Annotated in this window: 53 protein-coding genes (2 of these 53 cut by a window edge); 31 read left to right on the forward strand and 22 right to left on the reverse strand. The window is 69.5% G+C overall.

The window, feature by feature from the left end:
• The 3 genes from PVT71_RS11515 to PVT71_RS11525 form a co-directional block, all read left to right on the forward strand.
• A protein-coding gene (locus PVT71_RS11515) for a hypothetical protein (protein ID WP_353471925.1) crosses the window boundary here: on the forward strand, positions 1–277 show its final stretch. 758 nt of this gene lie to the left of the window's left edge; only the last 277 of its 1035 coding nucleotides appear in the window; its start codon lies beyond the left edge, outside the window; its stop codon occupies positions 275–277.
• Positions 278–1570: 1293 nt separating this feature from the next.
• Positions 1571–3199 carry a Na/Pi cotransporter family protein gene (locus tag PVT71_RS11520; RefSeq protein WP_353471926.1) on the forward strand — a complete coding sequence of 543 codons (1629 nt, stop codon included), beginning with the start codon at positions 1571–1573 and terminating at the stop codon, positions 3197–3199.
• A 1045-nt stretch (positions 3200–4244) separates the two neighbouring features.
• Complete coding sequence (locus PVT71_RS11525) at positions 4245–4565, forward strand: antibiotic biosynthesis monooxygenase (protein ID WP_353471927.1); 321 nt, start codon at positions 4245–4247, stop codon at positions 4563–4565.
• An 820-nt stretch (positions 4566–5385) separates the two neighbouring features.
• Here PVT71_RS11525 and PVT71_RS11530 read toward each other — a convergent pair.
• Positions 5386–6222, reverse strand: coding sequence for a serine hydrolase domain-containing protein (locus PVT71_RS11530; protein ID WP_353471929.1), 837 nt, complete (start codon positions 6220–6222; stop codon positions 5386–5388).
• A 206-nt stretch (positions 6223–6428) separates the two neighbouring features.
• Here PVT71_RS11530 and fabG point away from each other — a divergent pair, with 206 nt between their 5' ends.
• The 3 genes from fabG to PVT71_RS11545 all read left to right on the forward strand — a co-directional run bounded on the left by fabG (position 6429) and on the right by PVT71_RS11545 (position 10556).
• Positions 6429–7166 carry a 3-oxoacyl-[acyl-carrier-protein] reductase gene (fabG, locus tag PVT71_RS11535; RefSeq protein ID WP_353471930.1) on the forward strand — a complete coding sequence of 246 codons (738 nt, stop codon included), beginning with the start codon at positions 6429–6431 and terminating at the stop codon, positions 7164–7166.
• Between the two features lie 220 nt (positions 7167–7386).
• A complete protein-coding gene (locus tag PVT71_RS11540) occupies positions 7387–7620 on the forward strand; it encodes an acyl carrier protein (protein ID WP_007800270.1) in 234 nt (77 codons plus the stop codon).
• A gap of 359 nt (positions 7621–7979) precedes the next feature.
• Positions 7980–10556 (forward strand): hypothetical protein, encoded by a 2577-nt coding sequence (locus PVT71_RS11545; RefSeq protein WP_353471931.1) that lies wholly within the window; start codon positions 7980–7982, stop codon positions 10554–10556.
• A gap of 138 nt (positions 10557–10694) precedes the next feature.
• Here PVT71_RS11545 and PVT71_RS11550 read toward each other — a convergent pair whose 3' ends face one another.
• The 10 genes from PVT71_RS11550 to PVT71_RS11595 all read right to left on the reverse strand — a co-directional run bounded on the left by PVT71_RS11550 (position 10695) and on the right by PVT71_RS11595 (position 21376).
• Complete coding sequence (locus PVT71_RS11550; protein WP_353471932.1) at positions 10695–12398, reverse strand: thiamine pyrophosphate-requiring protein; 1704 nt, start codon at positions 12396–12398, stop codon at positions 10695–10697.
• A gap of 3 nt (positions 12399–12401) precedes the next feature.
• A complete protein-coding gene (locus PVT71_RS11555; protein ID WP_353471933.1) occupies positions 12402–13760 on the reverse strand; it encodes a TRAP transporter large permease in 1359 nt (452 codons plus the stop codon).
• On the reverse strand, positions 13757–14263 hold the full coding sequence (locus PVT71_RS11560; RefSeq protein WP_353471934.1) for a TRAP transporter small permease: 507 nt from the start codon (positions 14261–14263) through the stop codon (positions 13757–13759). Before PVT71_RS11560 ends, PVT71_RS11555 begins: the two co-directional genes overlap by 4 nt.
• Positions 14263–15312 (reverse strand): TRAP transporter substrate-binding protein, encoded by a 1050-nt coding sequence (locus tag PVT71_RS11565; RefSeq protein WP_353471935.1) that lies wholly within the window; start codon positions 15310–15312, stop codon positions 14263–14265. The genes PVT71_RS11560 and PVT71_RS11565 overlap by 1 nt, the downstream gene beginning before the upstream one ends.
• Before the next feature lie 39 nt (positions 15313–15351).
• Complete coding sequence (locus tag PVT71_RS11570) at positions 15352–16800, reverse strand: aldehyde dehydrogenase (protein ID WP_353471936.1); 1449 nt, start codon at positions 16798–16800, stop codon at positions 15352–15354.
• A 14-nt stretch (positions 16801–16814) separates the two neighbouring features.
• The gene (locus tag PVT71_RS11575; protein ID WP_353471937.1) at positions 16815–17549 is read right to left on the reverse strand and encodes an ABC transporter ATP-binding protein; all 735 of its coding nucleotides are present in this window, start codon (positions 17547–17549) and stop codon (positions 16815–16817) included.
• Positions 17542–18270, reverse strand: coding sequence for an ABC transporter ATP-binding protein (locus tag PVT71_RS11580; protein ID WP_353471938.1), 729 nt, complete (start codon positions 18268–18270; stop codon positions 17542–17544). The genes PVT71_RS11575 and PVT71_RS11580 overlap by 8 nt, the downstream gene beginning before the upstream one ends.
• Positions 18267–19205 carry a branched-chain amino acid ABC transporter permease gene (locus PVT71_RS11585; RefSeq protein ID WP_353471939.1) on the reverse strand — a complete coding sequence of 313 codons (939 nt, stop codon included), beginning with the start codon at positions 19203–19205 and terminating at the stop codon, positions 18267–18269. Before PVT71_RS11585 ends, PVT71_RS11580 begins: the two co-directional genes overlap by 4 nt.
• Positions 19206–19209: 4 nt before the next feature.
• Positions 19210–20082, reverse strand: a complete 873-nt coding sequence (locus tag PVT71_RS11590) for a branched-chain amino acid ABC transporter permease (RefSeq protein WP_353471940.1) — start codon at positions 20080–20082, stop codon at positions 19210–19212.
• Positions 20083–20149: 67 nt separating this feature from the next.
• The gene (locus PVT71_RS11595) at positions 20150–21376 is read right to left on the reverse strand and encodes an amino acid ABC transporter substrate-binding protein (RefSeq protein WP_353471941.1); all 1227 of its coding nucleotides are present in this window, start codon (positions 21374–21376) and stop codon (positions 20150–20152) included.
• 167 nt (positions 21377–21543) lie between these two features.
• On the opposite strand from PVT71_RS11595, the gene PVT71_RS11600 reads away from it, so the two are divergent.
• On the forward strand, positions 21544–22419 hold the full coding sequence (locus PVT71_RS11600) for a helix-turn-helix domain-containing protein (protein ID WP_353471942.1): 876 nt from the start codon (positions 21544–21546) through the stop codon (positions 22417–22419).
• Positions 22420–22428: 9 nt separating this feature from the next.
• On the opposite strand, the gene PVT71_RS11605 is transcribed toward PVT71_RS11600, so the two are convergent.
• From PVT71_RS11605 to PVT71_RS11620, 4 genes are read right to left on the reverse strand one after another with little or no spacing between them, the layout of a single operon-like run.
• Entirely contained in the window at positions 22429–23490 is a 1062-nt protein-coding gene (locus PVT71_RS11605; RefSeq protein ID WP_353471943.1) for a dihydropteroate synthase, read from the reverse strand.
• 24 nt (positions 23491–23514) lie between these two features.
• Positions 23515–24165, reverse strand: coding sequence for an HAD-IA family hydrolase (locus tag PVT71_RS11610; protein ID WP_353471944.1), 651 nt, complete (start codon positions 24163–24165; stop codon positions 23515–23517).
• 37 nt (positions 24166–24202) lie between these two features.
• Complete coding sequence (locus PVT71_RS11615; protein WP_353473873.1) at positions 24203–25123, reverse strand: methylenetetrahydrofolate reductase; 921 nt, start codon at positions 25121–25123, stop codon at positions 24203–24205.
• On the reverse strand, positions 25123–25446 hold the full coding sequence (locus PVT71_RS11620; RefSeq protein WP_353471945.1) for a virulence factor: 324 nt from the start codon (positions 25444–25446) through the stop codon (positions 25123–25125). Before PVT71_RS11620 ends, PVT71_RS11615 begins: the two co-directional genes overlap by 1 nt.
• A 162-nt stretch (positions 25447–25608) precedes the next feature.
• Here PVT71_RS11620 and PVT71_RS11625 point away from each other — a divergent pair, with 162 nt between their 5' ends.
• The 7 genes from PVT71_RS11625 (at position 25609) to PVT71_RS11655 (ending at position 33423) form a co-directional block, all read left to right on the forward strand.
• Positions 25609–26292 (forward strand): sulfotransferase family 2 domain-containing protein, encoded by a 684-nt coding sequence (locus PVT71_RS11625; RefSeq protein ID WP_353471946.1) that lies wholly within the window; start codon positions 25609–25611, stop codon positions 26290–26292.
• 31 nt (positions 26293–26323) lie between these two features.
• On the forward strand, positions 26324–27436 hold the full coding sequence (locus tag PVT71_RS11630; RefSeq protein ID WP_353471947.1) for a Ppx/GppA phosphatase family protein: 1113 nt from the start codon (positions 26324–26326) through the stop codon (positions 27434–27436).
• Between the two features lie 131 nt (positions 27437–27567).
• The gene (locus PVT71_RS11635; protein ID WP_353471948.1) at positions 27568–28284 is read left to right on the forward strand and encodes an RlmE family RNA methyltransferase; all 717 of its coding nucleotides are present in this window, start codon (positions 27568–27570) and stop codon (positions 28282–28284) included.
• An 83-nt stretch (positions 28285–28367) separates the two neighbouring features.
• Positions 28368–28850: a lipocalin gene (locus PVT71_RS11640; protein WP_353471949.1), complete on the forward strand. Its 483-nt coding sequence runs from the start codon at positions 28368–28370 to the stop codon at positions 28848–28850.
• Between the two features lie 174 nt (positions 28851–29024).
• Positions 29025–30731 (forward strand): hypothetical protein, encoded by a 1707-nt coding sequence (locus PVT71_RS11645; protein WP_353471950.1) that lies wholly within the window; start codon positions 29025–29027, stop codon positions 30729–30731.
• Positions 30728–31996, forward strand: a complete 1269-nt coding sequence (locus PVT71_RS11650; RefSeq protein ID WP_353471951.1) for a glycerate kinase — start codon at positions 30728–30730, stop codon at positions 31994–31996. The genes PVT71_RS11645 and PVT71_RS11650 overlap by 4 nt, the downstream gene beginning before the upstream one ends.
• A 470-nt stretch (positions 31997–32466) precedes the next feature.
• Positions 32467–33423, forward strand: a complete 957-nt coding sequence (locus PVT71_RS11655; protein WP_353471952.1) for a 2-oxoglutarate and iron-dependent oxygenase domain-containing protein — start codon at positions 32467–32469, stop codon at positions 33421–33423.
• Between the two features lie 22 nt (positions 33424–33445).
• Here the strand turns inward: PVT71_RS11655 and PVT71_RS11660 are convergent, their stop codons facing one another.
• Positions 33446–34969, reverse strand: a complete 1524-nt coding sequence (locus PVT71_RS11660; protein WP_353471953.1) for an MDR family MFS transporter — start codon at positions 34967–34969, stop codon at positions 33446–33448.
• 165 nt (positions 34970–35134) lie between these two features.
• Between PVT71_RS11660 and PVT71_RS11665 the strand changes: the two genes are divergently transcribed.
• Together PVT71_RS11665 and PVT71_RS11670 are read left to right on the forward strand one after the other, a co-directional pair.
• Positions 35135–35755, forward strand: a complete 621-nt coding sequence (locus tag PVT71_RS11665; RefSeq protein WP_353471954.1) for a MarR family winged helix-turn-helix transcriptional regulator — start codon at positions 35135–35137, stop codon at positions 35753–35755.
• Between the two features lie 257 nt (positions 35756–36012).
• Positions 36013–36624: a 2-hydroxychromene-2-carboxylate isomerase gene (locus PVT71_RS11670; RefSeq protein WP_353471955.1), complete on the forward strand. Its 612-nt coding sequence runs from the start codon at positions 36013–36015 to the stop codon at positions 36622–36624.
• 7 nt (positions 36625–36631) lie between these two features.
• On the opposite strand, the gene PVT71_RS11675 is transcribed toward PVT71_RS11670, so the two are convergent.
• Entirely contained in the window at positions 36632–39244 is a 2613-nt protein-coding gene (locus tag PVT71_RS11675; RefSeq protein ID WP_353471956.1) for a chromosome segregation protein SMC, read from the reverse strand.
• Complete coding sequence (locus PVT71_RS11680; protein WP_353471957.1) at positions 39241–40377, reverse strand: metallophosphoesterase; 1137 nt, start codon at positions 40375–40377, stop codon at positions 39241–39243. Before PVT71_RS11680 ends, PVT71_RS11675 begins: the two co-directional genes overlap by 4 nt.
• A gap of 215 nt (positions 40378–40592) precedes the next feature.
• On the opposite strand from PVT71_RS11680, the gene PVT71_RS11685 reads away from it, so the two are divergent.
• Genes PVT71_RS11685 through PVT71_RS11720 form a run of 8 tightly spaced genes read left to right on the forward strand, consistent with a single transcriptional unit; the run spans position 40593 to position 46599 of the window.
• A complete protein-coding gene (locus tag PVT71_RS11685) occupies positions 40593–40769 on the forward strand; it encodes a hypothetical protein (protein WP_353471958.1) in 177 nt (58 codons plus the stop codon).
• Entirely contained in the window at positions 40769–40930 is a 162-nt protein-coding gene (locus PVT71_RS11690) for a hemin uptake protein HemP (protein ID WP_095883912.1), read from the forward strand. Before PVT71_RS11685 ends, PVT71_RS11690 begins: the two co-directional genes overlap by 1 nt.
• Positions 40931–40984: 54 nt before the next feature.
• The gene (locus PVT71_RS11695; RefSeq protein ID WP_353471960.1) at positions 40985–42244 is read left to right on the forward strand and encodes an imelysin family protein; all 1260 of its coding nucleotides are present in this window, start codon (positions 40985–40987) and stop codon (positions 42242–42244) included.
• A gap of 14 nt (positions 42245–42258) precedes the next feature.
• A complete protein-coding gene (locus tag PVT71_RS11700) occupies positions 42259–42555 on the forward strand; it encodes a (2Fe-2S)-binding protein (RefSeq protein ID WP_353471962.1) in 297 nt (98 codons plus the stop codon).
• Positions 42503–42988, forward strand: a complete 486-nt coding sequence (gene bfr, locus PVT71_RS11705) for a bacterioferritin (RefSeq protein ID WP_353471963.1) — start codon at positions 42503–42505, stop codon at positions 42986–42988. The genes PVT71_RS11700 and bfr overlap by 53 nt, the downstream gene beginning before the upstream one ends.
• The gene (locus PVT71_RS11710; protein ID WP_353471964.1) at positions 42960–44522 is read left to right on the forward strand and encodes a di-heme oxidoredictase family protein; all 1563 of its coding nucleotides are present in this window, start codon (positions 42960–42962) and stop codon (positions 44520–44522) included. Before bfr ends, PVT71_RS11710 begins: the two co-directional genes overlap by 29 nt.
• Positions 44523–45518 carry an imelysin family protein gene (locus PVT71_RS11715; RefSeq protein ID WP_353471965.1) on the forward strand — a complete coding sequence of 332 codons (996 nt, stop codon included), beginning with the start codon at positions 44523–44525 and terminating at the stop codon, positions 45516–45518.
• A gap of 4 nt (positions 45519–45522) precedes the next feature.
• The gene (locus tag PVT71_RS11720; protein WP_353471966.1) at positions 45523–46599 is read left to right on the forward strand and encodes a DUF1513 domain-containing protein; all 1077 of its coding nucleotides are present in this window, start codon (positions 45523–45525) and stop codon (positions 46597–46599) included.
• 144 nt (positions 46600–46743) lie between these two features.
• On the opposite strand, the gene PVT71_RS11725 is transcribed toward PVT71_RS11720, so the two are convergent.
• Together PVT71_RS11725 and PVT71_RS11730 are read right to left on the reverse strand one after the other, a co-directional pair.
• On the reverse strand, positions 46744–47055 hold the full coding sequence (locus PVT71_RS11725) for a hypothetical protein (RefSeq protein ID WP_353471967.1): 312 nt from the start codon (positions 47053–47055) through the stop codon (positions 46744–46746).
• A 276-nt stretch (positions 47056–47331) separates the two neighbouring features.
• Positions 47332–47880, reverse strand: coding sequence for a peroxiredoxin (locus tag PVT71_RS11730; protein ID WP_353471968.1), 549 nt, complete (start codon positions 47878–47880; stop codon positions 47332–47334).
• A gap of 277 nt (positions 47881–48157) precedes the next feature.
• On the opposite strand from PVT71_RS11730, the gene lipA reads away from it, so the two are divergent.
• Together lipA and PVT71_RS11740 are read left to right on the forward strand one after the other, a co-directional pair.
• Positions 48158–49108, forward strand: coding sequence for a lipoyl synthase (gene lipA / locus PVT71_RS11735; protein ID WP_353471969.1), 951 nt, complete (start codon positions 48158–48160; stop codon positions 49106–49108).
• 166 nt (positions 49109–49274) lie between these two features.
• Complete coding sequence (locus PVT71_RS11740; protein ID WP_353471970.1) at positions 49275–49967, forward strand: YoaK family protein; 693 nt, start codon at positions 49275–49277, stop codon at positions 49965–49967.
• Here PVT71_RS11740 and PVT71_RS11745 read toward each other — a convergent pair.
• Both PVT71_RS11745 and PVT71_RS11750 read right to left on the reverse strand, forming a co-directional pair.
• Positions 49964–50299: a hypothetical protein gene (locus tag PVT71_RS11745; RefSeq protein WP_353471971.1), complete on the reverse strand. Its 336-nt coding sequence runs from the start codon at positions 50297–50299 to the stop codon at positions 49964–49966. The two genes, PVT71_RS11740 and PVT71_RS11745, sit on opposite strands and share 4 nt — an antisense overlap.
• A gap of 78 nt (positions 50300–50377) precedes the next feature.
• Positions 50378–50839 carry a cupin domain-containing protein gene (locus tag PVT71_RS11750; RefSeq protein WP_353471972.1) on the reverse strand — a complete coding sequence of 154 codons (462 nt, stop codon included), beginning with the start codon at positions 50837–50839 and terminating at the stop codon, positions 50378–50380.
• Positions 50840–50947: 108 nt separating this feature from the next.
• Here PVT71_RS11750 and PVT71_RS11755 point away from each other — a divergent pair, with 108 nt between their 5' ends.
• The 5 genes from PVT71_RS11755 to mltG form a co-directional block, all read left to right on the forward strand.
• On the forward strand, positions 50948–51892 hold the full coding sequence (locus tag PVT71_RS11755) for a LysR family transcriptional regulator (RefSeq protein WP_353471973.1): 945 nt from the start codon (positions 50948–50950) through the stop codon (positions 51890–51892).
• Between the two features lie 140 nt (positions 51893–52032).
• Positions 52033–53316 carry a DUF3422 domain-containing protein gene (locus PVT71_RS11760; protein ID WP_353471974.1) on the forward strand — a complete coding sequence of 428 codons (1284 nt, stop codon included), beginning with the start codon at positions 52033–52035 and terminating at the stop codon, positions 53314–53316.
• An 85-nt stretch (positions 53317–53401) separates the two neighbouring features.
• A complete protein-coding gene (locus PVT71_RS11765; RefSeq protein WP_353471975.1) occupies positions 53402–54196 on the forward strand; it encodes a glycosyl transferase in 795 nt (264 codons plus the stop codon).
• Between the two features lie 93 nt (positions 54197–54289).
• Complete coding sequence (gene fabF, locus PVT71_RS11770; protein WP_353471976.1) at positions 54290–55549, forward strand: beta-ketoacyl-ACP synthase II; 1260 nt, start codon at positions 54290–54292, stop codon at positions 55547–55549.
• Between the two features lies 1 nt (position 55550).
• Positions 55551–55631, forward strand: partial view of an endolytic transglycosylase MltG gene (mltG, locus tag PVT71_RS11775; RefSeq protein WP_353471977.1) — the 5' portion only. It continues 1080 nt past the right edge of the window; 81 of the gene's 1161 nt are visible here — the first part of the coding sequence; the start codon lies at positions 55551–55553; its stop codon lies beyond the right edge, outside the window.

The following is a 55631-nucleotide window of genomic DNA, read 5'->3' on the forward strand; positions in this document are numbered from 1 at the left end:
GTATGGGTTGATCGATGGCATGCCGGTGCTGCTCGACCAGGACGATTACAGGTCGCTCCTCTTGGTGAACGAGCTGGCACAGGTCGGAGACCTGACCGACGGTGTGCGGATCGCGCCCACGGCAGCGCTCACGCAGGATGAAATGATCAATCTCTACCGTTTGCCGCAGCTCGGTGCCGGTGACAATTACGCCGTGCTGAACGGCCAGCTGGTGCAGCTGAAGGACTCGGAATACGAGCTCCTCCAGATGCTCCGCATTGCCAGGGCGGTTCTGTAACCGCTGGGGTGGCGATCAGAGGATTGCTGTTCCCTCTGACTTTTTCTTCAAGATGCAGCCGCCCCAGTGATGGGCGGCTGCTAATCTTGCGCCGAGCCACATGCCGCGCCAGGCACGCCAGCTTGTTCAGGGGCGCCCGCAAGAGGTCGGTCGAGCCTAGCGCAGCGAAGCGCGAGGGTCAGCGCCTGTTTGCCGGACAGAGCGAAAACGCAGCGTAGTGGGCTACAGCCCTGAAAGGAACGCGACCCAAACTTTACGCCTCGACGATCCGATCCCGCAGCAGCGGTGCCAATCCCGAGTCATCAGCTTAACAAGCGGGCGTTGTGACCGCTTGGGTTTCTGTCACGATAATCCTTGCGCCGCTCTACAAATACGATGTCCCCTTCAGCACGGACGTTGATCAGCGCAGATCGTACCCAAATTCGGCGCCCATCAGACAAAACACGCTCATGGGCGGCTCCGAAAGCTGATGCTGCAGCCGCGTGTATTTAGGATCGCGATGGCCAATGGATATACCGATCTCGCAAAGCATTCTTCAGCGTCACTTTTCGTCCGGGCGCCAATGACATGACCAGTCGCGCCGGCTTCGGTGTGGCAGAAAGAAATCCTGTTTATCAGTCGCGGCGCTTTGGGCCCTGCGAGGAACTCCCAAACGAGTATCGATTGGTCTGCCCGGGGCTGGACGACAGCCAAGAAACTTAGAGGGCGTTTCACTCCGTCTTGCTTCTCTGTCGACAGGTCGTAGGTGAATGCCCACGCATGAGTATCAAATGGCTGGCCTACTTGATGCTTTAGTCCTTGGAGAACGTCCTTAACACGGCCGTGCAAGCTGTCTTCGTTCTCGAAGGTGCCAAAGGAAAAAATTCTGCCTTCGTCGACAATACCCTGGGGAATACTCCCTGAAAGCGCCAGACCGGACAAGTTCTCAAGCGCACGTTGAGTTTCATATCAAGCCTTCGTCCTTTCCAACTGTCTGTCAGGGATCACATATTCGCGTCGCGCGTAAACTCCAAAGTGGTAGGGCGCGGGGTGACAGGCAGCTGTCGGTGCATGGCTGCAGCTTTGGTCAGCTATTCTGCCGTCCGCTTCCTGCGCTGCGCCGACCCTCCGAGCGTGCGCTCCCTCCGCAGACCCGTCACACCTCCCGCGGATGTCCTTGATCACTTCGTAGGCTTCCGCGGCCCTTGGCATCGCCTGTCGACTTTGGGTGATGCGACCCCGGTAGCATTCGAGGCCCGACCCATGCGATGCTGGCCTGGCATCCTCGAAACCGGCATCAGGCAGGAGGTGACGATGAATTCGGTCTTGATCGCGGCCCAGATCGGCGGGGCGGTTGCGCTCTTGCTCTACGGGCTCGGCCTCATTCGGGAGGGCGTCACCCAGGCGCTCGGGCTGAGGCTTCAGGTGGTGCTCGGCCTCGGCACCAGGACCGGGCTGCGCGCCTTTCTTGCCGGGTTGCTGACGACGCTCGGGCTTCAATCCTCCACCGCGACCGCGCTGATGGCGGCGGGCTTTGTCGAGCGGGGGATGATCCGGACCCGCATGGCGCAGATCGCGCTGCTTGGTGCCAACATCGGCACCGCGCTGACCGCCTGGTTCGTGACCACGGGGATCGAGGCGGCGGCGCCTGCGCTGCTTCTTGCCGGCTACATCCTGCTCCGCCGCAAGGAGGCCGCAGCCTCGGGCAGCGGCCGCGCGCTGGTCGGGGTCGGCATGATGCTCTTGTCCCTGACCCTGCTGAGCCATGCCACGACCCCGCTTCGCGAGGCTCCGGAGGTCGCGGCGTTCCTCGCCATGCTGGACAAGGCATGGCCCGTGGCCCTGCTCTTTGCCGCCGGCCTGACCGTGCTCTGCTCGTCGTCGCTCGCCGCCGTCCTGCTGATCGCGTCGCTCGCCCTGCCGCCGGCGCTGACGGTTGTGCTGGTGCTGGGCGCGAACCTCGGCGGCGCAGTGCCGGCCGTGCTCGCAACCTCCGGCATGGGGGCCGAGGCGCGACGGGTGACGGCCGGAAACCTCTGCGTGCGCGCCATCGGCTGCCTGTGCGTGCTGCCCTTCGCGGCCCCCTTCGCGACGCTGCTTCAGCGCGTCCCGGCCGGCAGCGGCCTGGCGGTCGAGGCGCATCTCGTCTTCAACCTGGTGCTCGCCGCGGCGATCTGGCCCGCGTCGGGCCTCATCGCCACCCTGATGACCCGGGTCATTCCGGAGCCCGCCGAGGACACGCCCGAACTGGCCCCCCGCTGGCTCGACGAGGCGGCGCTGAACACGCCGGCTGTCGCGCTCACCGGGGCCAGCCGCGAGGCGCTGGCGATCAGCGATGCCGTCGAGCGGATGCTGATCCAGACCCGCGCCGCCTTCCGCCTCGACGATCCCGCCCCCCTGGCGGAGGTTGCGGAACTGGAGGCGCGCGTGGATCGGCGGCAGCAGGAGGTGAAGACCTACCTGTCGCGCCTCGGGCAGGAGGCGAGCGAGGAGGATCGTCGTCGGTCGATCACGATCCTCGATTACGTCATCAACCTCGAACATATCGGCGACATCATCGACAAGGGCCTGTCTCCGGAAGTGCGCAAGAAGACCGGGTTGCGCCTACGCTTCTCGGACGAGGGCTATGATGAGCTCGACCGGCTCTTCCTGATGAGCCTCGAGACGCTGAAGCTGGCACAGACCGTCTTCATGACCGGCGACCGGGACCAGGCGCGGCGGCTCGTCGAGCTGAAGGTCGAGATCCGCAACCTCGAGCGCCAGTCCGCGCAGCGCCACCTGATCCGCCTGCGCGAGGGTCACGCCATCAGTCGCGAGACGTCGTCCCTGCATCTCGACCTGCTGCGGGACCTGAAGCGGATCAATGCCCATACCGTATCGGTGGCGCATCCGATCCTCGACGAGGAAGGTTTGCTGGCCGAAAGCCGGCTGCGGCAGAGCTGAGCCGGTCGAGGGATCGGGCGCGAGTGGGAGAGAGAGATAAGCCGTTCGCTGCACCCTCGACCACCGGAAGCGATGCGTGCCATCAACTCCCGACCGCGTCAGTTTTCGACGTCAGCTTGGCATCATCGCTCGCACACGAGGTCCCGGACATCCGACAGCTCAACATAGCGGGGATATAACCTCAGGATATATTGAACCATCGCGAGGGTAGACTGTCCGCCAGAGGCCCTTCTGTTCCTGGTGAAGTTTCCGTAGAGTTGCCCGTTCTGGTCCATAATGACCAGGCCTTCGCCATCCAAATTCCATGGGCTGTCCAATAGGCTGTCCGAGCCAAAGCGACCATGTCCGTACCAAATGCTATCTGAGCCATAGCGGGAGCCATATGGCCCGCGTTCATTGCAAATGGAGTCAGCATCTTCTTGATTGCAGTTGAGGCAACCGGCAAATTTCGAACGGGTCTCCGCGTCGAAAAGCAGAAGCCTGATCGCCTCCCCGGGTTCTTCTCCTGCACAAACCGATGAACAGGCAGCTGCCCAAAAGGCGAACAAGGCACCTAATATCTTCATAAACGCGACTCGGAAGCACCAAAACGCAACACTTGTACTTGCTGAGTGTGACCTCCCAGGCGGCAATTTGTCCAGCTGGCGATCGGTCATATATCCGAAATCCCCAAATGGACCAATTCGTATGTTCCGTTTTCGAGAATGGGTGAATCTCGAATCATATTTCCGACGTTGGGCGCACATATGTGAATTTGACGTGACGTCCTGATATCGCGCCAACCTGCTGAGCGGAATTCAAAGAATGCCGCTCGAATTCCGGTGCAAACTCGGGCTACAGTCTATTTGGGGCCCTCTTGACGAGGCCCGTCCACTTCCGCGCACCGCTTCCTTTCCGAGCCAGCGTAGCGAGGGGCCGATCTCCGCCCGGATTGGCGCCGCGTTTCCCGCAGGTCGGTCCTGCCCATCATTGCCAAGTGGGCGTCTGCCATTCTTGATGGTACTATGGATCGCAGCAGTCTTGCGTTCAACTCGAGGAGGGGAAAATGCGCGCAATGACAGTGGTCAAGTTCAAGCCCAAGCCAGGCATGGAAGAGGAATTCGAGGCGCTCTACAAAAGTCTCAAGCGGGAATTCGATGGCCTGCGGAGGATGTCCCTCGTGAAGTCGACCGACGGCGGATACTTTGGTGTCGGTGAATGGGACAGCTTCGACCATCTCGTCGCCGCCCGCCAGGCGATGCAGGACAACCTCGACAAGTTCCGCCACACGTTGTCGAGCTTTTCGGAAGACATGGGCGTCACCGATGCGATGTCGGGCAATGTCGCCTTCCGCTGGAAATTCGACGGCGCCGTCAACGGACAGTAATGCATCGGAGTTGACCGGCCCTTCCCAGAGGGGCAACTGGCGGAACCTTGCGAGGTGCCCGTCCGTGGGATCACGGCAGAAAGGACGGCTCAGGCTTCGTTGTCTGGGCTTCAGGAGGACACCCATGGGCGGGGCTGGCGCTTCCATCTCGCGGTGCAAGTCATTCGATCTCGGCGCAGCGATTGCCATGCAGCTTCCGGTGCAGTGCGCTGACTCCGGAAGACAAGCAGGCACCCTTCGGAGGCGCCATCCATGCCAAGGGAGCGTTTCTCAGGTTGCCGATTCGCATACCCTGTCTTTGGCGTGAGGATTCGAGCCACGTCACCCGCAGGACCTTGATCATGCACGGTGAAATTCTGTTCCGGAGGACTGCGCGAGGCTCTGCGGCCGGTGCCGCTCGACAACAATTGTTGCGGGACTCTCCGGCCTCGGTTCCCGAATCCGCATTTCCCCGCGCGCGCTGTCCGTCTGGCACGGGCGCTCAAAGCGGGGTCGCGGCACGGCGCTCGCGGAGGGGGATGTGCGGGAGGAAGACCCTGCAACTTGCGTCAACGCCGGGCGACCAAGGGGGCCGGGTGCGTCATGCTGCGGAGGGTGGGAGGTGGATGGCTGGCTGGCGTCTGGGCTGGCTCGCTGTCTTGAACCCTCCTTAGCGCCGCGGCGCTGTGGCCGCAAGGGGGTGGCGCGAAAAAACCTCGCGGAATCAATATGTTGAGTTATTTTATCAGGTAAACCCGTTCGGGATTTTCAGGCCTGGAGGGTCAGCGCCCCGCGCGCTCCGGGGGGACTTTTGCCCTGAAGAAACAGGGGCCTGACGGCGTCAGTCCACGGCATGCGCCACCGCCGCCGCCTCGGGAATGCCGACGTCGGGGCCGGGTGCAAAGCTCGCCACGGTGACGCCGGAGCCAAGGTCGGGGAAGTGGTAGACCGCGTTCACGCAGAAGGGGCCTCCGCCGGAATGGCCGATCGCACGGCCCGAGCCCCCGACTCGCGCGCTCATCAGCCCGAGCGCGTAGCCGCAGTCGGTCCAGGGGCGGCCCTCGATAGCGCCGCCGAGCGGCTGGCGTTCCAGCATCCGCGCCAACGTCGGTGGTGCGAGCAGCGTGCCGCGGAAGAGCGCGTCGAGCAGCCGCGCCGCGTCGGGTGCGGTGCCGGTGAGGCAGCCGTGGTAGACCCAGCCCGGGTGATAGCTGCGCGCGCCCGGCCAGGGGATGGGCGCGAAATCCTCGCGGCGGGTGGCGAGCCTGACGCTCGAAAGCCCGAGCGGCGCGGTGAGCGCCTCGCGCAGATGCGTGGCAAGCGGCTGGCCCGAAGCCTCCTCGATGAGCTCGCCCACCTGCATGTAGCCGAGGTTGGAATAGCACCAGCCCGTCCCCGGCGCGAAGCGCATCCCCTGGGCGAGCGTCGCCTCGCGGAGATGGGCGCGGGACCAGGGCTCCTCGTCCGCCGCAACCGCCGCGTGGTAGGCGGGCAGGGTGCCGTAGTCCGGCAGTCCGGCGCTGTGTTCGAGCAGCTGGCGCAGGCTGTAAGGCGCATCCTTCAAGGGCGCGTCGAGCTCCAGCCGCCCGGCCTCGACCAGCTTCAGCGCGCAGATCGCGAGGGCGGTCTTGGTGAAGCTCCAGTAGGGCAGGATCTCGGCCCCGGTGCCGGACAGCATCCGCGGGGCGCCACGTGTCAGATGGCAGGTGATGATCGGGGATCGGGGCGGCGCCAAGGGGATCATGCAGGCGGAAATAGCACGCGCCGGGCGCGCCGCCCAGCGGGCCGCGCGGCGGGGCTGCGGGTGCTGGCTCTTGCCCGATGGCGGCAGGGATGCCATATCGCCCGGAACGATTTACGGCAAAGCAGAGGGGCACGGGCCTAATGTTCGATCTGACGGGAAAATGCGCGCTGATCACCGGCGCATCTGGCGGCATCGGCGGCGCCATCGCCAAGGCGCTGCACGGGGCGGGCGCGACGGTGGGGCTTTCGGGCACCCGCGAGGCACCGCTGCAGGAACTGGCCGCGGAACTGGGCGAGCGCGTCTTCGTGCTGCCCTGCAACCTTTCCGACCCCGAGGCCGTGGCGGCGCTGCCGAAGCAGGCGGCGGACGCGATGGGCGCGGTCGACATCCTCGTCAACAACGCCGGGATCACCCGCGACAACCTCTTCATGCGCATGTCGGATGACGAGTGGCAGTCGGTGATCGACGTGAACCTCACCGCCAACTTCAAGCTCTGCAAAGGCGTGCTGCGCGGCATGATGAAGGCGCGCTGGGGCCGCATCATCAACATCTCGTCCATCGTCGGCGCCACCGGCAACCCGGGGCAGGGCAACTACGCCGCCGCGAAGGCCGGTCTTGTCGGCATGACCAAGTCTCTGGCCTACGAGGTCGCCTCGCGCGGGATCACCGCGAATGCCGTGGCCCCGGGCTTCATCGAGACTGCGATGACCGACAAGCTGAACGACGACCAGAAAGCCGGTATCATGGCGCAGATCCCCGCGGGCCGCATGGGCACGGCGGAAGAAATTGCCGCTGCGGTACTCTATCTTTCCAGTCAAGAAGCTGCTTATGTCACAGGCGCGACGCTGCATGTGAACGGCGGTATGGCAATGCTCTGACCACGGGCCCTAGGGCTCGGCGGAAAGCGTTTGCCATCCTGCGTGCTTATGCTATAGGCGCGCAGGAACTCGGGTCCGGCTCGTGCCCTGTTGCGCGTCGGTCCCGTTCCCGGGTCTTCCGGGGTTACGTTGCCCGGTTCCGGGCGGATTGAGCAGCCACCCCGCTGGGGCGAGGGCAAAGACGGGTCGCGAGACCCAGACACATTGTGAGGACAGAAGAATGAGCGATATCCCTGATCGCGTGCGCAAGATCGTGGTTGAGCACCTGGGTGTTGAAGAAGACAAGGTGACCGAGAGCGCCTCCTTCATCGACGACCTCGGCGCGGACAGCCTCGACACCGTCGAACTGGTCATGGCCTTCGAAGAAGAGTTCGGCATCGAGATCCCCGATGACGCAGCCGAGACCATCCAGACCTTCGGCGATGCGGTGAAGTTCATCAAGGAAGCCTCCTGAGCTTTTCCGACTCCCTGACCGGAGTTGCAGACGGCGCCCCCTCGGGCGCCGTCTTGCGTTTGGCGGCACGGCTTGGCGCGAGAGTGCCCCCGCCAAGCCGCCGCGCGGACTGACCTCCGCGCCTTCTGCGGTGCCACGGCGGCTTTGCCGGCCCCGCGCACCCGTCCGCGGCAGCGAGCGACCCCCCAGGCACACGACCGGCAAGAGCCGCGTCCCACCTCCGCGCAGGTCCCCCGGTTTCCGGAGGGGCCTCGCCCGCGTTGACCGGGATCAACCGGGGCCGGACCGGGACTGCTATAGGGCACTCCACGGAGCGGGGAATCTGGACTGCCGCACTCCGATCATGGGAGGACCGGGTCATGTCGACGCAACTCAGGGTCGTATCGGTGGAGAGGGTTTCGACGGGAAGCGAGGGAGAGCAGGGGGAAGGCCCGAGCGACAAGGCGCATCTGGGCGCGAATGGCGCGCTGCTGGTCTTCGAGAGCGGCGCGAGATTCGTGCCGGAGGACACCAATCCCTACGGCGACATCTACCTCAAGGACATGGCGACCGGCGAGGTCCGGCGCCTCACCATCGACCCGGCCGTCGCCGATCCGGAGGAAGGCGGCTGGGACCCGGCGATCTCGGCCGACGGCACCCGCGTCGCCTTCGGCACCACCTACCGCTTTCCCGAGGGCCACAGCGCCGTGGCGGTCGAGGCGGTGGTGTTCAAGGACCTTGCCTCCGGCGCGGACCAGTTCATCTCCGCGAATGCCGAGGGCGCGCCCGCCGAGGACACGAGCTTTGCCGCCATGTTCTCGCCCGACGGCACGCAGGTCGCCTTTCTCAGCGGCGCCGCGAACCTCGTGCCGGGCATCACCCCCACGGGCTACGCGGTCTTCCTGAAGGACATCGCGACGGGCGCCGTGACGCTGGTCTCGGCCAATGCGGCGGGCGAGGCGCCCAACGGCAGCAGCGGCGCCTCGGCCTTCTTCCCGGACGGCACGCGCTTCGTCTTCTCGAGCCGCGGCGACACTCTTGTCGCGGGAGACGGCAACGGGGTGGACGATCTCTTCGTCAAGGACCTCGCCACCGGGGCGGTGACGCGCGTCTCGGTCGGGGCGGACGGCGCGGAGGGCAACGGGCCAAGCTCCGAGGGCAGCCTCTCGCCGGATGGCACGAAGCTGCTCTTCTCGAGCCGCGCCACGAATTTCGTGCCGAACGACGGCAACGGCTCGCAGGACCTCTTCATCAAGGACATCGTCACCGGCGCCATCGAACGGGTCTCGGTCGACAATCAGGGCAACCAGTGGACCGGCGACAGCTACGGGGGCGTGTTCTCGCCGGACGGCACGAAGATCGCCTTCTACAGCGACACCCCCAGCCTCGCGGTGCGCGATGGCAACGGCGCGCGGGACATCTTCGTGAAGGACCTCGTGACCGGCACGGTCACCGCGATCTCGACCAGCGTGGCGGGCGAGATCGGCGATGCGCAGAGCTTCTGGCCGAGCTTCCTGCCCGACGGATCGGGGATCCTCTTCACCAGCGACGCCGCGAACCTCGTGCCGGACGACACCAATGGCGCGCGCGATGTCTTCATCGCCCGTTTCGAGGAGCGCGAACTGGGCGCGGCCGTGCAATGGACCGAGGCCGAGGGCGGCAACGGCCACTGGTACCAGTATGTCGAGACGCCGCTGACCTGGGACGAGGCGCGGGCAGAGGCGGAGACGCGCAGCCACCTCGGCCTGCCCGGCTACCTCGCGACGATCACCTCGGCCGGGGAGAACGCCTTCATCCTGTCGATCACCCCGCCCAATGTCTGGGCCGGCGGGTCCGACGCACGCAGCGAGGGGACCTGGGAATGGGCGACCGGCCCCGAGGCCGGCGAGGTCTTCTGGACGCGCGCCTCCGGGGCGCTGGGATATGCCGATTGGGGCGGCTTCGAGCCGAACAACGCGTGGTCGGAGCCTCCGGGAGTGGACTACCTGACGGTGCACTCGCTCTACGCCAGCGGCACATGGGCCGACAACGGCATCCCGCCGAACCCGAACCATGCCTTCGGCTATGTCGTCGAGTACAGCGCGCTTGATCGCCCGCCCGCCGCGATCGGCCCCGGGCGCACCGAGGCCGAGAACCTCGACATCGCGCGCGGCTTCGTCCCGGAACGCAACCCCTGGGCCTCCGAGGACGGGCTGCTGCGCGCGCAGGACGGCGGCGAGGCGGCGGCCTCGGGCCGCTTCACCGGCGCGGCGGGGCTCTACAGCGTGGTCATCGGCTATTTCGACGAGACCGACGGCGCAAGCCGCCTGCGCCTCGAGGTCAATGGCGAGACGGTCGATGCCTGGACCTGGGACGCGGATCCCGCCGGCGCCACGGTCACCGGCGCTGCCGCGATGCGGCGGGTGGTCCCCGTCGTCGCGCTCGAGGAGGGCGACGTGCTGACGCTCGCCGGATGCGCCGACGGCGGCGAGCCGCTGCGCACCGATTTCGTCGAGATCCGGTCGGCGCAGCCGCCCTCCGGGCCTTTCCTCGTCGAGGCGGAGACGCTGGAGATCACCAAGGACTTCCGCGTCTTCGACAATCCCCACGCCTCGGGCGGCGCCTGCCTTCAGGCCGGGGGCGGTCCGGACCAGCGCGCGCAGTACGATTTCGCCGGCGCAGATGGCCGCTACGACGTGACCGTCGGCTATTTCGACGAGAGCGACGGCGTCAGCCGGATGAGCCTCCGGCTCAACGGGACCGAGCTCGACAGCTGGCTCTGGGACGGCGACTTCGGCGACCGGATCGTCACCCCCGCCGGCAGGGCGCAGCACACACTCCACGGGATCGAGCTCGCGACCGGCGACCGGATCGAGCTCATCGGGCGCCCGGACGGCGGCGAGCCGCTGCGCACGGATTACCTGGTCTTCGACCCGGTCGGGCCCGCTGACGGAGCGGACGCCTTCCTCTTCACCTGAGGACCGGTGCCGCGCCCGCGCGACGCGGGGAGGCGCGAAACGGAAGGGGCCGGCGTGCTGCCCGGCCCCTTCTTCTCTTTCCAAATACGCCCTTCCGGCGGCTGCCATCCGCGCGCCGCCGGGAGGCTGCGGCGCGGCTCAGCCGGCGATGCGGACGTTGAGCAGGGCGCAGCGGCGCTCCTCGCGGATCACCCGCAGCGCCTCGTCGAGCGCCGGGCGCAATTCTGCGGGCGTCTCGACGGCACGGGCGAAGGCGTTGCTCGCCTCGGCCACCTTGCAGAAGTCCGGCGAGGGCGAGAGGCCGGTCAGCGGCATCGCATTGGCGCGGCTGGCCGCGCCGTCCGGGTAGAGCCCGCTCACCGAGGCCCGCACCGCACCCCATTCGGCGTTGTTGAGGATCACGATGAGGATGGGCAGGGCCAGCGCCTCGGCGATCTGGTGGCAGGCCACGGGGTTGGCGAACATGTAGCTGCCATCCCCCAGCGTCGCAACGCAGATGCGGTCCGGCTCGGCGAGCTGCGCGCCGAGCGCGGCCGGGAAGGACCAGCCGAGCCCGCCCGAATGCGGCTCCTGGAACCAGGCCCGGTGCGCGCGGCGGGGCAGGTGCCCGAGCATGGTGCCAAGCTCGGAGAAGACCGTGCTGGGTGCGTCCTGCGCGTCGAGCGCCTCGCCGAGGATGCGGCTGACGGCGGGCTTGGTGAGCAGCTCGCCGCTGGGCTGGGCAGCCTCGGCCTGTGCCTTGCGGGCCGCTGCCGTGGTCTCGGCAAGCCGGGCGCGGCGCGGCGCGACGTGATCGCCCTTCGGCAGGTCCGCCATGGCGGCGATCAGCGCGGGAATGGTCCGGGCATTCTCGCCGGTGATGCTGAGATCCGAACGGAAGTTGCGCACCGGGAAGCGCGAGAAGATCGGGTCCGGGCCCATGTTGGCGATCTTCGCATCCGGGCGCGGCGCGTGGGCGTCGGGCATCCAGGGGGCGAGGCAGTCGAGGATCAGCACCACGTCGGCCTGCGCCAACCAGGGGCCGGGATCGGCGCCGACGTGGCAGGGGTGGTCGGTGGCGATCGCGAGGTGCGTCGCCCACCACGAGCAGACCGCGATGCCCCAGTCCTCGGCCCAGTCCGCGAAGGCGGCGAAGCTTTCGGCATCGCCGGACCCTCGCTGCGCGATGATCAGCGGCGCCTCGGCCTCGGCCAGCCAGCGGGCGAGCGTGGCCAGCGCCTCGGGGTGCGGCGCGGCCTCGGAGGCGGCCATCGTGGGGGCGGCATCCAGCCCCTCGGTCGGCACGGGCTCGCAGAGCACCTCGCGCGGGATCGACAGGTACACCGGCCCCTTGGGGGTCGAGTTGGCGATGGCATGGGCGCGGTCGAGAAGCCCGGGCACCTGCTCGGGGAACTTCAGCTCGTATTCCCATTTCGAGGCCTCGCGGACCAGCGCCGCCTGGTCGCGCATTTCCTGGCCCCAGCCGATCGGCACGGTGCGCGCGCCGAAGCGGCCCTCCTCGGTGACCGGGGTGCGGCCCGACATGAGGATCATCGGCACGTGCTCGCAGGCGGCGTTGATCGCGCCGATCGCGCCGTTCGCCAGCCCGACATTGGTGTGCAGCATGACCGCCTGCGCCTTGCCGGTCATCAGGTAGTAGCCATGCGCCATGCCCATGGCCGCGTGCTCGTGCGGCATGACCAGCGCCTGCGGCAGGTCGATCCCCTCGGCGGCGGCCTGCGCCAGCCCCTCGATGATCGGCGGGAAGTCGGTGCCGGAGTTGGCGAAGACGTAATCCACGCCGAGCGCCTTCAGCCGGGGGAAGATCGCTCCCCCGGCGGTGACGGTCGTTTGGTCTTTCATTGTTCAGCCTCCGAGCAGGGATGGCAGCCAGAGCGTGAGCACGGGGAAGGCAAGGATCAGCGTGACCCGCACCAGCTCGGCACAGAAGAAGGGGGCGACGCCCTTGAAGGTTTCGATCATCGGCGTGTCCTTGGCCAGCGCCGAGATGATGAAGACGTTCATCCCCACCGGCGGGGTGATCAGCCCGAGCTCGGCGACTATGAGCGCGAGGATGCCGAACCAGACCTTGAGATCCTCGGTGCTCAGCCCGAAGCCGGCGACGTCGGCGGTGGCGTAGAGCCCGCCGTTCAGCTCGACCAGCATCGGCCAGAAGAACGGGATGACCAGCAGGATCATCGACATGCTGTCCATCAGGCAGCCGAGCAGGATGAGCGCGACGAGGATCAGCACCATCACGGTCATCGGGGCAAGGCCGCTCTCGGCGATCCATGCCGCCGCCTGCTGCGGCAGGCCGATGCGCGACATGAAGATCTTCATCAGCTCCGCGCCGAGCAGGATCACGTAGATCATCCCCGAGGTGCGGGCGGTGGATTTCAGCGCCGTCACCATCTCGGCAAGACCGACGCGGCGCTTCACCAGCCCGTAGAGCCAGACGAGGAACACGCCCACGGCCGCGGCCGGGGTCGGGTTGAAGAAGCCGCCGTAGATGCCGCCGAGCACGAGGCCGAAAATGACCATGACCGGCAGCAGGCCGAGCGTGGCGGTGACGAACTCCGACCGGCTGGCGACGCCGCCGGCAGGGCCCGACGCGGGGCGCACGCGGACGTAGATGGCGATGGTCAGGATGAAGAAGATCACCGCGAGGATGCCCGGCAGCAGCGCCGCGGCGAACATGGTGACGATGTTGGCCTCGACGATCACCGCGTAGACGATGAGCACGACCGAGGGCGGGATCAGGATGCCGAGCACGCCGCCGGCCGAGAGCGCACCGGTCGCCAGCGCGCCGGAGTAGTTGTAGCGCTTGAGCTCGGGCAGGGCGACCTTGCCCATGGTCGAGGCGGTGGCCAGCGACGAGCCGCAGACCGCGCCGAACCCGGCGCAGCCGGCGATCGCGGCCATGGCGGTGCCGCCGCGCATCCAGCCGAGCCAGGCATTGGCGCCGCGGAACAGCGCCTGCGACAGGCCCGCGACCGTGGCAAGCTCGCCCATGAGCACGAACATCGGCACGACCGAGAGGTCGTAGATCGAGAACTGGCCGTAGGCGAGCGTCTTCAGCTGGCTCATCAGCAGCATCGGCCCGTTGACCAGCGCGATGCCGACCCCGCCGACGAGGATCATCCCGTAGGCGATCGGGATGCGGATGGCGATGAGCGCGATCAGGATGACCAGCGACAGCACGCCGAGGGTGATGGGATCGGTCACTTGCGCACCTCCGTCAGGCTGTCGCGGAAGGTCAGCGCGGCGGCGGCGACAAGCAGCACGAGCGACACGAGGATCGGCACGAAGGCCCACCAGATCGGGACCTGCAGGATCGTCGTGGTGTAATTGTAGGCCTTCTGGTCGAGCATGCCGAGGTACATCCGCCACACGAGGATGCAGGCAAAGCCGAAGGCGACGAGCGAGGCGAGCGCGCGCAGCACCGCCAGCATGGGGCGGGGGGCGTTCGCGGTGAAGATGTCGGCGGTGACGTTGGCGTCGGTGAGCTGGCAGTAGGGCAGGAAGGCGAAGACCGCCACCGCCACGCCCATCTCGGTCAGCTCGAAATCGCCGGAAAACGGCTTGTGCACCACGGCCCCGAGGACCGAGGCGACGTTGATGAGGACGATCACCAGCAGAAGCGCGCCGCCGAGCAGCGCCCAGAGGGTGACGAGACGTGCGACCGCAGCGGATACCCCGCTGCGGCCTTGGGTTTCTTCGATGAACATCAGTTGCTCATGCTCGAGTCGGCGTTGGCCTTGATCAGCTCGCGCGCCTTGGCGACCATCGCGGCGCCGTCGATGCCCTGCGCGGTCACGTCCTCGATCCAGCGATCGACGACCGGCTCGAGCGCCTTCTCGAAGGCGGCGGTCTCTTCCTCGGTGAGCGTCACGTGGGTGTTGCCCGCGTCGGTCGCGACCTTGATGCCGCGCTCGTCGATGTCGCGCCAGATCTTGCCGACCTGCGCCACCCAGTCACGGCCCGACGCGTCGCGGAAGGCCTTCTGGATGTCCTCGGGCAGGCCGTCCCAGCGCGCCTTGTTCATCGAGACCTGGAAGGTGGTGGTGCCGAAGCGGGTCTTGTTGAAGCCCTCGATCTGGTACTTGGTCTGGTCCTGCAGCTTCAGCGCCGGGATGATCTCCCACGGGATGAAGGCGCCGTCGACGACCTTCTTGGAAAGCGCCTGCGGCAGGTCCGGAACCGGCATCGAGACCGGCGAGCCGCCGAGTGCCTCGATGACCCAGGCGCCGGTGCGGGTGGGGATGCGCATCTTCAGCCCGGCGATGTCCTCGGGCTTGCGGATTTCCTTGTCGACGGTGTGGATCGCCTGGCCCGCGTGGACGTGCAGGAACATCGGCTCGACGCCCTTGTACTCGTCCTTGAGGTACTCGTCGTACATGTCGAGCAGCGCGAGGTTCGCGGCCGAGGGATCGTTGGTGAAGACGTTCGGCAACTCCATCACCTCGGTGCGCGGGAACAGGCCCGGCGTGTAGCCGTTCACCGTCCAGACGAGGTCGACGACGCCGTCACGCACCTGGTTGATCAGCTCGGGCGGACGGCCGCCGAGGGTCATCGAAGGGTAGATCTCGATCTTCACCTTGCCGCCCGAGTTCTCCTCGACCGCCTTGGCCCAGGGCTCGAGCATCTCGGTCTGTGCCGGTGCCTTGGCGCCGAGGAAGTGGTGCAGCTTGAAGGTGTATTCCTGGGCCCAGGCGCCGCCGGCGGCGACGCTCAGGGCCAGGGCCGCGACTGCGGTTCTTGCCAGTTTCAGTTTCATGGTGTTCCTCCCGTTTGGACCGATCCGATTGCTTCCTGCTCAGATCGGGTAGTGAAGATCGCCGTCCTGCGTGGTCATCCAGCGCAGCTCGGTGAACTCGGCGACTCCCCACGTGCCGCCGAAGCGACCGTAGCCTGAATCCTTCACGCCGCCGAAGGGCATTTGCGCCTCGTCATGCACGGTCGGGCCGTTGACGTGGCAAATACCACTCTCGATGCGCCGGGCGACCGCCATGGCGCGGGCCTGGTCGCGGCCGAAGACCGCCGCCGACAGGCCGAACTCGCTTTCGTTCGCCACGCGCACCGCCTCGTCGACGCTGCCCACGCGGATGATCGACGCGACCGGGCCGAAGCTTTCCTCAGTGTAGAGGCGCATCTGCGGGGTCACCCCGTCGAGCGCCGCGGCGTTGAGGATGGTGCCGGTGCCGCCGCCGCCGATCAGCCGCGCGCCCTTCTGCACGGCGTCCTCGATGAGGTCGCGGATGCGGTCGGCGGCGCCCATGTTGACGAGGCTGCCGAGCGGCGCCTTGCCCTCGCGCGGATCGCCCGCGGTGAGGCTCTCGACCTTCTCGGAGAAGGCCGCGACGAAGGCGTCGGCGATCCCGTCCATGACGATGATGCGCTCGGTCGACATGCAGATCTGGCCCTGGTTCATGTAGGAGCCGAAGCCCGCGGCGGCGACCGCGGCGGGGATGTCGGCGTCATCGAGAACGAGGAAGGGTGCCTTGCCGCCCAGCTCCAGCAGCGAGGGCTTGAGGTGGCGCGCGGAAAGCTCCGCCACGATGCGGCCGACGCGGGTCGAGCCGGTGAAGTTCACCCGGCGCACGGCGGGGTGGGCGATCAGCGTCTCGACCAGCTCGGGCGCATCCTCGGGTGCGTTCGAGATGGCGTTGACCACGCCCTTCGGCAGGCCCGCCTCGGACACTGCTTCGAGGATCAGCGCATGGGTGCGCGGGCAGAGCTCCGAGGTCTTCATCACCACGGTGTTGCCGCAGGCGAGCGGCGTCGCGATCGAGCGCACGCCAAGGATCACCGGCGCGTTCCAGGGCGCCATGGCCAGCACCACGCCCGCCGGCTGGCGCACCGCGTAGGCGGTCGAGCCGGGGCGGTTCGAGGGCACGATCTCGCCCTTGATCTGCGTCACGAGGCTGGCCGCTTCCAGCAGCATGTCGGACGCGAGCATGACGTTGAACCGGGCCCAGGCCTCGGTCGCGCCGATCTCGGCCTTCATCGCCGCGACGATGTCGTCGCCGCGCGCGGCCAGCGCCTCGGAGGCCTTGATCAGCAGCTTGCGGCGCTGGCCCGGGGGCACGGCGGCCCATTCCGGGAAGGCCGCGGCGGCGGCATCCACCGCGCGGGTCGCATCGGCCTTGCTGGCCGCGGCGGCGCGGGTGGCCACTTCGCCCGACACCGGGTTGGTGCGTTCGAACTCGCGGTCGTCCTCGGCGGGCACGTGCTCGCCGTCGATAAAGAGGTTGAGGCTGTCCATGCCGTCTCCTTGAGTCACTTCATTTCGGTTTCGAGAGGTTCCGACGTGCCGCCCAGGAAGGCGCGCTGCACGGCCGGATCGCTCTGCAACTGGTCGGCGCTGCCGCTGCCCACCACGCGCCCGGCTTCCAGCAGGTAGCCGCGGGTGGCAAGCGCGAGGCTGGCGCGCACGTTCTGCTCGACGATGAGCAGGGTGAGCCCGGTCTGGCGGATGCGGCCAAGTGCGGCAAACACCTCCTTGGTCACGATCGGGGCAAGGCCGAGGCTCGGCTCGTCGAGCAGCAGCAGCTCGGGGTTCGACATCAGCGCACGGGCGATGGCGACCATCTGCTGCTCGCCGCCCGACATGGTGCCGGCAAGCTGTTTCTGCCGCTCGGCAAGGCGCGGGAAAAGCTCCAGCACCTCCTTGCGGCGCTTGTCGGCCCCGCCGCGCGCGCGGATCGGGTGGCAGCCGAGCGCGAGGTTGTCGGCCACGCTCATGCGGGCGAAGATGCCGCGCCCCTCGGGCACCAGCGCGATGCCGCGCTCGACGATCTCGTGCGCGGGCACCTGCGCCAGATCCTGCCCCTCGTGCAGGATGCGCCCCGAGGCCGGGCGGACGACGCCGCCCACCGCCTTCAGCAGCGAGGACTTGCCCGCGCCGTTGGCGCCGAGGATCACCACGCATTCGCCCCGCGCCACCGACATGCTCACCCCGCCAAGCGCGCTGTGCTTGCCGTAGGTGATGCGCAGGTTGTCGATCTCAAGCATCCTCTTCTCCCAGGTAGGCGGCGACCACGTGCGGGTCCGACAGGACCTCGGCCGTGGGTCCGTCGGCGATCAGCGTGCCCGAGTTCATCACCGCACAGCGCGGGCAGAGCGCGCGCACCGCGTCCATGATGTGCTCGACCATGATGATGGTGATGCCGGTCTGCTCGAGCTCGCGGATCAGCCGGATGCCCTCGTGCAGCTCGGTCGGGTTGAGCCCGGCGAGCCATTCGTCGAGCAGCAAGAGCTTCGGCGCCGCGGCCAGCGCCCGCGCCAGCTCCAGCCGCTTCTGGTCGATGTAGGTCAGCTCCGAGGCCTGCTGCCCGGCGCGGGCGTTGAGCCCCACCATGTCGAGGCACTCGGCCACCTGCACCTTCAGCGCCTTGCCCCAGAGCCGGTCCGGCCCAAAGGCGGCGGGGACCATGACGTTCTCTTCCAGCGTCAGCGAGGGCAGGATCTTCACCAGCTGGAAGGTCCGCGCCACGCCCGCCCGCGCGATGCGGTGGGGCGGGGCGCCGGTCAGGTCCCTGCCATTGATGAGCAGCGCCCCCTCCGAGGATTTCAGCGCCCCGGAGATGAGGTTCATCAGGGTGGTCTTGCCCGAGCCGTTCGGCCCCAAGAGCCCCAGCACCTCGCCGCTGCGGACGCTGAGCGACACGCCGTTCACCGCCGTCAGCCCGCCGAAGCGCTTGGTCAGGCCCCGGGTTTCGAGAAGCACGCTCATGCGCTGGCCTCCTTTGCGGTCTCGGCGGTCTTGTCGCCGTTGCCCTTGCGGCGGAAGCGCTCCAGCGCCGCCAGCACGCCGTCGGGCAGGGCGTAGACAACCGCCATGAACATGAGGCCGAGCAGGATCGAGAAATGATCCGGGAAGCGCGCCGAGAGCCACTCGAAGAGCAGGAAGAGCGGCACCGCCCCGCAGAGCGGACCCCAGAGCTTCGTGGCCCCGCCGAGCAACGCCATGATCACCGTCAGGAAGCTGACCGTCGGGTTGAAGACGATCGAGGGCTCGACATAGACCCAGCGCGGCGCCTGTATCGCGCCGACCAGCGTGATGATCGTGGACGAGGCGACGAAGAGCACCAGCTTGGTGCGCGCGAGGTTGATGCCGGAATGCGCCGCCACCGTCTCGTCATCGCCGATCACCCGCAGCGCGAGGCCGAGGCGCGAGCGTCGGATCCAGGCCGAGAGCGCCAGCGTCGCCGCGCCGAGCGCGAGCAGCTGCCAGTAGATGTGTTTCGCCTCGAGATCGAGGAAGATGTAGCGGCCCAGCGTGCCGGTCACGTTGACCTCGAACCAGGTGATGAGCTGGCGCACCAGCTCGGCGAGGCCGAAGCTGAAGATCACGAAGTAGATGCCCGCAAGGCGCAGGGTGGAAAGCCCCACCAGCAGCGCCATGGTGGCGCCGATCCCGGCGGCGCAGAGCAGCACCAGCGGGTAGGGCAGCACCTCGTTCAGCACCGCGACCGTATAGGCGCCGACGCCGAAGAAGGCGACCGTGGCAAGCGAGATGTAGCGGGTCGGGCCCGAGAACATCGCCCAGGAGGTGGCCAGCGTCACGTAACCCGCAAGGCCGACCAGAAGGCCGGTGCCGTAGTCGCCGAAGAACATCGGCAGGACGGCAAGCGCCGCGAGGCCGAGGACGGAGAGAATGTAGCGCATGGTCTCAGCCTCCCGCCTTGCCGAAGAGCCCGGTCGGCCGCCAGAGCAGCACCGCGAGGAACATTGTGTAGGTCGCGGCCATGGTCAGGCCAGGGTCGATGAAGGCGGCGACGAAGGTCTCGGCGAGACCCAGCAGCAGCCCGGCGATCAGCGCGCCGAGGATGTTGCCGACGCCGCCCATGATGACGACGATCAGCGCCTTCATGGTGAAGACCACGCCGTCGGTGGCCGAGAAGGTCTGGAACATCGAGATGAGCGCGCCACCGGCAGCGGCCAGCGCCCCGCCGAGGGCAAAGCCCTGCCGGCCCAGCTTGCCCACGTCGATGCCGACGAGATAGGCCGAGCCCGGTGCCAGCGCCACGGCGCGCAGCGCGCGGCCCCAACGGGTGCGGATCAGCACCGCGTAGAGCCCGAAGCCGATGACCAGCGACACCGCGAAGGCGATCAGCCGGTTGGCGGCGATGGTGGTGCCGAGGATGCCGACGCCCTGATTGAGATAGCTGTAGGAGGTGAAGTCGCTGCCGAAGGTGACCAGCATCAGCCCCTGCACGACGAAGAGCAGGCCGAAGGTGGCCAGAATGGTATCGACCTCGAGCCGGCCGCCGCCGCCCGAGCGCTTGATCAGCGGGCGCATCATCACGGTGTGGATCACCCAGCCGAGCGCGTAGCCCAGCGGCACGACGACGAGCAGCCCCCAGAGCGGGCCGAGGCCCCAGCTGGTGAACATCATGGTCACCGCGAAGCAGGCGAGCAGCATGAACTCGCCATAGGCGAGGTTCATGATCCGGGCGATGCCGTATTGCAGCGACAGACCCAGCGCCAGCAGCGCGTAGGTGCCGCCAAGCACGAGCCCGAGAAAGAGCGTGGAAAGAAACATCTGGAGTCCCTGAGGAGGGTTCGGGCGGGGCGGGCGCAAGGCCCGCCCCCACGGAGTGTCAGTCGGATTACCACTCGGGCTTCGGGATGACCGGGGCGGCCGCGCCCTCGCGGTCGGCGGGGCTCACGGCGACGAAGTGATCGCCCTGCCACTGGCCGACCCACCAGAGCTTGCGCAGCTGGTTGTCCTCGAGCTTCACCTCGCCGATCACCGTCTCGAAGGTGCCGGTCGACAGCTCCGCCGCCAGCGCCTCGTGGTCGAGGCCGACGCGCTTCACCGCCTGTTCCAGCATCTCGAGCGAAGCGTAGGTGATGGCGCTGGCCCAGCTGTCGGGCGGGGTGCCGATGACCTCGGTGTGCTTGGCGAAATACTCGGCGATCGCCGGGCTTGCCGCGTCGACGCCGCCGATGGACATGACGCCCTCCTGCTTGCCCTCGGCGATCTGGCCGTAGATCGGGAAGGCGCCGCCGACGCCGATGTAGAAGACCTTGGGGTTGAAGCCCGCGGTCATCGCCTGCTTGGTCACGCCGAAGCTGCCCGGCGGGTAGGAGAAGGCGACGAAGCTGTCGGCGCCCGAGCCCTGCACCTCGTTGAGGATGGCGGCGAAATCGGAAGTGCCGAGCGGGTAGCTCTCGTCGTAGACCAGATCGAACCCGGCTTCCTCGAAGGCGGGGCGGGCGGCCTTCACGAGGTCGATGCCGAAGCCGTCGGCGACCGAGATCATCGCGACCTTGTCGTTGATCGTGCCGGCCGCCTTGGCGGCGGCCAGCGTCTCGACCAGCGCGGTGGCGTAGTCATGCCCGCCGCCCAGCATCCAGAACGAGCGCTTCCAGCGCTTGGCGAACTCGGGGGCCATGTCGGTCACCGAGGTCACCGCCAGCTGCGGGTAGCCGAAGCGGTCCATCAGCGGCGCGATGGCGAGGTTGCCGCCGGTGCCCCAGGGCGGCAGGATCAGGTCGACCTTGTCCTGCGTCGCAAGGCGCTCGATCGCGCGCACGAGGTCCTCGGCGGTCGAGCGGTCGTCGTATTCCACCACCTCGATCGGGCGGCGCGTGCCATCGGGCATCTCGAGCCCGCCGGCCTCGTTCACTTCCTTCACCCAGAGCTCGTAGTTGGGGATGGTGGTGATCCCCGCGCCGGTGGCGTTGGGGCCGGATTTCGACACCGCGTAGCCGATGGTGACGGGGCCTTCCTGCGCCGCGAGCGGGGTGGCGAGGGCCGACGTCAGGGCGAGGGCCGAGACCATTGCAAGCGGCAGGGCACGCAGCACGGCGCGCCTCGTGTTCTTTTTCATGTTGTCCTCCCGGTGGATGCCTTTGCGGCACCGATTTGCGCCACACGCGTCCCTCTCCCCGAGGCGTCCTGTGGCGGGTGATGCAGAAGGTATCTTAAAAATGCCTTGATAGAATGCACCTATGAGGGGATGAATTGCACGCATACGTCAAAAAGCGCGCCCAAATCATGAGCACGATGAAAACCTTCCCGCTTCGTCCCGCCGCCCATCACGGCATCACCGCCCACGAGATCCGCAGCCCGCTGGCCGAGACCACCTACGGGCTGCGCGCCGAGAACGCCTGCCTTCTGGTGCTGCAATCCGGGCGCGGCCGGGTGCAGAGCGGCGAGCGCGACATGGCCATCGAGGCGCCGCGCTTCGTCTGGCTCGCGCCGGGGCGGGACGGGACGCTGCGGCTCTCGCCGGGCAGCCGGGGCGAGCTGGTGCAGCTGACCAAGGGGGCGCTTGCGCGCGTGCTGCCGGGATCGGCCTTCGGCGACGAGCTGAGCCAGGTCCTCGCCGCCGACCTTTCGGTGCCGCTGGGGGCGCAGCGCGAGCGGGTGGTGCGCGTGCTGGCCGAGCTGCGCGGCGAACTGGCCGAGAGCGCGCCGGGGGTCGAGATCATGGCCGGGCACATGCTCTCGATGCTGCTGGTCCAGCTCTGGCGCGGGGTGAAGGAGGGGCGGGCGCATCCGGACGTCGCCACCGGCGGGCTGGTGCAGGGCTTCGTGCAGCTCGCCGGCCTGCACCTGCGCGAGCACTGGGAGGTGGGCGAGTACGCCCGCGCGCTCGGCGTGTCGCGGGACCGGCTGTCGGCGGCGGTACGCCGCGCCACCGGGCGCTCGCCGCAGGGCTGGCTGCACGAGGCGCTGCACCGCGAGGCGGCGGAACTGCTGACCAACTCGGGGCTGCAGGTGGCGCAGGTTGGCTTCCGCCTCGGGTTCACTGATCCTGCCTATTTCAACAGGTTTTTCAAGCGGATGGAAGGCGTTCCTCCCAGCCGGTTCCGGCGCCGGATGGCGCGGCGCAGCGCGCCCGCGACCTCCTACGCCGCCTGGCCCTGAGGCGCGGGGTCAGGCCCGCCGCCGCCGCCCGCCGCGCCTGCCGCCGCGCGCCTCGGAGCCGCCGTCCTCGCCGTTGTGCATCGCGATCCAGGCGGTACCGTGCGCATCGTGGTCCATCAGCAGGTTCGCCGCGCGGATTGCCACCATCTCGGCCCCGGGCAGGGCCTGCAGCGACCCGAGTCCGAAGAGCCGCACGAATTCCGCATCGTCCATATCCGGCAGGACGACCCCGGCGGCCTCGAGCTCGGCCTTCTTCGCGACGATCCGCGCGCGGCTCACCGGCATTGCGACGGGATTCATGATCGCCGAGGTCATGCCCGCGCCGATCGCCATGGGCAGGAAGGCGGTGTTGACCCCGTGCCGGTCGGGCAGGCCGAAGGAGATGTTCGAGGCGCCGCAGGTGGTGTTCACCCCCAGTTCCTCGCGCAGCCGCCGCACCAGCGCAAAGACCTGCCGCGCCGCCGTGGCCATCGCACCCACCGGCATCACCAGAGGATCGACCACGATGTCATTGGCAGGAATACCGAAATCCGCCGCGCGCTGGACGATCTTGCGGGCCACCTCGAAGCGTATTTCGGGATCTTCCGAAATGCCGGTGTCGTCGTTCGAGATCGCCACCACCGGCACGTTGTATTTCTTCACCAGCGGCAGCACCCGCTCCAGCCGCTCCTCCTCGCCGGTGACAGAATTGAGCAGCGGCCGCCCCTCGGCGGCCTCGAGCCCGGCCTCGAGCGCGCACGGCACCGAGCTGTCGATGCAGAGCGGCACGTCCACCACCTCCTGCACCAGCCCGATCATCCGGCGCATCAGCGGCGGCTCGGTCTGGTTGGGATCGGGGTTGGAATTGTAGACCACGCCCGCGTTCACATCGAGCACCGCCGCCCCCGCTGCCACCTGCGCCAGCGCGTCGGCGGCGACGGTGGAGAAATCGCCCGCCTCGAGCTCGGCCGCGAGCCGCTTGCGCCCGGTGGGATTGATCCGCTCGCCGATGACGCAGAAGGGCTCGTCGAACCCCATGACCACGGTGCGGGTCTTCGATTCGAGGACGGTGCGGGTCTGCGTGCGGGGCATGGCGGTCTCCTCCCTTGGGTGCGGTTATTCCAGTCTGGTCAGCAGCGCGGCAAGCGCCGGGTCGGTGTAATCGGTGATGACGGTCTGCGCGCCCGCGTCCTGCAGCTGCCGGACGCTCAGCCCCGAGGAGCGGATGCCGACCGTATGCGCGCCCGAGGCGGCGGCGGCGCGCATCCCCGAGGGGCTGTCCTCGAAGGCGATGCAGTGCTGCGGCGCCACGTTGAAGCCGCGCATCGCGGCAAGATAGGGCTCGGGGTCGGGCTTGGCGCGGGCGCATTCGTCGCCGATCACCAGAAGCTCGATGCGCTCGCGCAGCCCGATGGCCGAGAGCATCACCTCGGCATTGGCGCGCGGCGCGTTGGTCACCACGGCAATGCGCCAGCCACGCGCCTGCGCGTGATCGAGCAGCGCCTCGGCGCCGGGCATCGGCGCGTGGCCCGCGACCAGCCGGTCGCGGAAGCGCGCTTCCTTGAGGTCGGACAGGGTCTGCGCGTCCTCGCCGGGGAAGATCTCGGGGAAGCTCTCGAGATTGTGCCGCCCGTGGATGTCCGAGAGATACCCCGCCTCGGTTAGCTCGCGGCCGCGCTCGGCGTAGAATTCGGCGAAGACCTCGAAGTGCAGAGGGTCGGAGTGGAGGAGTGTGCCGTCGAGATCGAAGAGGAGTGCCTTGATCATGCCTGTCCCTTGCGCGTTGTGTGGCCGGACCGGCGCCTCAGACCGCACGTGCGGAGGGCTGCGCGGCGGCGCCGCCATGGCGGGCGGCCCAGTCCGTCGCCGCAGGGATGCCCCCGAGCGGGAAGAGATGCAACCGCGCGATGGGCAGGTCGGGCTCGGCGGCGCAGACTCGGGCGATCTCGGCCACCATGTCGGTCGGCTCGTAGGGCAGCATCAGCTTGGTGACGTCGCGCGCGCGCTTCTGCAGCACCTTGAGCGAGGGCCCGACGCCGCAGGTCACCGCGTAGCGGATCAGCGTCTGCAGCTTCGCGGGCCCGGCGATGCCGAGGTGCACGGGCAGGGCGATGCCCTCGGCCTTCAGGCGGCGCGCCCAGCCCAGCACCGGACCGGCGTCGAAGGCGAACTGGGTGACCAGCGCCATCTGCGCGTCGCTCCGCTCGGAGAAGTCTTGCTTCCAGCGCAGCGCCTGCATCACCGCGCGGTCCGAGCCGTCGGGGTCGATGTCGCGGTTGCCCTCGGGGTGGCCCGCGACGTGCAGCCGGGTGAAGCCGGCGCGGTCGAAGAGCCCGGTCTCGAGCAGCTGCATCGAGCTGTCGAAGGCGCCGCGCGGCGCGGGGATGCCGCCGGCGAGGATCAGCCCCTGATGTACCCCGGCCTCGCCGCGGTAGCGGGCGATCCAGTCGGCGAGCGTCGCGGCATCGGGGATCGAGCGGGCGGGGAAATGCGGCATGACCTCGAAGCCCTCGCCGGCGAGGCGCGCGGCGGTGGCCACCATGTCGGCGATCGGCGTGCCGTCGACATGGGCGATGTAGACGCGGGTTCCCTCGGGCAGCAGTTCGCGGAAGTCCCCGACCTGCGCGGCGGTGCGCGGCATCACCTCGATCGAGTAGCCCTCGAGCGCGGCGAGCGGCAGATGCGGCGCGGCGGGGCGCGGGCGGCGGAAGGTCAGCAGCGTCATCATGGGCCTTTCGCATGGTCCGGGCGCGCGGCCCAGCCGTTCTGCGCCACCAGCGCTGCAAGGCGCTCGGGCGTGTACTCCGTATCGAGCCGCGCGGCCAGCGCGCCGGCGATCTCCTGCGGCGCGCCGTCCTGAGGCGGCGCCGGGACGCGGCGCCAGGCGGCAAGGTAGGCGTCGCCCTCGCGCGCGCCGCTGCGCATTGCGGCGCGGTCGATCGCCGCCTCGAACCGCTCGGGCAGCACCATCTTCGCTGCCCGCCGGCCCGAGCCCGCGATCACCTGCGCCGGGATGTCGCGCCAGTAAAGAAGGGTGATCTCGGTCATCTCGCCAGCTCCGCGCCACGGTTCCCGGCCAGTCTAGACGCCGCCGCGCCGCTGCCCCGGTCGGTTTTCGACCGCATGGCGCGCCGGAGCGACGCCGCCCGCCCCGTTGTCCTCGCCGCCCCGCGCGGGTAGCTTCCGCAACGTACGATACGAGGAACATTCATGGTCATCGCGGTCGAGGCACACCGGATCGCCTACATGGCGCTGCCCAAGGCGGGCTGCACGAGCGTCAAGGCGGCGCTGGCGCAGATCGACCCTTCGGTGCAGGAAGCGGAGGCGGCGCAGGTCCATGCGCTCTACCCGACGCGGCGCTTCCGGCCGCACCGCTGGGAGGCGGTGGCGGACCATTGGCGCTTCTGCGTGGTGCGCGATCCGCTGCGGCGGCTGCTCTCGGTCTACTCGAACCGCGTGGTGGAGCTGCGCGAGCTGCACAACTCGCGGCGGCTGCGGCGGCCGGGGGCGGGGCTACCGCTCGATCCCGATGCGGATACCTTCTTTCTCAACCTCGCGGCCTACCGCGATGCCGCCTCGGCGATCCGGCATCACCTGCTTCCGGCATGGCTCTTCCTCGGGCCCGACCTCGACCGCTACGACCGAATCTACACCACCGCGATGCTGGGCGAGCTGGGCGCGGACCTCGCGCGGCGCAGCGGCATGGCGGTGCACATGCCGCGCGAGAACGCCAGCGCCGAACGCCTCGACCCGGACTCCCTGCGCCCCGAGACGCTGGCCGCGCTCGCCGCACAGCTCGCGCCCGAGTACGAATATTTGAACGCCTTCTTTCCCAACCCCTTCAAACCGGGAGGAAGGTTCTCTTGCGCCGCCTCCTTGCGCCGCGTATCCTGAGAGCAACTACATATACGGAAAGGCGCAGAACATGGCGCCAAGGCGTCCCAGAGGTGCGGGCGCTTTCCCGAAACCGGTCGAGAGCCCCGCGCCGAACAAACCCGATCCCAATGCGCTTTACGCCGCGCTGGATCTGGGTACGAACAGTTGTCGCATGCTGATTGCCCAACCGAAGGGCAGCCAGTTCCATGTGATCGACTCGTTTTCCAAGTCTGTCCAGCTTGGCCACGGGCTCGAGCGGAGCGGGCGGTTGTCGCGCGCCTCGATGGCGCGCACCGTCGCCGCGCTGCGCGTCTGCCAGCAGAAGATCCGCCGCCACGAGGTGGTGCGGATGCGTCTGGTGGCGACCGAGGCGTGCCGGAGGGCGAAGAACTCCCGCGACTTCATCCGCCAGATCAAGCGCGAGACGGGGCTCGAGATGGAGATCATCCAGCCCGAGGAGGAAGCCCGCCTCGCGGTGATCTCCTGCGCGCCGCTGGTCTCGACGCGCACCGAGCAGCTGCTGGTCGTCGACATCGGCGGCGGCTCGACCGAGCTTGTCTGGATTGACCTCTCGTCCGTGCCGAACCGCGACCGGCCGCGCGCCATCATGCGCCTGCACTCCGGCTTCCACCCGCCCGAGAGCCCGTTTCCCGCCGCCAAGGTCGTCGACTGGATCTCTGTGCCGCTCGGCGTCGCGACGCTGCGCGACCAGTTCTCGGACGTGCAGGACGACGCCGCGCGCTACGCGCTGATGAGCTGGTTCTTCGAGGAGAACCTCTCGGAATTCGCACCCTACAAGGACGCGCAGAGCCGCGAGGGCTTCCAGATCATCGGCACCTCGGGCACGGTGACCACCGTAGCGGCCTCGCATCTCGGGCTACGCCGCTACGACCGCACCAAGGTCGACGGGCTGCGCATGTCCTCGGACCAGATCGAGGCGGTCATCGCCAAGTATCTCGAGATGGGCCCGGCCGGGCGGCGGCGCGATCCGCGCATCGGCCAGGACCGGCAGGCGCTGATCATGTCCGGCGCGGCGATCCTGCAGGCGCTCTTGCGGATCTGGCCGACCGACCGGCTGTCGGTGGCCGACCGCGGCCTGCGCGAGGGCCTGCTCTACGCGCAGATGTCGGTGGATGGTGTTCTGGAGGACGGTCCGCTATAGGAGCGGCTTGACTTCGCGGTCCGTGGCCGGGAAAGGGGGCGCTGCCCCCGTCTGCCCTTGGCGGACTCCCCCGGGATGTTTGGGCCTGGAAGAAACCTGTAGACCTCAGCGGCTGGAAGAAGAGCGGGACCATGGCGAAGAAACCTGACGGCAAGAACACTTCGGGACGTGGCCAGCGCGACCTCAAGGTCACGGTCAAGTCGGCGCGCGGGCGCAAGCTCAGCTCGACCCGCTGGCTGCAGCGCCAGCTCAACGACCCCTACGTGAAGCGCGCCCAGGCCGAAGGCTACCGCGGCCGCGCCGCCTTCAAGATCCTCGAGCTCGACGAGAAGTTCCGCTTCCTCGTGCCCGGCGCGCGGGTGGTCGATCTTGGCTGCGCGCCCGGCGGCTGGTGCCAGGTGGCTGTGCCGCGGGTCAACGCGCTCGGCGAGAAGAAGGGCAAGGCGATCGGCACCGTTCTTGGCGTCGACCTGCAGGAGGTGGCGCCGATTGCCGGCGCCGACATCCACCAACTCGACTTCCTCGAGGACGGGGCGGACGACAAGGTGAAGGAATGGCTCGGCGGCAAGGCCGACGTGGTCATGTCCGATATGGCGGCGGCCTCCTCGGGGCACAAGCAGACCGACCACATCCGCATCATCGCGCTCTGCGAGGCGGCGGCCTACCTCGCCTTCGACGTGCTCGAGGTGGGCGGCACTTTCGTCGCCAAGGTGCTCGCGGGCGGGGCAGAGGGCTCGCTGCAGCAGCTTCTCAAGCAGCGCTTCGACAAGGTGGCCAACGTCAAGCCCCCGGCCAGCCGCTCGGATTCCTCGGAGAAATTCGTCGTCGCGACCGGCTTCCGGGGCTGACCTTCGCCGACGCGCGGCGCGGGCGCTTGCGCCCGGCGCGCGGCTGCGACAGGCTGCGGTGGTGGTTTCGGGAGAGTACCGGCATGTCCAGCCTCACACGGCGTCTTCGTAGCGGAGCGCAGATCGCGCTCGTGGCCCTTGCGGGGCTTGCCGGATGCGCCGAAAAGGCGCCGCCGCCGCCGGTCGAGATCCCGCTGCGCAACCCCACCGCGCCGGTGGGCTCGCAGGCCGATGCCGGGCTCGCGCGCTTGCAGGGCGGCTGGATCGTGGTCGAGGGCGCGGGCATGACGCCGGGCGCGAAGATCGAGATCGGCAGCTCCGAGATGCGGGTGGATGGCGTGGCCCTGCCGCTGCGCGAGGAGATGCCGGGCCGCCTGCGGGTCGGCGCCGAGACGGTCTGGGTGCACTGGATCGACGCCGACAACCGCACCGCCGCGATGGGCGAGCCGGGCGGCGGGCGGGTCTGGATCATGGACCGCCGCGGCGCACCGGGCGAGCGGCGTACCGCCGCGCGCGAGATCCTCGCGTGGTACGGCTACGATCTCGGGCGTATGCAGCGCCCCTGAAATCTCTGCCGAGCGCTGCGGAATTGCGCGATACCGCCCATCCCGCGCGCAGTGTGACACCCCTGTGGCAAACCGGTGCGCTCCGTCCGCCAGATTCTACCAAGCGGCGGAATATTCTCGCAATTCGTGTGAAGATCGGGTGACACTGGACCTGTAGAAACTGGTGTCCGTGTCATGTCCTCAGCGCTTTCCCGAAGCCTTTCTCCGCGCTCCATCGCGCTGATCGGCCCCGTCGACGAGCTGGCCTCGGCGGTCTCGGCGCTGCGCGCCATGGGCTATCCCTGGGCGATCCGGCCGGTGGCGGCAGAGGGCGGGGCGGTCGCGGGGGTCACCTCGGTGCGGTCGATCGCCGAGCTTCCCGGCGCGCCCGACCTCGCCTACGTGGCGCTGCGCGGGGCACCGCTGCGCGAGGCGCTGCAGCGGCTGGCCGAGCTCGGGGCGGGCGCCGCCGTCTGCCCGCATCTCGACGCCGCGGCGCTCGCGGCGATGGGCCCGGCGCCGCTGCCGGTCTTCGCCGGGGGGCTGCTCTCCGCGGTCTCGCGCCTGCCGTTCTGGCCGGGCGTGGCGCGGACCGCGCCGGTGACGCGGGGCGTGGCGCTCCTGCTCGCCGATCCGGCACGGCTGCCGCGGCTGCTGTCGCTGCGCCACGGGCTGCCGGTCTCCTGTGCCCTGCCTTTGGGCGATCCGGCGGGGCCGGGGCTCTTGCCGCTCGCCGCGCAGATGCTTGCGGACGAGCGGGTGACGGCGCTTGCGGTGCAGGCCGACAGGCTCGCGGCGCCCGCGCAGATCCTCGAGCTTGGCCGCATGGCGCAGCTGCATGGCAAGGCGGTGATCTACCTGAGCCAGCGGCTGCGGCCCGGGCCCGCGGCGCTCCTGCGCCGGGCCGGCATGGCCCATGTGGCGGAGCCCGCCGCGCTGGTCGAGGCGCTTTGGATCCTGCACGTGGTCGGCCCGCTGCCCGCGAATGCGCTCGCGGCGCTGGCCTTCGCGCCGGGCATGGCGGCGCGCGCCGCCGAGGTCGCGCGCACGCAGGGCCTGCGCTTCGCGCCTCTCAGCCCCGCGCAGCAGGACGCGCTGCGCCGCGCGCTGCCCGAGGGGCGGGCGCCGGGAAATCCGCTCGACGCCACCGGGCTGCTCGACGGCGACGTGGAGCATCTGGCGCAGGTGCTGGCCGAGATGATGGCCGGCGAGGCGGTGCTCTCGCTTGCGGTGATCCGCAATGCCGGCGAGGCAGGTTGGGACCGGGCCGCCGAGGCGGCGGCGCAGGCGCGCGAACAGGTGGGCATGCCGCTGGCGCTGCTGGCGCCGAACCGGGCCGAGATGACCGAGCTGCGCTCGCAGGCGCTGCTGAAGGCCGGGGTGATCCCGCTGGCCGGGCTCAAGCCCGCGCTCGCGGCGCTCCGGGCCACGATCGAGATCGGCTCGCTGGTGCCGGTCGGCGCGCCGCTGCTGATGCCGCGCCCGGGTACGGACGCGCCCGAGAAGAGCCGCGGCGCGGCGGCGGGGGCGGTGCTGGGCCTTGCGCTGCGCGAGGCGGCAGGAGAGGCACCGCCGCTGCGCCTGCGGCTGAGCGCCGATCCCACCTTCGGCTACCTGATCGAACTCTCGGCGCCAGGAGGACGGACGGCCTCGGGGCTGCTGCCGCTCTCGCCGCGGGCGCTGCGCGACATGGCGCATCGCCTCTCGTCCGCCGAGCCGCAGGCCGCGGCGCTGCAGGCGGTGCTGGCCGCGGTGCAGGCGCATGTCACCGCCTCGGACGGCAGGATCGCGGGGCTGGAGATCGGGGTCGATCTGCGCGAGAACGGGTCTGCCGAGGCGCGGAGCATCGAGATCCGGGCCTGGAGCGAGGACGAGGCGGCGCGGAGGAGAAGCCCCGAATGACAGATCCGAAGACCTTCCTGACCGGGCTTTTCGAGGCCGCCGTGGCCGCCGCCGACCCCGAGCAGGCGCTGCGCGCGGCGCTTCCCGAAAGGCCCGAAGGCCGCACCGTGGTGATCGGCCTCGGCAAGGGCGCGGCGCAGCTGGCGCGCGCCTTCGAGACGCTCTGGGACGGGCCGATCGAGGGGGTGGTGGTGACCCGCTATGGCTACGCGGCACCCTGCGACCGGCTCCGCGTCATGGAGGCGGCGCACCCGGTGCCCGACGCGGCGGGGCTCGAGGCGAGCGCGGCGCTCTTTGCCGCGGTCGAGGGGCTGACCGAGAAGGACCTCGTCGTGGCGCTGGTCTGCGGCGGCGGCTCGGCGTTGCTGCCCGCACCGCCCGAAGGGCTGACGCTCGCCGACGAGCAGGCGCTGAACGAGGCGCTGCTGGCCTCGGGCGCACCGATCGGGGTGATGAACGCCATCCGCAAGCATGCGAGCCGGATCAAGGGCGGGCGGCTGGCGGCGGTCTGTTTCCCGGCCAAGGTGGTCAGCCTCATCGTCTCGGACGTGCCGGGGGACGACCCGGCGCAGGTGGCCTCGGGACCGACCGTGCCCGACGTGGTGGATGCCGCCGCGGCGCTGGCAATGATCGAGGCGTGGAACATCGCGCTGCCGGAGACCATCCTTGCCCATATCCGCAGCGACGCCTCCGCTGCGCCGAGGCCGGACGATCCGGTCTTTGCGCGCAACGAGGTGCGGGTGATCGCCTCGGCGCGGCTCTCGCTCGAGGCGGCGGCGGCAAGGGCGGGGGCCGAGGGCATCCCCGCAGTGATCCTCTCGGACGCCATGGAGGGCGAGGCGCGCGACGTCGGCCGGGTGCATGCGGCCATGGCGCGCGAGGTGGCGAGCCGCGACCGGCCCTTCGCCGCGCCGGTGGTCATGCTCTCGGGCGGCGAGACGACGGTGACGCTGCGCGGCAAGGGCGGGCGCGGCGGGCGCAACACCGAGTTCCTGCTGGCCTTCGCCCATGCCATCGACGGGGTCGAGGGGGTCAACGCGCTGGCCGCCGACACCGACGGCATCGACGGCACCGAGGACAATGCCGGGGCCTTCGCCGACGGCAGCAGCGCGGCGCGGCTCAGGGCGGCGGGGGGCGACGCGATGGCCGCGCTCTCGCGCAACGACGCCTGGGGCGCGTTCGACATGATCGGCGATCTCTTCGCGCCGGGGCCGACCGGGACCAACGTCAACGACTTCCGCGCGGTGCTGATCAGGGCGCGCTGACAACGTCCTTCGAAGGAGGTTGAAAAAGCCTTCTAAGGCTTTTGGATCAGCACCTTGCAGGCGTCACCGCATCGTCATGGCCGCGTCACGAATCCGTGATGCCCCTGCGTCATCCTGCGGGCGCCGGGGCCAGGGGACGCCCCGGTCTGCAACCCGGGGACACCTGCCATGATGGTCATCGATCCGCTGCGTTTCGTGCTGTCCTGCTGCTTCCTGCCGGCACCGAACGGGGTGCTGGCCCAACTCTTCCGCCGCCCGCGCGGCTGAGCCGGGGCGTCCGGTCGCCGGACGATCCCGTCGCGTCACGCGCAAGCCTTTGCCGCGCCCGCCGCGGCGACTGGCACAAATTCGCCCAAAGCCATATTTCAAACCGCTTGCGAACCCCTTCGGAAGGTGGAGAATTGCCCGAACCTGCCGGTGCCGCGCCTTGCCGCTGCCCGCGGGACCCGGCCCACGGAAGGAGAGCGGCGATGATCCCCGTGCTCGATTTCGAAGATCTTGCAGACGACCCCGAGGGCTTTGCCTTCGCGCTCGGACAGGCCTGCCGCGAGGACGGGTTCTTCCTGCTGACCAATCACCCGGTGCCGGAGCCGCTGCTGGCGCGGGTCTTCGCCGCGTCCGAGACCTTCTTCGCGCTGCCCGAGGCGCGCAAGGCGCCGCTCTCGATCAGCGGCAACCCCCGAAACCGCGGCTGGGCCCGGCTCGGCTCGGAACAGCAGGACGGCGCGCACCACCCGGACCGCAAGGAGGCGTTCAACGTCGGCCTCGAGATGGCGGCCAACGATCCGCGCGTGGTGGCGCGCGAGCCGTTCCGCGGCCCCAACCTCTGGCCCGACGTGCCGGATTTCCGCGAGTCGATGCTGGCCTATTACGCCGAGATGCTGGCGCTCGGGGTGAAGCTGCACGAGGCGGTGGCGATGGACCTCGGCGTCGCGCCGGGCTTCTTCGAGACGCATTTCACCGAGCCCATGGCGACGCTGCGCCTGCTGCACTACCCGCCGGGCACCGGCGCGGCGGACGAGCGCGGCGCCTCGGCCCACACCGACTACGGTGCGCTGACGCTGCTGGCGACGGATGGCGAGCCGGGGCTGCAGGTGATGCCGCGCGGCGGGCACTGGATGGACGTGCCGCAGCTTCCGGGCGCGCTCATCGTCAATATCGGCGATTGCCTGATGCGCTGGACCAACGACATCTACGTCTCGACCACGCACCGGGTGCTGCCGCCGCTGCGCACCCGCCATTCGGTGGCCTTCTTCCTCGACCCCAACCCCGAGAGCCTGATCGCCGCGCTTCCGGGGACCGGCACGCCGGTCTACCCGCCGGTGCGCGCGGTGGATTACCTGCGCTCGCGGCTCGAGAGCACCGGCCAGCAGGACGCCCGGCCGGAGGGGCTTGCCGAGGACCGCGCCCGGGGCATCGCCTCCTGAGATCGCTCCCCGCCGCGCGGGGTCAGTCCTCGAGCGGGCGCTCGTGCAGCAGGAAGCCGATGGCACAGGCCAGCGCGGCGCCCGCCGCGGCGATGAGGAACACCGGGTGCAGCGCGGCGCTGAACCCCTCGATGATCGCCTGCTGCTGCTCAGCGGGCAGGGCGTGGATCATCTCGGCGCTCATGCTGCGGATGCCGCCGCCCATGCCCTCGGGCAGGTGCCCGGCGAGGTTGCGCGCGAGGCCGAGCCCGAAGATCGCGCCGAAGCCCGCCGTGCCGATCGAGCCGCCGATCAGGCGGAACATGTTGGCGCTGGCGGTGCCGACGCCGATCATGCTGCGCGGCACCGAGTTCTGGATCGCGGTCACGCCGACGCTGAACACCGGCCCGAGACCCAGCCCCACGCCCACCATGTTGAGCGCAAGGAGCCAGAGCGGCGTGTCGCCGGAGAGCCGGGTGAGCGCCAGCATCGACAGGCACAGCAGCGCGGTCGAGAGGATCGGCATCACCTTGTAGGTGCCGCGCTTCGACATGATCCGCCCGGCGCCGATCGAGCCGCCCAGCAGCCCGCCCATCATCGGCACGAGGAAGAGCCCCGACTGGGTCGGCGAGATGCCCTTGGCCACCTGCAGGAAGAGCGGCAGGAAGGCGATGGTGCCGAACATCGCCATGCCGATCAGGAAGCCCATGGAATTGACCGTCAGGAAGGCGTTGTTGCGAAACAGCGAGAGCGGCAGGATCGGCTCGGGGGCGCGGCGCTCGACCAGCACGAAGCCGACGAGCGCGGCGAGCCCGAGCGCGGCCAGCGCCAGCACGCCGGGATGGCTCCACGGCAGCACGGTGCCGCCCATGTTCGAGATCAGCACCGCCGAGGCGAGGATCGTCGCCAGCAGCACGGCGCCGGCGTAGTCCACCGACTTGCGGCTGCGGTCGGCGCGCGAGGGCAGGGCCATGCCCAGCACCACGAAGGCCAGCGCGCCCACGGGGAAGTTGACGAAGAAGATCCAGTGCCACGACCAGTGCTGCACGATGAAGCCGCCGAGCAGCGGGCCGACCACGGTCGAGACGCCAAAGGCCGCGCCCATCATCCCCTGCGCCTGGCCGCGCTGGCGCGCCGGCAGCAGGTCGCCCACCACCGCCATCGAGGTGACGATGAGCGCGCCGGCGCCCGCGCCCTGGATCAGGCGCCCGGCGATGATCATCCCCATGCTCGTGGCAAAGCCGCAGAGCACGGCGCCGGCGAGGAAGACGCCGATGGCGACGCGCAGCACCGCCTTTCGGCCATAGAGGTCCGAGAGCTTCCCGGCGATCGGCGCGCCGATGGTCGAGGCCATCAGGTAGGCGGTGATCACCCAGGTGATGTGCTCCATGCCGCCAAGGTCGGCGACCATGATCGGCATGGCGGTCGAGACGATGGTCTGCCCCAGCGAGGCGAAGAGCAGCGTCGCCGAGACCGCGAAGAGCGCAAGGCGCACCACCGCCGGATCATGCGGCGCGGCGGGGGCGGCGGGCTCGCGGAGGTCGACGGGATCGGCACGGTCGCTCATGCGCGGGGCTCCTTGATGGCTGGCGTGCGCGGCGGCACCGCGATGCAGGCGCGCCGCACTGGCCGGGGGCGAGTCGGGGGGCGCCTTGCGAAAATGGATTGCTGGGCGCATATATGTGCCTATGGCATATACATGTCAACGGCATGTAATTTGGAGCGCGGCACCATGCCCGACAAGGACGCGAGAATCCGGGACCACCTGCGGCGGGCGGGGATCGACGACGCCTCGGCGCAGGCGGCGATCGAGATCGACGTGGCGCTGCAGAAATGGCGCCGCCGGGTGATGAAGCGCGAGCTCGGGCAGCGGGCGCTGGCCGATCTCGGCCTGCCGATCGACCTTGCACAGCTCGACGTGCTGCTGGCGGTGCGCGCGCCCGAGGGCGAGTTCGACGACGCGCAGCCCTGCGGCGAGGAGACCGAGACCATGGTCTCGACCGTCGCGGCGCGTCTGCGCATCGACCCTTCGCGCGCGAGCCGGCTGGCCGCCGAGGTGATCCGCATGGGCCTCGTGCGCCGCGCCGTCAGCCAGCAGGACGCGCGCCGTACCGTGCTCGAGCTGACCCCGGCGGGATCCGAGATCGTCTCGGCGGTGCGCAGCTACAAGTTCCTCGTGCTGGGCAGCTTCCTCAAGGACTGGACCGCCGGGGAGATCGCGCTCTTCCTGCCGCTGCTCGACCGGTTCAGCGCCTGGTCCGATCGCGCCGGGCAGCACAGCGCCGAGGTCGCCGAACAGATCGGGGAGCTGCGCGCGGCGCTGGCCTCGCGGCCTTGCGGGGACGCTGACTAGGACGCCTCTAAGCGGTCCCAAAGCGTTTCAAAACTGCGAAGAATGTAAGCTCTCATGACCCGAAACTGGCAGGTTTCTGCCATGTGTGCGGGGCGCCGGGTTGTCACATAACCGACGCCGAGCTGTCATGCGGCTGTGCCATTGACCCTCCGCGCGGCATTTGCCCTCAATTGTTCGCATGGTCCGGCCGTGCGCGGTCTTGTCTGCCGCGTTCCCGTGCCGGGCGCGCCCGCATATCCGCCGCACCGGAGACCCGCATGACCCTGCCGCCCGTGATCGACTACTTCTTCGCGCCGATGTCGGGCTATGGCTACCTCGGCCACCAGGAGTTGATGGGGCTGGCGCGGCGGGCCGGGGCCAAGGTGCGCTTCCTGCCGATGGAGGTCGCGAAGGTCTACGAGGCCGCCGGGGTGACGCCGCCCTATGACCACACCGACCCCCGCCGCACCTACCGGATCGAGGACCAGGCCCGCTGGGCGCGCATCCGCGGCCTGCCGATGGCGGCCATGCCGCCGAGCTGGCCGACCGATCCCCGGCTTGCCTGCCGCTGCATCCTCGCCGCCGGGCGGCTGGGGCTCGACCAGGACGAGGTGACCTTTGCCTGCCTGCGCGGGGTCTGGGCCGAGCACCGCAACCTCGCCGACCCGGGCGACCTGCAGGAGGCCTTCGAGTCGGTCGACCTGCCCGCCGCCCGCATTCTTGCGCTGGCGCAGCGCGAGGAGCTGCGCGACGAGGCCGACGCGGTGACCGCCGAGGCGATCGAGAAGGGCATCTTCGGCTCGCCCACCTACGTGCTGCACGGCAAGCGCTACTACGGGCAGGACCGGTTTGACTTCCTCGGCGAGGCGCTGCAGCGCGCCGCCGCCTGAACGCGGCCTAGCGCGCCTCTTCCGGCAGCTCGCCGCTCTCGTAGCCCAGCATCTGCCCGCCAAGGTCGCGGAAGGCGCGCTGGCGGCAGGTGAGCACGAGGATCTGCAGATCGCTTGCCTGCCGGTGCAGCGCGTCGAACATGCGCTCGATCCGCGCGTCGTCGGTATAGACCAGCGCGTCGTCGAGGATCACCGGCGCGTGCCGCCCGCCGCGCGCCAGCAGCCGGGCGAAGGCCAGCCGCACCAGCAGCGCGATCTGCTCGCGCGTGCCGCCCGAAAGCACGTCCATCGGCTCTTCCCGGCCATTGCGGGCAAGGGCGCGCGGCAGGGCGCTGTCCTCGTCGAAGACCAGCTCGGCCTCGGGCCAGAACAGGCGCAGCAGCGGGCCAAGCTCGCGGGTGACGGGCTCGAAGTAATGCTCGCGCGCCTCCGACCGGGCAGTCTCCAGCGTCGTCTTCAGCAGCGCGAGCGTGTCGCGCTCGAAGCCGTAGCGCTCGGCGCGCTCGCGGGCGCGAGTGAGCGCCTCCTCGGTGGCGGCAAGCTCCTCCTCGACGCCCTCGCCGGCGCGCAGGCTGATCTCGGTGTCGAGCGCGGCCTTGCGTTCGGAAAGCTCGCGCTGGCGCTTTGCGGTCTGGTCGAGCACCGCCTGCGCGCGGGTGAGCGTGGCCTCGGCGCTGGCAAGGTCGGGCGCCTCGCCCTCGAGCGCCTGCAGCGCGGCGCGGGCCGTTGCCAGTGCGGTCTCGGCCTCTGCGAGCGCCTCGGCGAGACAGGTCGCGGCGGCATCCGGCTCGGCGGGCAGCGCCTCGCGCAGCTCGGCGAGCGGGGTTTCGGCCGCTTCGCGGGCGGTGAGCGCGCGGATCCCGGCGACCCGCGCCTGCTCGTCCTGACCGCGCGCGGTCTCGTGCACGGTCTCGGCAGCGGCGAGCGCCTCCTCGGCGCGGCGCAGCGCCTCGGCGGCGGTCTCGGGGTCGGGCGCCTCGGCCAGCTCGCGCGGGGCGGGCAGGGCGGCGATCTCGCCCTCCAGCGCGCGCAGCCCCTCGGGGGCGACGCCGCGCAGCGCGGCGCGCAGCTCCTGCAGCCGGGCCTCGGCCTTGCGCCGGGCGCGGGCGGCAGCGCGCGCGGCGTCGAGCCCCTCGCAGCCGGTGGCGGCGAGCGAGGCGGCAAAGGCGTCGCGGGCGCGGTCCAGCGCCGCGTCCTGCGCCGCGGCGCCGGGATCGAGATGCAGCGCGCCAATGCCGGGCAGGGCGAGCGTCGCGGGCCCGTTCAGCGGAACGTCGCGGCCATCCGGCAGCGGCACGCCGGCCAGCGCCAGCTCGGCGGCGCCGGGCAGGTAGTCGAGCCGCAGCCGCGGCGCGCTGCGGGCGTGCAGCTCCTCCTGCACGCGCAGCTCGGTGGCGGCGTGCTCGAGGCGCTCCATGGCGGGCTCGTCGGGGCCGGTGCGGGCGGCGGCAAGCGCCTGCTGCTCGGAAACGGCCAGCGCGCGGGCCTCGGCAAGGCGCTTCTCCAGCCCCTCGCGCTCGGCCTTCACCCGCGCCTGTTGCGCGCCCTCCTGCGCGGCGGACTGGTCCTTCTGCGCGGCGCGCTGCGCCTCGCGGGCGGCGTCGCGGGCGGCGGCGGCGGCGGCCAGCTTCGCCCCGGCCTGCGCGGCGGTCTCGCCGGCGCGGGCTTCGGCCTCGCGCAGCGCGGCAAGGCGGGTCTCGGCCTCGGTCGCGGCGGCGCGGGCGCGGGCCAGCGCCCCGGCCTTTTCGCTGGCGGTGTCGCGGCGCGCCTCGAGCGCGGCGACCTGCTCGGCGGCGCGGCGCTGGCGCTCGGCGCTGGCGCGGGCGGCCTCGGCGGCGGCGCGGGCCTCGACAAGGCGCGCCTCGCGGGTCGCCTGCGCCTCGGGGTCCTGCAGCTCCGACAGCTCGGACCGCACCCGGCGACGGTCGGCGATGGCCTGTTCCAGCGCCTGCGCGGTGGCGGCGAGGGTCTCGCGGCGCGCGGAAAGCTCGGCCACCTCGTCCTCGGCGGCCTTGAGCGGCCCGCCCGCGCGGGACTTGCCCGAGGCGGTGACGAGATCGGCAAGCGCCGCCTCGGTCTGCGCCAGCGCGCGCTCCATGCGACGCCCGCCGGTCAGCGCCTCGACCTCTCCCGCCACCGAGGACAGAAGGTCGCGCCGGGCCTTGTGGGCGTGGTCCTGCTCGCGCTTCTCGCCCTGATCCAGCGCCACCAGACCCTGCCGCACCCACAGCAGCCCGGCCGGGCCGCCGTCTTCGGGCGACTGGGTGAGGCCGGCGATCCAGTCCTCCGCCGCCTCGCCCTTGGCGATGAGCCGCGTGCCCTCGTGCACCTCGGCCATGGGGCGCGAGAGCCAGCGCTTGGTCAGCCGGTAGCGGCGGCCCGCGTCCTCGATCTCGGCCGAGACCGTGGGCGCGCCACCCGCGTGCGGGCGCAGCGCGGCGATCTCCCTGGCGCGGCTGCGGTGGGGGATGAAGAAAAGCGCCTGCAGCGCGTCGAAGAGCGTCGACTTGCCCTCCTCGTTGGGCGCGGCAAGCACGTTGAGCCCGGGGCCGAAGCCCTGCACCGTGACCGGGCGGGCGAAACGGCGGACATCCGAGAGGGTGACGGAACTGAGCCTCATGCCTCGCCCTCCTGCAGCAGCCCGTAAAGGCGGTTGAGCGCGGCCGAGGCTACGGCGCGGTCGCGGGCGGCGGCATCGGTGTCATCCGCCGCCGCGGCCAGCCGCTCGGCGGCGAGGCGCAGCGCCCCGGCGCGGTCGATGGCGTCGAGGTCGGAAAGCTCGTGCTCGGTGCCGAGCGCGGCGGTGTCGAGCTCGAAATAGCCAAAATCGGGCGCGACCTCGCGGGCGGCGGCCTCGAGCGCGGCGCGCCCGGCGAGCGTGGTGCGCCCCTCGGCGCGCAGGCGCAGCAGGTGGTCGCGGCGCGCGGCGCGGCCCTCGGGCAGGGCCTCGAGCAGCGCCTGCGCCGCGTCCTGCCCGGGCAGCAGCGGCAGGGCGGCGTCCTGCCAGTGGTAGAGCCCGGTCTCGATGCTGTCGATCTGCGGTGCGGCGCCGGGGGCGGTGAGGGTCACCGCAAGGCAGGCGCCGCGCCCGGCGTGGCGGAAGCCGTCGCGCTCGGGCGTGCCCGAGTAGCGGGTGCGGGCCCCGAGCGCCATCTGCCCGTGCCAGTCGCCAAGCGCGAGGTAGTCGAGCCGCGCGCTCTCGGCGCGGTCGGGCGGAATCACCTCGTCCACCCGGGCATCCTCCTCGTCGAAGCTGCGCACCGCGCCATGGGCGAGGCCGATGCGCAGCGCGCCCTCGGGGGTATCGGCGGCGGGCATCCAGGCGGTGAGGTCGTAGCCGGGGAACTTGCGCGGCAGCGGCGCGGGCAGCAGCCAGGCGCCGGGGGCCATCTCGACCGGCTCGGCCCTGTCGAGCAGGCGCAGGTTGGCGGGCGCGCGGGCGGCGACCTCGGCCCAGAGCGCCTCGGCGCCGAGGCTGTCGTGGTTGCCGGGCAGCACCCACCAGGTAAGCGCCTCCTCGGCGCCGAAGGCGTTGAGCGCCTGCACCAGCACGCGCGGGCTGGGGGTGGGCGTGTCGAAGAGATCCCCGGCGATCAGCACATGTCCGGCACCGGCGTCGCGGGCGGCGGCGGCAAGCCGGGGGATCGCGCCGTGGCGCGCCTCTGCAAGATGCGGACGGATCTCCTCGGGCAGCGCGGCGAAGCGCCGGCCCAGGTGCAGGTCCGAGGCGTGGATGAAGCGGAAATCTGCCATTTTGTCCCCTTTGCGCAAGTGATTGCGCATCTTCGGGACGAACGCAACGCGAACAGCGCGGGGCGTCACGTGTTCCTGCGGAGGTTGTGAAGTCCGAGCGAAATTGTCGGATTGACAAATCCGATCTATTTGCTCAGTTTTGGCCGCAAGCAAGCCACCTCGTGCCCGTGCCCGGGGGAGCCGACAGACGGGGCACTTGGAGAGAGGGAGCCGGCGTGACGCACGAGATCGGATATTCGGCCGCCACCCCGGCGCGCGGATCGCGGGCCGAGGTCCTTCACATGATCCTTGGCGCCTTCTGGCCGGCGGAGGGCGCGCTCGACGCGCTGCTCGACCGCATCGAGATGACCCGCGCAGGGGTTCAGGCACGTTCCGTACGAGGAGTGAAGTGATGATGATCGACCGGTTCAAAGCCGACGCAGCGCAACCCGCAATCCCGCGCCATGACGCGCGCCTGCTGACCGACAGCGGCAACCTTGCCGAGATCGAGCTCGACGGGCAGGTCTACACGCTCCGCATCACCAAGGCGGGCAAGCTGATCCTGACCAAGTAAGACGTCTTCGCCAGCCGAAAAACCAACAAGAAAGCCAACGAGGGACAGACCTAGATGAAATTCCTGACCACTTCCGCGCTCGCGCTCTGCATCGCGGCCCCGGCGCTCGCCGCCACCGACAAGGCCGCGGTGATCGAGACCTATGCCGACATGGCGCAGGCCGGGTACGAGGACAGCCTCAGCACCGCAAAGGCGCTGCAGGAGGCCGTCGCCGCGCTGGTCGCGACCCCCTCGGAAGAGACGCTGTCCGCCGCGCGCGCAGCCTGGCTCGCCGCGCGCAACCCCTACCAGCAGACCGAGGTCTTCCGCTTCGGCAACCCGATCGTCGACGAGTGGGAAGGCAAGGTGAACGCCTGGCCGCTCGACGAGGGGCTGATCGACTACGTGGACGAAAGCTACGGCGGCGCCTCGGACGAGAATCCCTTCGCGGAGTCGAACGTGATCGCCAACCCGACGCTCGAGCTGGCGGGGCAGGAGGTCGACGCCTCCGAGATCACGCCCGAGCTCATCGCCGACACGCTGAACGAGGCCGACGGCATCGAGACCAACGTGGCGCGCGGCTACCACGCCATCGAGTTCCTGCTCTGGGGCCAGGACCTGAACGGCACCGAGGCGGGCGCGGGGGATCGTCCCTACACCGATTACGCCACCGGTGACGCCTGCACCGGCGGCAACTGCGACCGGCGCGGCGCCTACCTGACCGCGGCCACGCAGCTGCTGGTCTCGGACCTCGAGGAAATGGCGGCGAACTGGGCCGAGGGCGGCGCGGCGCGCGAGGAAGTCACCGCCAATGCCGATGCCGGCGTCGTCGCGATGCTGACCGGCATGGGCTCGCTCTCCTACGGCGAGCAGGCGGGCGAGCGGATGCGTCTCGGCCTCATGCTGAACGATCCCGAGGAAGAGCATGACTGCTTCTCGGACAACACCCACAACTCGCATTTCTACGACGGCAAGGGCGTGCAGAACGTCTACCTCGGCAGCTACACCCGGGTTGACGGCAGCGTCGTCGAGGGCCCGTCGCTGAGCGATCTGGTCGCCGAGACCTCGCCCGAGCTCGATGCCGAGATGAAGGGCAAGCTCGACGCCACGATGACCGCGCTCGGCGCGATCAAGAGCGCGGCCGAGGGCGGGTTCGCCTATGACCAGATGCTCGAGGCGGGCAACGAGAAGGGCGAGGAGCTGATCATGGGCGGCGTCAACGGCCTCATCGACCAGACCCGCACCATCGAGCGCATCGTCACCGCGCTGGCGCTCGAGGGGATCGAGTTCGAGGGCTCCGACAGCCTCGACAACCCGACCTCGGTCTTCCAGTAAGAAGGGCCGTCCCGATGATCGTCTGCCACTGCATGGGTATCTCGGATCGCGACATTCACGCGGCGATCGACTGGATGCGCCAGGCCGATGCGCAGACGATCATCACGCCGGGAAAGATCTACCACGCCCTCGGAAAGGCCGCCGATTGCGGCGGTTGCATGCCACTCTTCTTGCAAACGATGCGACGTAACGACAATCTGGAGGTCCCGATGCAACTTCGCGGCCTCCGGCGTCGCGGACCCACACAGGAAGACGGATATGAAGGGCGACACGAAAGTCATCGAGTACCTCAACAAGGCGCTCCGGTCTGAACTCACCGCGGTCAGCCAATACTGGCTTCACTACCGGCTGCAGGACGACTGGGGGCTTGGCCACATGGCCAAGAAGAGCCGCGAGGAAAGCATCGAGGAGATGCATCACGCGGACAAGCTGATCACCCGGATCATCTTCCTCGGGGGGCATCCGAACCTGCAGAAGCTCGACCCGCTGCGCATCGGCCAGACGCCCAAGGAGACGCTCGAGGCCGACCTCGCCGCCGAGGAAGAGGCCCGCGCGCTCTACAAGGAAGCCCGGGAATACTGCAACTCCGCCGGTGACTACGTGACGATGAAACTGTTCGAGGAGTTGCTGATGGACGAGGAAGGGCATATCGACTTCCTCGAAACACAGCTCGACCTCTACGAAAAGCTCGGAAAAGAACGCTATGCGCTTCTCAATGCGTCGCCGATGGACGAAGCCGAGTAGCCTCGCGCTTTGCGCCGCCCTCTGGGGCGGCGCTTCCCTTGCTGCCGAGGGCACGGCGGCGGGCGGATACCTGCCCGAGCTCTCCGACGCCCACCTCCACACCATCGCCCGCACCAGCGACGAGGCCCTGCGCATTGCCGCCGTGACCGCGCTCACGCGGGATTTCTCCGCCCCCGAGAAGTTCGAGGACCTGCCCGCCGGGGCCGCCACAGTGCGACCGCGCCGCGACGCCGAGGCCTTCTCGCAACCCTCGGGCAACATGGAGTTCGACCGCGAGCTCGATTTCAAGGTGGGCAACGGGCTCTTCCGCAAGCTCTGGGTCTCGTCGCCCTCGTCGACCCGCGCCTCGGACGGGCTCGGCCCGCTCTACAACGCCCGCGGCTGCCAGAACTGCCACCTCAAGGACGGGCGCGGCCATCCGCCCGCCGGGCCGAGCGACGGGGCCGTGTCGATCTTCCTGCGGGTCTCGGTGCCCGCCCATCCCGGCGCCGAGATGCCCGAAATCGCCGAGTGGATCGCCACCGAGCCCGACCCGGTCTACGGCAGCCAGATCCAGGATTTCGCCACCGTCGGGCAGGGCGCCGAGGCGCGGTTCGAGGTCAGCTACGCCGAGATCGAGGTGCCGCTTTCGGGCGGCGAGCGCGCCGCGCTGCGGGTGCCGAGCTATGCCGCCGCCGACCTTGCCTACGGCCCGCTGGGCGAGGGCGCCATGCTGAGCCCGCGCGTCGCGCCGCAGATGATCGGGCTCGGCCTGCTCGAGGCGATCCCCGCCGCGGACATCCTTGCCCTTGCCGACTCGGAGGACGCCGACGGCGACGGCATCTCGGGCCGCCCGGCGATCGTCTGGTCGATCGAGCAGGGCGCGCCGATGCTCGGCCGCTTCGGGCACAAGGCGGGCATGGCGACGATCCGCGAACAGTCTTCGGCCGCCTTCGCCAGCGACATCGGCATCTCGACCCCGCTGCACCCGGATGTCTGGGGCGACTGCACCCCGGCGCAGCTGGCCTGCCGCACCGCCCCCGGCGGCGACGATCCCGAGCGCGGCGGCTTCGAGGCGGACATGGCGGCGCTCGATCTCGTCACCTTCTACAGCCGCAACCTCGGCGTGCCGGCGCGGCGCGACGTGGACGATCCGCAGGTGCTGGACGGCAAGCGCGTCTTCTACGAGACCGGCTGCCCCGCCTGCCACACCCCGAAATTCGTCACCCACCGGCTCGATGCCCAGCCCGAGCAGAGCTTCCAGCTGATCTGGCCCTATTCGGACATGCTGCTGCATGACATGGGCGAGGGGCTGGCGGACAACCGCCCCGACGGCCGCGCAACAGGACGTGAATGGCGCACCGCGCCGCTCTGGGGTATCGGCCTCACCCAGCGGGTGAGCGGCCATACCACCTTCCTGCATGACGGACGCGCGCGCAGCCTGCTCGAGGCGATCCTCTGGCACGGCGGCGAGGCGGAGACGCAGCGCGACCGGGTGGTTTCCATGGTGCCGGCGGACCGCGCGGCGCTGATCCGGTATCTGGAGAGTTTGTGAATGAAGAAAAGCCTGACCCTTTGCGCCGCGCTGCTGGCGGCACCGCTAGCCGTGCCGCTGCAGGCGGGCGTGCCCGAGGCCCTCAGCGAGCATATCCTGCCCGGCTTCGCCGGTTTCGCGCAGGCCACCGAGACGCTTGCCGGGGCGGCGCAGGCCGATTGCACGGCGGACTCGCTGCATGACGCGTGGATGCATGCCTTCGACATGTGGAACGCCGTGGCGGACATCCATATCGGCCCCTCCGAGACCGGCGCGCTGCCCGTCGCCTTCTGGCCCGACAGCCGCGGCTTCACGCCCAAGACGCTGGGCCGGATGATCGCCGGCGAGGAGGAGGTCGGCCGCGATCCCATCGCCTATGCCGATGTCTCGATCGCCGCGCGCGGGCTCTATCCGCTCGAGTTCATGCTCTACGACCCCGCCTTCTCGGGCTACGAGAAGGGCAGCTATGCCTGCACGCTGGTGCAGACCATGACCCGCGATCTTGCCCGTCAGGCGGCGGTGCTCGACGCCGGCTGGGAGGGCCAGTTCGCCAACGTGCTGCGCACCGCCGGCGAGGAGGGCAACGCCACCTACATGGGCGAGGACGAGGCGATCCGCGCGCTCTACACACAGATCCTGACCGGGCTCGAGTTCACCGCCGACACGCGGCTCGGCCGTCCGCTCGGCACCTTCGAGCGGCCGCGCCCCAGCCGCGCCGAGACCTGGCGTTCGGGCCGCAGCCTGCGCAACGTGCTGCAGGATTCCAAGGGCGCCTACGACATGGCCGCGGCGCTGGCCGACTGGGACCTGCCGCAGAGCAAGGCGGCGCTCGACCGGCTCTACGAGCTGGCCGAGCGGGTCGAGGATCCGGGCTTCCAGAAGGTCGAGGAGCCGGGCGAACGGCTGCACATCGAGATCCTGCAGCAGCAGGTGCGCGCGCTGAGCGACGCGCTCGAGCAGGAGATCGGCCTGCGGCTCGGCATCCAGCCCGGCTTCAACTCGGGCGACGGGGACTGAGACCATGACCACCAGACGCAATTTCCTCGCCAGCCTGCTGGCCGTCTCCGCCGCGCCTGCGACCGGCTGGGCCGCGGTGGGTGATCCCGCCTACCTCGCCGCCGCGAAGAAGGAAGACGGCAGCTTCGTGCTCGTCGGCCTGCGCGAGGGCGGCGAAGAGGCCTTCCGCGTGCCGCTGCCGGCGCGCGGCCATGCCGCCTGCGCCCACCCGACCCGCGCCGAGGCGGTGGGCTTCGCCCGCCGTCCCGGCACCTACGCGCTGGTCATCGACTGCGTCTCGGGCGAGGTGCTGCACGAGCTGAGCGCGCCCGAGGGGCACAGTTTCAACGGCCACGGCGCGTTTTCCGCCGACGGCACGGTGCTCTTCACCTCCGAGCAGGTGGCCGAGGGCAGCGAGGGGCGCGTCGGCGTCTGGGACGTGGCGGCGGGCTACGCGCGGGTCTCGGACTTCCCCACGCATGGGCTCGGCCCGCACGAGCTGCGGCTGATGCCGGACGGGCAGAGCCTCGTCATCGCCAACGGCGGCATCCAGACCGACGCCTTCGACCGCAACCAGCTCAACATCGACACGATGCAGCCGAACCTCGCCTACGTGGGCTTCGACGGCACGCTGCTGGAAATGGTCGAGCTCGATCCCGAGTTGCACCAGAACTCGATCCGCCACCTCGCGCTGCGCGGCGACGGGCTGGTGGGCTTCTGCATGCAGTGGCAGGGCGAGGAGGGGGCGGCGACGCCGCTGCTGGGCCTGCACCGGAGGGGCGCGGCGCCGGTGCTCTGCGAGGCGCCGCTCGGCGACGAGCTGGTGATGCAGGGCTACGCGGGCAGCGTCGCCTTCGCCGGCGAGGGGCGCGAGATCGCGATCACCTCGCCGAAGGGCGGGCGGATGCACCGTTTCTCGGAAACGGGAGAGTTTCTCGGGGCGGTGTCGCGCACCGATGTCTGCGGCCTTGCCACGCACGAGGGCGGCTACATGGCGAGCGACGGTCTCGGCGGGCTCATCCTCGTGGCGGGCGGCACGTCAAAGCCGCTGCGCCGCGGCGATCTCGCCTGGGACAACCACCTCGTTCGCATCGCGGGGTAACATCCGGACCCGGCCCGGTTCGGCAGTTCATGGGCACATTGGAAAGCGGCCCCTTAGGGCCCAACACCACGATCTGCAGCCGGCTCCCGGGGAAGACTTCGGGAGCCGGCTCAAAGGGTCGGTGTCGCGGAGCGCGCCGCCTGATCAAGGGCGTCTCACGGCTTGGGCGCCGCCGGGCGGGGCCCAAACCGGTTGGGTTCGGCGGCTCCACGGCGCGCGAGCCAGAAGGAGAATGATCTTGAGGCCGAGCAGCGCGGTAAACGGGCCAGGTCCGTAGCTGTTCATGATCTTCAGACCCTGCGTTGCCTCTTGTGCCGCGGTCCGGACAACAAGCCGGGTCTCGACCACCGGTCCGAAGATCAGGACATTGATGATCGATGCGACGATCGTCGCCAGAAATGTTCCAAGAATGAATATCCGGAACTCGGCCCTGGATGCACGGCCCGAAAGATCCACGTATTTCCGCAGACAGGCCTTCACTGATTCAACGAAGGTTACTGGTCACCTCCGTACCGGTCTCGCCCAATGTCTCTGGGCAACTGTTTGCAGCATAAGGGAAATATTTGCGACGCGGCAATTGATTGTTGCGCCGATGCCTTCGTGAGGAACGGGCTCGAAACGGTCGTCGCGCTTCGAGCCCTTCATGGTGATCACGAGCACCATCCAGCGAATGACTTGCTGCAAGAAAGCGGGCCGCATGGGCCCGCTTTGCGCGTCAGTCCTGAGCCGGGCTCAGGCGGCTGCGCCGGCCTTCTCGCTCGCGAGGTATTCCAGCAGGGACTCGGGGCTCGACACGCCGTAGGGATCCTCGCCGTGGTTGTCTGACAGGCCCGGCTCCTCGAACCATGCCTCGACCACGCCGTCGTCGATGATCGCCGCGTAGCGCCACGAGCGCATGCCGAAGCCGAGGTTGTCCTTGCTCACCAGCATGCCGATCTTGCGGGTGAATTCGCCCGAGCCGTCGGGGATGACCTTGACCGCCTCGAGGTCCTGCGACTTCGCCCACTGGTTCATCACGAAGCTGTCGTTGACCGACATGCAGTAGATCTCGTCGATGCCATTCGCGCGGAAGGTCTCGGCGTTCTTCTCGAAGCCCGGCAGCTGGTAGGTCGAGCAGGTGGGGGTGAAGGCGCCCGGCAGCGAGAAGAGGATCACCCGCTTGCCCTTGAAGTAATCCGCCGTGGTCATGTCCTGCCAGCGGAAGGGGTTGGTGCCGCCGAGGGACTCGTCGCGGACGCGGGTGCGGAAGGTGACATTGGGAAGCGCGACGCCGGTTCTCATTCTGGTGTCCTTTCGGGAACTTGTGTCCTGGGCCCTCCTCCCTGACGCGGGGATAGGCGGGGCTGCGGCGAGGTGCAAGCAGAAGCCGGCCGCCGCGTCAGGTGCGGGTCCATATCGCGGCGCATCTGCCCGGCGATTGCGCTTTTCCGAGGATCGGCGTAGGGGAGGCGCCGAAACGTGCCGCCCCGCGGGACGCCGATCCGGGTGCAGGGCTGGAACCTCTGCCGGAACGCGGCTATCTTGCGGGCAACCTGACCCACATCGCGGGGGAAACGCTTTGCGAGACCTGAAGATCCCGGCGCAGCGCCATCCGGAGAAGGCGCATCGTCCCGACAATGCCCAGCCCAAGAAACCGGACTGGATTCGCGTCAAGGCGCCGGGCGGCGCGGGCTACAACGAGACCCGCCGCATCATGCGCGAGCACAAGCTGGTGACCGTCTGCGAAGAGGCCGGCTGCCCCAACGTGGGCGAGTGCTGGAGCCAGGGCCACGCCACCATGATGATCATGGGCGACATCTGCACCCGCGGCTGCACCTTCTGCAACATCGCCACCGGCCGTCCGCAGAACCTCGACGTCTTCGAGCCCGGCCGGGTCGCCGACTCGGTGCAGAAGCTGGGGCTGAAGCACGTGGTGGTCACCTCGGTGGACCGCGACGACCTCGACGACGGCGGCGCCGAGCATTTCGCCCAGACCATCCGCGCGATCCGTCACCGCTCGCCCGAGACCACCATCGAGATCCTGACGCCGGACTTCCTCAAGGCCAAGCCCGGCGCGCTCGAGACCGTGGTCGCCGCGCGTCCGGACGTGTTCAACCACAACCTCGAGACCGTGCCCGGCCTCTATCCCGAGGTGCGCCCCGGTGCGCGCTACTTCCACTCGCTGCGCCTGCTGCAGCAGGTGAAGGAGATGGACCCGCACATCTTCACCAAGTCCGGCATCATGGTCGGCCTCGGCGAGGATCGCCAGCAGGTCGGGCAGGTGATGGACGACATGCGCGCCGCCGACATCGACTTCCTGACCATCGGCCAGTACCTGCAGCCGACGCCGAAGCACCACCGGGTGGACCGCTTCGTCACCCCCGAGGAGTTCGCGTCCTATGAGAAGGCGGCCTTCGGCAAGGGCTTCCTGATGGTCTCGGCGACGCCGCTGACCCGATCGAGCTACCACGCCGGCGACGACTTCGCCCGGCTGCGCGCGGCCCGCGAGGCCAAGCTCGCCAACGGCTGAGCCCGGCTCGACGCGGAGACGAGTTTTTTTGGAAAGATGAAAAGGGGGCGAGGCCGCGGGGCCGCGCCCTCTTTCGGTTTTTGCGCCGGGCCTTTCGCGTCAAGCCTTTACGCAGGCTCGCCGCGCATCCTAAGCTTGGCCGTCGAGGGCAGGGACGAGGGGCGCGATGCTGATCCGGGTCGGCGAGGATCGTACGGGGAAGATCGACCTCTTTCTTGCGGGCCTGCTGTCCTCGATCTCGGGGGCGCTGAACGCGGTCGGCTTCCTGATCGCCGGCTCCTTCACCGCCAACATGACCGGCAACATCTCGGCCTTTGCCGACCATCTCGCGGGCGGGACGGTGCTGGTGGCGTTGTCCTTCCTAGGTCTGGTCGCGGCCTTCATCTGCGGCGCGGCGGCGGCGGGGCTCTGCATCCAGCTGGGCGAGCGCCGCGGGCTGCGCGCGATCTACGCACTGGCCATCGCCGGCGAGGGGCTGATCGTGCTGGCGCTCGGGCTGCTGCTGGCGCTCTGGCCGGGCGTGCCGCAGATGCTGATGGTCATCGTGCTGAGCTTCGTCATGGGGCTGCAGAACGCGGTCACCACGATGATCTCGCGCTCGCGCGTGCGCACGACGCATGTCTCGGGCATGGCGACCGACATCGGCATCGGGCTGGCGCTGCTCGCCGGCAATATCGGCACCCGCAGCGACACGTTGCCGAAGCTCGGGCTGCACAGTCTGACGCTGGCGAGCTTCGCGGCCGGAGGGGTGCTCGGCGCGCTGCTCTTCGCCAGCCTCGGCCACTGGCTCTTCACGCTCTGCGCGGCGGCGCTGCTGCTGATCTCGCTGCCCGAGGTGCTGCGCGCCCGCCGCGGCTAGCGGCGCGGCACCGAGTAGAGCGTCCAGCCCTCGACCTGCGCCACCCGCGTCGCCCCCATGGGGATGACGAAGAGCCCGGCGTCCGAGCCGGGCGGGCAGGCGACGAGGTCGGCGGCATCGTCGAGATATTGGTTCGTCAGCGCGCTTTCCCCGGCGCGGCGGCAGCGGTCGCCGGGGTTCGGGTAGCCGTCGCCGAAGAGCGCGAGCTCGGCCGGGGCGCCGGTGGCCATCGGCGTGCCGCCGGTACTGGTGCCCGTGTCGCTGTCCATGCCGCTGCAGGCCGCGACGGCGATCAGCGCGAGGGTCGCGCCGCCGGTGATCAGATGCCTCATGTGGAACTCCTCCCAGACCTCGGGACAGGGTTCCAGCCTCCGGCGATTTGCGCAAGCGAAATGCCGGAGGCCGGGCGGTCATGCCTCGTCGCCGAGCGGCGGGCCGGTGAAGCTGAGGTGATGGGCGGCGGCGATCCGGGCCACCGTTTCCATGTCCTCGGGGATGCGGTACCGACCGCGCGCCATTTCGGCGAAGAACCCCTCGAACCCGCCCGGCGTCAGCACGACGAGGTGGCGCGAGGGGATGTCGCTCACCACGCGGAACGTGTGCTCGCTGCCGCGCGGGATGAAGGCGGTCTCGCCGGGGCCGCGGGTGAAGCGGGCGCCCTCGAACCAGAACTCGATGTCGCCGGTCAGCACCACGAAGGCCTCGTCGGCATCGTGGTGGATGTGGCGCGGCGGGCCCGAGCGCGGCGGCGAGACGCTGTCGGTGATCGACAGCGCGCCCGCCGTGGCGGCGGTGCTCAGCACGGTGCGGTAGGTGGTTCCGAGCCAGTCGAGGGTCTCGGCCGGGTTGGTCGCGGTCAAGTCGAGGGTCATCGTTTCCTCCGGTTGCTGGGATGGAAACGAAAGCGCTTTCGTCCGGGGCTCAGGATAGGGCTGCCGAGGTCATATGAGAAGTCGATTGTTTGTATTATCGTAATTCGCATGGCGAATTTGGCGAGCTTCGATCTCAACCTCCTGCGCGTGCTCGACGCGCTGCTGCGCGAGCGCTCGACGGTGCGTGCCGGGCAGAGGCTGGGCCTGTCGCAGCCGGCGGTCTCGGCGGCGCTGGGGCGGCTGCGCGGGGGGCTCGAGGACGAGCTCTTCTTCCGCCGCGGTCAGGGGCTCGAGCCGACACGCTACGCGCTGAGCCTCGAGGGGCCGCTGCGCGAGGTGCTGGGCGGGGTCGAGGCCCTGCTGGCGCGGCCCGAGGCGTTCCGGCCCGAGCAGTCCGAGGCGCGGTTCCGCATCTCGGGGGCCGACTTCTTTGCCGAGATGCTGATGCCGCAACTGGCCGAGCGGCTGGCGCGCTGCGCGCCGCGCATGCTGGTGCATCTCGTCGACCTGGTGCCCGACAGCTACGTCGGCACGCTCGAGCGCTACGAGGTCGATCTTGCGCTCATCCCGCGCGAGGGCGAGCTGCCCGATTGGGTGATGCGCGAGCGGGTCTTCGCCGCGCCCTTCGTGGTGGTCGCCCGCAAGGGCCATCCGCGGCTGGCGCGGGCGGGGATCGCGCCGGACGCGGTCATTCCGCTCGACCTCTACTGCGACCTTGGCCACGTGCTCTTCTCGCCCGAGGGGCGGACCGGCGCCATGGGCGATGCCGCGCTGGCGCGGCTCGGGCGGCAGCGGCGGGTGGTGATGACCATGCCGGTCTTTGCCGGGGTCTACCGGGCGGTGGCGGGCTCGGATCTGGTGGCGCTCCTGCCGGTGCAGCTGGCGCGGCGGGTGGCGGCGGATGCGGGGCTCGAGATCTACGCGGCGCCGATGCCGCTGCCCGCGCCCGAGATCCTGATGATCTGGCACAGGCGCGAGGAGGCCCGCGCCGACCTTGCCTGGCTGCGGGCCGAGATCGCCGCGCTTCTGACCCCGCTCGACGGCATGGCGTGAGCGCAACCATGCGCCGGGAGCAGGGGCGGCTTCACGCGGTATACGAATGTATTCAGTTAATTACATGATATAGAAGGATTAATTCCTTTACATCGGACGGGGTGACGCTAGTGTCGCGGCAACATTCCGGAGCCTGTCCCATGCCGCCCATCCAGGATCACCCGCTGCGCTACGAGCTTGCCAACGAGCTTCACGCAAGACCCTTTCCCTCGCTCGAGGTGCCGTGCCGGGCGATCTACCTCGCGATCAAGCGGCCCAACGATGCTGCCTCGCGCGACCGGAACGAGGACCTCGCGCACCTGATCGACCTGCTCGACCGGCACGGGGCGCAGCACCCGCAGCCCGACGCCCGGCACTACGCCGGGCGGATCGGCAAGGCCGACATCAAGTGGGAGCTGCACACCGAGTTCGTGACCTACACCGCCTTCCTGCCGGGGCTCGGCGACGTGCCCTTCGATCCGCGCGACCTCGGGATCTTCCCCAGCGACTGGCTCGAGACCATGCCCGGCGTGCGGATGACCTCGGCGCTGATCCGCGTCGAGCACCGCCCGGCCGACACGGCGAAGATGAATGCCGCGCTTGCCGAGTGGTTCGTGCCCGACAGCATCGCCGTGAGCCGGATGCTCGACGACGCGCTGGTGGTGGCGGGGGACTTCCGCATCGACCCGGCGGGGCACCAGCGCTTTGCCGTCTTCGTCAGCCCGGGCGTCGGCGCGCAGCGGGTGGGCCGCGTCGTGCAGCGCATCTGCGAGATCGAGGTCTACAAGACCATGGCCATGCTCGGCTTCACCCGGGTCAGCGCGATCCGCGCCGACCTGACCCGCATCGACGAGAACCTCACCCGGCTCTCGACCGAGATGACCCATGGCGATGCCCCCGAAGAGGAGGTGCTGAAGGCGCTGCTCGGCGTGTCGTCGGAGCTCGAGACGGTGCAGGCGCAGAGCGCCTTCCGGCTTTCCGCCACCGCCGCCTACGAGGCGCTGGTCAACCAGCGCATCGCCGTGCTGCGCGAGGAACGCTTCGAGGGGCGGCAGACCTTCCGCGAGTTCATGGCCCGGCGGTTCGAGCCCGCCATGCGCACGGTCAAGAGCAGCGAGAAGCGGCTGGCCGACATGTCGGCGCGGGCGATGCGCGCGGGCGAGCTGCTGCGCACCAGCGTCGAGGTCAAGCGCTCGGCGCAGAACCAGGAGATCCTCGCCAGCCTCGACCGTCGCGCCGACCAGCAGTTGCAGTTGCAGACCACGGTCGAGGGGCTGTCGGTGGTGGCGATCTCCTACTACGCGGTCTCGCTGGTGGGCTACCTGCTCTACCCGCTGGCGGACGCGGTCGGCATCTCGAAGGGCACGCTCACCGCCATGGCGGTGCTGCCGGTCGTGGTGCTGGTCTGGTTCGGGATCCGGCGCATCCGGCACTCGGTCCACTAGCCCCGCGCGGCGCTTTTCCCATGAGAGGTTGGCACTTGCCCGCGCTTTGGGCTAAAGCGCTGGCAAGAACGACCCGGAGAGCACCATGCACGCCAATATCTTCTGCATCAAATGGGGCACGGCCTTTGGCCCGGAATACGTGAACCGGCTCTATTCCGGCGTGCGTCGCCACATGGACCGGCCGGTGCGCTTCTTCTGCATGACCGAGCACGCCGAGGGGCTGCACCCCGACATCGAGATCATCGACCTGCCGGTCGAGCCCTTCGCCGAGCCCATGGCCGCCGCGCTCGCCGTGGCCAACCGGCAGGGCGCGATGCGCAAGGTCTCGCTGTTCCGCCCCGGGCTCGTGCCCGATCTCGAGGGGCCGGTGCTGGGCTTCGATCTCGACGTCGTGATCACCGGCCCGCTCGGTGAGATTCACGATCTTGCGCCCGGCACCATCGCCATGCGCCACGACTGGACGGAAAAGCGCAAGGGCCGGCCCACCGGGCACGGCTCGGTCTTCCGCTTCGACCCGGCGCAACATGGCTTCCTCTACGAGGATCTGGCCGCCAACGCCTATGCCGAGGTCGAGAGGGCCCGCGGCTCCGAGCAGCGCTACACCTCGCACAAGGCGATGGATCGTGGCGTTTTCACTTATATCCCCGACCCTTGGGTCGTGTCCTTCAAGTATGACTGCAACCCGTTCCCGGGCAACTGGCTGCGCGCGCCGCGCCTGCCCGAGGACGCCCGCGTGGTCTGCTTCCATGGCCATCCCAAAATGCCCGAGGCGCTCGAGGGCTATGGCGGCAGCCTGATCCGCCATTCGAAGCCCTGCGCCTGGCTGCGCGAGCACTGGATCGACCGCGCACGCGCGGATCTCGGCCCGGAATGGGCCTGATCCGGCACGAAATTAACCGTTATGCTTGCCGAGCAAGCCGCCCGCGCGGTATGAGCGGCGTCAACATTGGGAACTTGAAAGAGAGGCAGAGCAATGCGTCGCGTTGTGGTTACCGGGCTGGGGCTTGTCACGCCGCTGGCGGACGGTGTCGAGAAAAGCTGGGAACGTATTCTGGGCGGGCAATCCGGTGCCGGGCCGATCAAGGGCTTCGACACCACGGGCCTCACCACCACCTATGCCTGCGAAGTTCCGCTCGGCGATGGCTCTGACGGCACGTTCAACGCCGATGCCTACCTCGAGCCGAAAGAGCAGCGCAAGGTCGACACCTTCATCCTCTTCGGCATGGCGGCCGCGCAGCAGGCGGTCGAGGATTCCGGCTGGATGCCGACAGGGAAGGAAGACCAGGAACGCACCGGCGTGCTGATCGGCTCGGGCATCGGCGGGCTCAACTCGATCGCCAACACCGCCGTCATGATGGAAGAGAAGGGCCCGCGCCGCGTGTCGCCGTTCTTCGTTCCGGGCGCGCTGATCAACCTCATCTCGGGCCAGGTCTCGATCAAGTACGGCTTCCGCGGACCGAACCACTCGGTGGTGACCGCCTGCTCGACCGGCGCCCATGCCATCGGCGACGCGATGCGCCTGATCCGCTACGGCGATGCCGACGTGATGGTCGCGGGCGGCGCCGAGGCGGCGATCTGCCGGATCGGCATCGCCGGCTTCAACGCCTGCAAGGCGCTCTCGACCAAGCGCGCCGACGATCCCACCAAGGCCAGCCGCCCCTATGACGCCGACCGCGACGGTTTCGTCATGGGCGAGGGCGCGGGCATCGTCGTGCTCGAGGAATACGAGCACGCCAAGGCGCGCGGCGCGAAGATCTACGCCGAGGTGCTCGGCTACGGCCTCTCGGGCGACGCCTATCACATCACCGCGCCTTCCGAGGATGGCGACGGCGCGCTGCGCTCGATGACCGCGGCGCTGAAGTCGGCCGGTCTCGAGCCGGGCCAGATCGACTACATCAACGCCCACGGCACCTCGACCATGGCCGACACGATCGAGCTTGGCGCGGTCGAGAAGCTGCTCGGCGAACATGCCTCCAGCGTGACCATGTCCTCGACCAAGTCGGCGACCGGCCACCTGCTCGGCGCCGCCGGTGCCATCGAGGCGATCTTCTCGATCCTTGCGATCCGCGACCAGGTCGCGCCGCCGACGATCAACCTCGACAACCCGGCGGTGGAAACGCCGATCGACCTCGCGCCCAATGCCAAGCGCGCACGCAAGATCGACTACGCGCTCTCCAACAGCTTCGGCTTCGGCGGCACCAACGCGAGCGTGATCTTCGGGAAGGTCAGCTGAGATGTGGCGCAACATCGCCTCAAACGCGATGACCTTCCTCGTCGTGCTCGTCTTCCTCGCCGGGGGCCTGCTGCTCTGGGCG

It is taken from the genome of Salipiger sp. H15, from assembly GCF_040409955.1.
GTDB lineage: Bacteria > Pseudomonadota > Alphaproteobacteria > Rhodobacterales > Rhodobacteraceae > Salipiger.

What these genes read in the sequence shown, in the direction of transcription:
- PVT71_RS11675 (WP_353471956.1), bottom strand. Translation starts at nt 39,244, where the DNA reads ATGAGGCTCAGTTCCGTCACCCTCTCGGATGTCCGCCGTTTCGCCCGC.
- PVT71_RS11625 (WP_353471946.1), top strand. Translation starts at nt 25,609, where the DNA reads ATGGTCATCGCGGTCGAGGCACACCGGATCGCCTACATGGCGCTGCCC.
- PVT71_RS11565 (WP_353471935.1), bottom strand. Translation starts at nt 15,312, where the DNA reads ATGAAACTGAAACTGGCAAGAACCGCAGTCGCGGCCCTGGCCCTGAGC.
- PVT71_RS11695 (WP_353471960.1), top strand. Translation starts at nt 40,985, where the DNA reads ATGAAATTCCTGACCACTTCCGCGCTCGCGCTCTGCATCGCGGCCCCG.
- PVT71_RS11580 (WP_353471938.1), bottom strand. Translation starts at nt 18,270, where the DNA reads ATGAGCGTGCTTCTCGAAACCCGGGGCCTGACCAAGCGCTTCGGCGGG.
- PVT71_RS11730 (WP_353471968.1), bottom strand. Translation starts at nt 47,880, where the DNA reads ATGAGAACCGGCGTCGCGCTTCCCAATGTCACCTTCCGCACCCGCGTC.
- PVT71_RS11540 (WP_007800270.1), top strand. Translation starts at nt 7,387, where the DNA reads ATGAGCGATATCCCTGATCGCGTGCGCAAGATCGTGGTTGAGCACCTG.
- PVT71_RS11585 (WP_353471939.1), bottom strand. Translation starts at nt 19,205, where the DNA reads ATGCGCTACATTCTCTCCGTCCTCGGCCTCGCGGCGCTTGCCGTCCTG.
- fabG (WP_353471930.1), top strand. Translation starts at nt 6,429, where the DNA reads ATGTTCGATCTGACGGGAAAATGCGCGCTGATCACCGGCGCATCTGGC.
- PVT71_RS11560 (WP_353471934.1), bottom strand. Translation starts at nt 14,263, where the DNA reads ATGTTCATCGAAGAAACCCAAGGCCGCAGCGGGGTATCCGCTGCGGTC.
- PVT71_RS11630 (WP_353471947.1), top strand. Translation starts at nt 26,324, where the DNA reads ATGGCGCCAAGGCGTCCCAGAGGTGCGGGCGCTTTCCCGAAACCGGTC.
- PVT71_RS11620 (WP_353471945.1), bottom strand. Translation starts at nt 25,446, where the DNA reads ATGACCGAGATCACCCTTCTTTACTGGCGCGACATCCCGGCGCAGGTG.
- PVT71_RS11615 (WP_353473873.1), bottom strand. Translation starts at nt 25,123, where the DNA reads ATGACGCTGCTGACCTTCCGCCGCCCGCGCCCCGCCGCGCCGCATCTG.
- fabF (WP_353471976.1), top strand. Translation starts at nt 54,290, where the DNA reads ATGCGTCGCGTTGTGGTTACCGGGCTGGGGCTTGTCACGCCGCTGGCG.
- PVT71_RS11760 (WP_353471974.1), top strand. Translation starts at nt 52,033, where the DNA reads ATGCCGCCCATCCAGGATCACCCGCTGCGCTACGAGCTTGCCAACGAG.
- PVT71_RS11595 (WP_353471941.1), bottom strand. Translation starts at nt 21,376, where the DNA reads ATGAAAAAGAACACGAGGCGCGCCGTGCTGCGTGCCCTGCCGCTTGCA.
- PVT71_RS11635 (WP_353471948.1), top strand. Translation starts at nt 27,568, where the DNA reads ATGGCGAAGAAACCTGACGGCAAGAACACTTCGGGACGTGGCCAGCGC.
- PVT71_RS11715 (WP_353471965.1), top strand. Translation starts at nt 44,523, where the DNA reads ATGAAGAAAAGCCTGACCCTTTGCGCCGCGCTGCTGGCGGCACCGCTA.
- PVT71_RS11570 (WP_353471936.1), bottom strand. Translation starts at nt 16,800, where the DNA reads ATGGACAGCCTCAACCTCTTTATCGACGGCGAGCACGTGCCCGCCGAG.
- PVT71_RS11710 (WP_353471964.1), top strand. Translation starts at nt 42,960, where the DNA reads ATGCGTCGCCGATGGACGAAGCCGAGTAGCCTCGCGCTTTGCGCCGCC.
- PVT71_RS11605 (WP_353471943.1), bottom strand. Translation starts at nt 23,490, where the DNA reads ATGCCCCGCACGCAGACCCGCACCGTCCTCGAATCGAAGACCCGCACC.
- PVT71_RS11530 (WP_353471929.1), bottom strand. Translation starts at nt 6,222, where the DNA reads ATGCTGTCCGGCACCGGGGCCGAGATCCTGCCCTACTGGAGCTTCACC.
- PVT71_RS11745 (WP_353471971.1), bottom strand. Translation starts at nt 50,299, where the DNA reads ATGAGGCATCTGATCACCGGCGGCGCGACCCTCGCGCTGATCGCCGTC.
- PVT71_RS11640 (WP_353471949.1), top strand. Translation starts at nt 28,368, where the DNA reads ATGTCCAGCCTCACACGGCGTCTTCGTAGCGGAGCGCAGATCGCGCTC.
- PVT71_RS11545 (WP_353471931.1), top strand. Translation starts at nt 7,980, where the DNA reads ATGTCGACGCAACTCAGGGTCGTATCGGTGGAGAGGGTTTCGACGGGA.
- PVT71_RS11680 (WP_353471957.1), bottom strand. Translation starts at nt 40,377, where the DNA reads ATGGCAGATTTCCGCTTCATCCACGCCTCGGACCTGCACCTGGGCCGG.
- PVT71_RS11645 (WP_353471950.1), top strand. Translation starts at nt 29,025, where the DNA reads ATGTCCTCAGCGCTTTCCCGAAGCCTTTCTCCGCGCTCCATCGCGCTG.
- PVT71_RS11690 (WP_095883912.1), top strand. Translation starts at nt 40,769, where the DNA reads ATGATGATCGACCGGTTCAAAGCCGACGCAGCGCAACCCGCAATCCCG.
- PVT71_RS11525 (WP_353471927.1), top strand. Translation starts at nt 4,245, where the DNA reads ATGCGCGCAATGACAGTGGTCAAGTTCAAGCCCAAGCCAGGCATGGAA.
- PVT71_RS11650 (WP_353471951.1), top strand. Translation starts at nt 30,728, where the DNA reads ATGACAGATCCGAAGACCTTCCTGACCGGGCTTTTCGAGGCCGCCGTG.
- PVT71_RS11550 (WP_353471932.1), bottom strand. Translation starts at nt 12,398, where the DNA reads ATGAAAGACCAAACGACCGTCACCGCCGGGGGAGCGATCTTCCCCCGG.
- bfr (WP_353471963.1), top strand. Translation starts at nt 42,503, where the DNA reads ATGAAGGGCGACACGAAAGTCATCGAGTACCTCAACAAGGCGCTCCGG.
- PVT71_RS11670 (WP_353471955.1), top strand. Translation starts at nt 36,013, where the DNA reads ATGACCCTGCCGCCCGTGATCGACTACTTCTTCGCGCCGATGTCGGGC.
- PVT71_RS11700 (WP_353471962.1), top strand. Translation starts at nt 42,259, where the DNA reads ATGATCGTCTGCCACTGCATGGGTATCTCGGATCGCGACATTCACGCG.
- PVT71_RS11655 (WP_353471952.1), top strand. Translation starts at nt 32,467, where the DNA reads ATGATCCCCGTGCTCGATTTCGAAGATCTTGCAGACGACCCCGAGGGC.
- PVT71_RS11755 (WP_353471973.1), top strand. Translation starts at nt 50,948, where the DNA reads ATGGCGAATTTGGCGAGCTTCGATCTCAACCTCCTGCGCGTGCTCGAC.
- PVT71_RS11740 (WP_353471970.1), top strand. Translation starts at nt 49,275, where the DNA reads ATGCTGATCCGGGTCGGCGAGGATCGTACGGGGAAGATCGACCTCTTT.
- PVT71_RS11720 (WP_353471966.1), top strand. Translation starts at nt 45,523, where the DNA reads ATGACCACCAGACGCAATTTCCTCGCCAGCCTGCTGGCCGTCTCCGCC.
- PVT71_RS11600 (WP_353471942.1), top strand. Translation starts at nt 21,544, where the DNA reads ATGAGCACGATGAAAACCTTCCCGCTTCGTCCCGCCGCCCATCACGGC.
- PVT71_RS11610 (WP_353471944.1), bottom strand. Translation starts at nt 24,165, where the DNA reads ATGATCAAGGCACTCCTCTTCGATCTCGACGGCACACTCCTCCACTCC.
- PVT71_RS11660 (WP_353471953.1), bottom strand. Translation starts at nt 34,969, where the DNA reads ATGAGCGACCGTGCCGATCCCGTCGACCTCCGCGAGCCCGCCGCCCCC.
- PVT71_RS11575 (WP_353471937.1), bottom strand. Translation starts at nt 17,549, where the DNA reads ATGCTTGAGATCGACAACCTGCGCATCACCTACGGCAAGCACAGCGCG.
- PVT71_RS11750 (WP_353471972.1), bottom strand. Translation starts at nt 50,839, where the DNA reads ATGACCCTCGACTTGACCGCGACCAACCCGGCCGAGACCCTCGACTGG.
- PVT71_RS11665 (WP_353471954.1), top strand. Translation starts at nt 35,135, where the DNA reads ATGCCCGACAAGGACGCGAGAATCCGGGACCACCTGCGGCGGGCGGGG.
- PVT71_RS11520 (WP_353471926.1), top strand. Translation starts at nt 1,571, where the DNA reads ATGAATTCGGTCTTGATCGCGGCCCAGATCGGCGGGGCGGTTGCGCTC.
- PVT71_RS11590 (WP_353471940.1), bottom strand. Translation starts at nt 20,082, where the DNA reads ATGTTTCTTTCCACGCTCTTTCTCGGGCTCGTGCTTGGCGGCACCTAC.
- PVT71_RS11765 (WP_353471975.1), top strand. Translation starts at nt 53,402, where the DNA reads ATGCACGCCAATATCTTCTGCATCAAATGGGGCACGGCCTTTGGCCCG.